The sequence below is a fragment of the Fodinibius halophilus genome (assembly GCF_011059105.1).
Taxonomy (GTDB): Bacteria; Bacteroidota; Rhodothermia; order Balneolales; family Balneolaceae; genus Fodinibius; species Fodinibius halophilus.
The window spans coordinates 1-57,671 of record NZ_JAALLS010000005.1; the positions used below are offsets into that span (position 1 = coordinate 1).

General features: G+C 41.2%; 47 protein-coding genes (1 of these 47 running past the window's edge). 7 read left to right on the top strand and 40 right to left on the bottom strand.

The features are described from left to right. Nucleotides 1–231 precede the first annotated feature (231 nt). The 16 genes from G3569_RS05125 to G3569_RS05200 all read right to left on the bottom strand — a co-directional run bounded on the left by G3569_RS05125 (nucleotide 232) and on the right by G3569_RS05200 (nucleotide 19,359). Nucleotides 232–540, bottom strand: a complete 309-nt coding sequence (locus tag G3569_RS05125) for a 6-bladed beta-propeller (RefSeq protein WP_165266754.1) — start codon at nucleotides 538–540, stop codon at nucleotides 232–234. Nucleotides 541–686: 146 nt separating this feature from the next. Beyond that, nucleotides 687–1,910 (bottom strand): 6-bladed beta-propeller, encoded by a 1,224-nt coding sequence (locus G3569_RS05130; protein ID WP_165266756.1) that lies wholly within the window; start codon nucleotides 1,908–1,910, stop codon nucleotides 687–689. Nucleotides 1,911–2,301: 391 nt separating this feature from the next. Next, nucleotides 2,302–2,709, bottom strand: coding sequence for a helix-turn-helix transcriptional regulator (locus tag G3569_RS05135; RefSeq protein ID WP_165266758.1), 408 nt, complete (start codon nucleotides 2,707–2,709; stop codon nucleotides 2,302–2,304). Nucleotides 2,710–2,891: 182 nt separating this feature from the next. Then, nucleotides 2,892–4,166: a 6-bladed beta-propeller gene (locus tag G3569_RS05140; RefSeq protein WP_165266760.1), complete on the bottom strand. Its 1,275-nt coding sequence runs from the start codon at nucleotides 4,164–4,166 to the stop codon at nucleotides 2,892–2,894. A 335-nt stretch (nucleotides 4,167–4,501) separates the two neighbouring features. Further along, on the bottom strand, nucleotides 4,502–5,344 hold the full coding sequence (locus tag G3569_RS05145) for a thioredoxin domain-containing protein (RefSeq protein WP_165266762.1): 843 nt from the start codon (nucleotides 5,342–5,344) through the stop codon (nucleotides 4,502–4,504). Between the two features lie 3 nt (nucleotides 5,345–5,347). Further along, complete coding sequence (locus tag G3569_RS05150; RefSeq protein WP_165266764.1) at nucleotides 5,348–6,121, bottom strand: hypothetical protein; 774 nt, start codon at nucleotides 6,119–6,121, stop codon at nucleotides 5,348–5,350. Nucleotides 6,122–6,965: 844 nt separating this feature from the next. Then, nucleotides 6,966–7,973, bottom strand: a complete 1,008-nt coding sequence (locus G3569_RS05155; protein ID WP_165266766.1) for a hypothetical protein — start codon at nucleotides 7,971–7,973, stop codon at nucleotides 6,966–6,968. A gap of 431 nt (nucleotides 7,974–8,404) precedes the next feature. Next, entirely contained in the window at nucleotides 8,405–8,812 is a 408-nt protein-coding gene (locus G3569_RS05160) for a helix-turn-helix domain-containing protein (RefSeq protein ID WP_165266768.1), read from the bottom strand. A 284-nt stretch (nucleotides 8,813–9,096) separates the two neighbouring features. Then, entirely contained in the window at nucleotides 9,097–10,239 is a 1,143-nt protein-coding gene (locus G3569_RS05165; RefSeq protein WP_205720042.1) for a 6-bladed beta-propeller, read from the bottom strand. Between the two features lie 25 nt (nucleotides 10,240–10,264). Next, complete coding sequence (locus G3569_RS05170) at nucleotides 10,265–11,314, bottom strand: 6-bladed beta-propeller (protein WP_165266772.1); 1,050 nt, start codon at nucleotides 11,312–11,314, stop codon at nucleotides 10,265–10,267. A gap of 130 nt (nucleotides 11,315–11,444) precedes the next feature. Further along, nucleotides 11,445–12,572: an efflux RND transporter periplasmic adaptor subunit gene (locus tag G3569_RS05175; RefSeq protein ID WP_165266774.1), complete on the bottom strand. Its 1,128-nt coding sequence runs from the start codon at nucleotides 12,570–12,572 to the stop codon at nucleotides 11,445–11,447. A gap of 244 nt (nucleotides 12,573–12,816) precedes the next feature. Next, complete coding sequence (locus tag G3569_RS05180) at nucleotides 12,817–13,320, bottom strand: hypothetical protein (protein ID WP_165266776.1); 504 nt, start codon at nucleotides 13,318–13,320, stop codon at nucleotides 12,817–12,819. 35 nt (nucleotides 13,321–13,355) lie between these two features. Then, entirely contained in the window at nucleotides 13,356–13,916 is a 561-nt protein-coding gene (locus G3569_RS05185; protein WP_165266778.1) for a hypothetical protein, read from the bottom strand. Between the two features lie 48 nt (nucleotides 13,917–13,964). After that, complete coding sequence (locus G3569_RS05190) at nucleotides 13,965–15,164, bottom strand: hypothetical protein (RefSeq protein ID WP_165266780.1); 1,200 nt, start codon at nucleotides 15,162–15,164, stop codon at nucleotides 13,965–13,967. Between the two features lie 450 nt (nucleotides 15,165–15,614). Beyond that, complete coding sequence (locus G3569_RS05195) at nucleotides 15,615–16,001, bottom strand: helix-turn-helix domain-containing protein (RefSeq protein WP_165266781.1); 387 nt, start codon at nucleotides 15,999–16,001, stop codon at nucleotides 15,615–15,617. A 307-nt stretch (nucleotides 16,002–16,308) separates the two neighbouring features. Then, a complete protein-coding gene (locus G3569_RS05200; RefSeq protein WP_165266783.1) occupies nucleotides 16,309–19,359 on the bottom strand; it encodes an efflux RND transporter permease subunit in 3,051 nt (1,016 codons plus the stop codon). Between the two features lie 575 nt (nucleotides 19,360–19,934). Between G3569_RS05200 and G3569_RS05205 the strand changes: the two genes are divergently transcribed. Next, entirely contained in the window at nucleotides 19,935–23,585 is a 3,651-nt protein-coding gene (locus tag G3569_RS05205; protein WP_165266785.1) for a multifunctional oxoglutarate decarboxylase/oxoglutarate dehydrogenase thiamine pyrophosphate-binding subunit/dihydrolipoyllysine-residue succinyltransferase subunit, read from the top strand. 194 nt (nucleotides 23,586–23,779) lie between these two features. Here the strand turns inward: G3569_RS05205 and folE2 are convergent, their stop codons facing one another. The 14 genes from folE2 to rpsF all read right to left on the bottom strand — a co-directional run bounded on the left by folE2 (nucleotide 23,780) and on the right by rpsF (nucleotide 38,865). Then, nucleotides 23,780–24,679 (bottom strand): GTP cyclohydrolase FolE2, encoded by a 900-nt coding sequence (gene folE2 / locus G3569_RS05210; protein ID WP_165266787.1) that lies wholly within the window; start codon nucleotides 24,677–24,679, stop codon nucleotides 23,780–23,782. 30 nt (nucleotides 24,680–24,709) lie between these two features. After that, nucleotides 24,710–25,159 (bottom strand): 6-pyruvoyl trahydropterin synthase family protein, encoded by a 450-nt coding sequence (locus G3569_RS05215; protein WP_165266789.1) that lies wholly within the window; start codon nucleotides 25,157–25,159, stop codon nucleotides 24,710–24,712. 227 nt (nucleotides 25,160–25,386) lie between these two features. Next, a complete protein-coding gene (locus G3569_RS05220) occupies nucleotides 25,387–27,012 on the bottom strand; it encodes an IPT/TIG domain-containing protein (RefSeq protein ID WP_165266791.1) in 1,626 nt (541 codons plus the stop codon). A 110-nt stretch (nucleotides 27,013–27,122) separates the two neighbouring features. Beyond that, nucleotides 27,123–29,924 carry a TonB-dependent receptor gene (locus G3569_RS05225; protein ID WP_165266793.1) on the bottom strand — a complete coding sequence of 934 codons (2,802 nt, stop codon included), beginning with the start codon at nucleotides 29,922–29,924 and terminating at the stop codon, nucleotides 27,123–27,125. Between the two features lie 236 nt (nucleotides 29,925–30,160). Then, complete coding sequence (ftsH, locus tag G3569_RS05230; protein ID WP_165266795.1) at nucleotides 30,161–32,182, bottom strand: ATP-dependent zinc metalloprotease FtsH; 2,022 nt, start codon at nucleotides 32,180–32,182, stop codon at nucleotides 30,161–30,163. Between the two features lie 152 nt (nucleotides 32,183–32,334). After that, complete coding sequence (thiL, locus tag G3569_RS05235) at nucleotides 32,335–33,378, bottom strand: thiamine-phosphate kinase (RefSeq protein WP_165266797.1); 1,044 nt, start codon at nucleotides 33,376–33,378, stop codon at nucleotides 32,335–32,337. 92 nt (nucleotides 33,379–33,470) lie between these two features. Further along, entirely contained in the window at nucleotides 33,471–33,920 is a 450-nt protein-coding gene (locus G3569_RS05240; protein WP_165266799.1) for an ExbD/TolR family protein, read from the bottom strand. Between the two features lie 12 nt (nucleotides 33,921–33,932). After that, nucleotides 33,933–34,484 (bottom strand): biopolymer transporter ExbD, encoded by a 552-nt coding sequence (locus G3569_RS05245; protein WP_165266801.1) that lies wholly within the window; start codon nucleotides 34,482–34,484, stop codon nucleotides 33,933–33,935. Nucleotides 34,485–34,501: 17 nt separating this feature from the next. After that, the gene (locus G3569_RS05250) at nucleotides 34,502–34,771 is read right to left on the bottom strand and encodes a hypothetical protein (protein WP_205720043.1); all 270 of its coding nucleotides are present in this window, start codon (nucleotides 34,769–34,771) and stop codon (nucleotides 34,502–34,504) included. Between the two features lie 46 nt (nucleotides 34,772–34,817). Next, nucleotides 34,818–35,531 (bottom strand): MotA/TolQ/ExbB proton channel family protein, encoded by a 714-nt coding sequence (locus tag G3569_RS05255; RefSeq protein ID WP_165266803.1) that lies wholly within the window; start codon nucleotides 35,529–35,531, stop codon nucleotides 34,818–34,820. 160 nt (nucleotides 35,532–35,691) lie between these two features. Beyond that, a complete protein-coding gene (locus tag G3569_RS05260; protein WP_165266805.1) occupies nucleotides 35,692–37,689 on the bottom strand; it encodes a protein-disulfide reductase DsbD family protein in 1,998 nt (665 codons plus the stop codon). A 32-nt stretch (nucleotides 37,690–37,721) separates the two neighbouring features. Beyond that, nucleotides 37,722–38,180, bottom strand: a complete 459-nt coding sequence (rplI, locus tag G3569_RS05265) for a 50S ribosomal protein L9 (protein WP_240894612.1) — start codon at nucleotides 38,178–38,180, stop codon at nucleotides 37,722–37,724. Nucleotides 38,181–38,198: 18 nt separating this feature from the next. Next, nucleotides 38,199–38,450 (bottom strand): 30S ribosomal protein S18, encoded by a 252-nt coding sequence (gene rpsR / locus G3569_RS05270; protein WP_138430180.1) that lies wholly within the window; start codon nucleotides 38,448–38,450, stop codon nucleotides 38,199–38,201. Between the two features lie 31 nt (nucleotides 38,451–38,481). Beyond that, nucleotides 38,482–38,865 carry a 30S ribosomal protein S6 gene (gene rpsF / locus G3569_RS05275; protein WP_165266807.1) on the bottom strand — a complete coding sequence of 128 codons (384 nt, stop codon included), beginning with the start codon at nucleotides 38,863–38,865 and terminating at the stop codon, nucleotides 38,482–38,484. A 484-nt stretch (nucleotides 38,866–39,349) separates the two neighbouring features. Here rpsF and G3569_RS05280 point away from each other — a divergent pair, with 484 nt between their 5' ends. Both G3569_RS05280 and G3569_RS05285 read left to right on the top strand, forming a co-directional pair. Continuing rightward, the gene (locus G3569_RS05280; protein ID WP_165266809.1) at nucleotides 39,350–39,913 is read left to right on the top strand and encodes an ECF-type sigma factor; all 564 of its coding nucleotides are present in this window, start codon (nucleotides 39,350–39,352) and stop codon (nucleotides 39,911–39,913) included. An 18-nt stretch (nucleotides 39,914–39,931) separates the two neighbouring features. Then, the gene (locus G3569_RS05285) at nucleotides 39,932–42,727 is read left to right on the top strand and encodes a serine/threonine-protein kinase (protein WP_165266811.1); all 2,796 of its coding nucleotides are present in this window, start codon (nucleotides 39,932–39,934) and stop codon (nucleotides 42,725–42,727) included. A gap of 46 nt (nucleotides 42,728–42,773) precedes the next feature. On the opposite strand, the gene G3569_RS05290 is transcribed toward G3569_RS05285, so the two are convergent. From G3569_RS05290 to G3569_RS05320, 7 genes are all read right to left on the bottom strand, one after another. Further along, nucleotides 42,774–44,222, bottom strand: a complete 1,449-nt coding sequence (locus tag G3569_RS05290; RefSeq protein WP_165266813.1) for an NADH-quinone oxidoreductase subunit N — start codon at nucleotides 44,220–44,222, stop codon at nucleotides 42,774–42,776. Between the two features lie 8 nt (nucleotides 44,223–44,230). Continuing rightward, nucleotides 44,231–44,518 carry a 4a-hydroxytetrahydrobiopterin dehydratase gene (locus G3569_RS05295; RefSeq protein ID WP_165266815.1) on the bottom strand — a complete coding sequence of 96 codons (288 nt, stop codon included), beginning with the start codon at nucleotides 44,516–44,518 and terminating at the stop codon, nucleotides 44,231–44,233. A 4-nt stretch (nucleotides 44,519–44,522) separates the two neighbouring features. After that, entirely contained in the window at nucleotides 44,523–46,130 is a 1,608-nt protein-coding gene (locus G3569_RS05300; protein ID WP_165266817.1) for a complex I subunit 4 family protein, read from the bottom strand. Nucleotides 46,131–46,143: 13 nt separating this feature from the next. Further along, nucleotides 46,144–48,165, bottom strand: a complete 2,022-nt coding sequence (gene nuoL, locus G3569_RS05305) for an NADH-quinone oxidoreductase subunit L (RefSeq protein WP_165266818.1) — start codon at nucleotides 48,163–48,165, stop codon at nucleotides 46,144–46,146. 260 nt (nucleotides 48,166–48,425) lie between these two features. After that, the gene (gene nuoK / locus G3569_RS05310; protein ID WP_165266820.1) at nucleotides 48,426–48,728 is read right to left on the bottom strand and encodes an NADH-quinone oxidoreductase subunit NuoK; all 303 of its coding nucleotides are present in this window, start codon (nucleotides 48,726–48,728) and stop codon (nucleotides 48,426–48,428) included. After that, nucleotides 48,725–49,243: an NADH-quinone oxidoreductase subunit J family protein gene (locus G3569_RS05315; RefSeq protein WP_165266822.1), complete on the bottom strand. Its 519-nt coding sequence runs from the start codon at nucleotides 49,241–49,243 to the stop codon at nucleotides 48,725–48,727. Before G3569_RS05315 ends, nuoK begins: the two co-directional genes overlap by 4 nt. Nucleotides 49,244–49,362: 119 nt before the next feature. After that, entirely contained in the window at nucleotides 49,363–50,178 is an 816-nt protein-coding gene (locus tag G3569_RS05320; RefSeq protein ID WP_165266824.1) for an undecaprenyl-diphosphate phosphatase, read from the bottom strand. A gap of 84 nt (nucleotides 50,179–50,262) precedes the next feature. On the opposite strand from G3569_RS05320, the gene G3569_RS05325 reads away from it, so the two are divergent. Beyond that, entirely contained in the window at nucleotides 50,263–51,270 is a 1,008-nt protein-coding gene (locus G3569_RS05325) for an AAA family ATPase (RefSeq protein ID WP_165266826.1), read from the top strand. Nucleotides 51,271–51,435: 165 nt separating this feature from the next. Then, the gene (locus G3569_RS05330) at nucleotides 51,436–51,690 is read left to right on the top strand and encodes a hypothetical protein (protein ID WP_165266828.1); all 255 of its coding nucleotides are present in this window, start codon (nucleotides 51,436–51,438) and stop codon (nucleotides 51,688–51,690) included. An 85-nt stretch (nucleotides 51,691–51,775) separates the two neighbouring features. Here G3569_RS05330 and rpsA read toward each other — a convergent pair whose 3' ends face one another. After that, nucleotides 51,776–53,794, bottom strand: coding sequence for a 30S ribosomal protein S1 (rpsA, locus tag G3569_RS05335; protein ID WP_165266830.1), 2,019 nt, complete (start codon nucleotides 53,792–53,794; stop codon nucleotides 51,776–51,778). Between the two features lie 79 nt (nucleotides 53,795–53,873). Continuing rightward, a complete protein-coding gene (gene cmk, locus G3569_RS05340) occupies nucleotides 53,874–54,530 on the bottom strand; it encodes a (d)CMP kinase (RefSeq protein WP_165266832.1) in 657 nt (218 codons plus the stop codon). Between the two features lie 155 nt (nucleotides 54,531–54,685). On the opposite strand from cmk, the gene rpsT reads away from it, so the two are divergent. Both rpsT and gpmI read left to right on the top strand, forming a co-directional pair. Continuing rightward, nucleotides 54,686–54,937 (top strand): 30S ribosomal protein S20, encoded by a 252-nt coding sequence (rpsT, locus tag G3569_RS05345; protein ID WP_165266834.1) that lies wholly within the window; start codon nucleotides 54,686–54,688, stop codon nucleotides 54,935–54,937. Nucleotides 54,938–54,950: 13 nt separating this feature from the next. Next, the gene (gene gpmI, locus G3569_RS05350) at nucleotides 54,951–56,474 is read left to right on the top strand and encodes a 2,3-bisphosphoglycerate-independent phosphoglycerate mutase (protein ID WP_165266836.1); all 1,524 of its coding nucleotides are present in this window, start codon (nucleotides 54,951–54,953) and stop codon (nucleotides 56,472–56,474) included. A gap of 78 nt (nucleotides 56,475–56,552) precedes the next feature. Here the strand turns inward: gpmI and recQ are convergent, their stop codons facing one another. Next, nucleotides 56,553–57,671, bottom strand: partial view of a DNA helicase RecQ gene (gene recQ / locus G3569_RS05355; RefSeq protein WP_165266838.1) — the 3' portion only. It continues 1,083 nt past the right edge of the window; 1,119 of the gene's 2,202 nt are visible here — the last part of the coding sequence; the start codon falls outside the window, past its right edge — the gene reads right to left on this strand; the stop codon is at nucleotides 56,553–56,555.

A 57,671-nucleotide genomic window follows, 5' to 3' on the forward strand; every position in this document is an offset into this window, starting at 1 on the left:
TCACCGGGATAAATATTTGATAATAAAATCTGACCGTTTTTTGCTACTAAAGGCTGATTATTAATTTTTTTGGCGCGAGGAGTCAAAGGGGTAGGAGCCGGGGGAGGTAAGGCCTGGGGATCTCCCTTTCCATAGTTCATTGATCCCGCTAACTCACCATCAAATGTAAATCGCATAATACGATACTGAATCGGATCAACAACATACAGGTAATTATTCGCTAGAAATATGTTACTCACTTCTAAAAAACTCTCCGGGACCGCGTCCCCGTTGGCCATATGTATTGACAATATCACCATTACTGTCAAATTCAAATACCGTTGATTCAGCAGTATCATAGACAAATAGATGTGAATTACAATCGTTGTACCGTATAATTTGTGGATTCGATAACTTTTGATCTTCATACGAGATGAAGGTACGATACTCTTCAAGTGCTACTACTTTTGCAGTATCATGAGTTGGTGCTTGACTAAAATCAATGAACAGGAAGGAAACGAAAATGGAGACCCAAACTACACTATTTATATTATTTGTCAAGATATTCGACCTTGAAAGAGTGAATTTTAAACTTGAAATAGAAATCATTATTGATCAGGGAGATAACATATTACCTATTCGACCGGTGTAGGACCATATCATCCTGACACCGAATTTCCTTAGGTAAGATATAGCCCTCGTATTATTTAGTTCATTTGAATTCGATATTTCACAATTCTTTGTTGCCCCATTTCCTCATCAGTCACACAAACGTAGGCATATCCATTTTTTACTGTTTTAATAGAACGGCTTTTCGGCCATCGAAACTTTGCAATCAATTCGCCGGTATTTTCCATCACCCGCCATTCTCGCATACCATCTTCTGGTATAATTGTAGATACCCACAGCCGGTTCCTATCATCAACAACTATAGAATGGATGGCCGGCCAGGTTTTCGGCAATTCCGCGTGCTCAACCAACCCGCGGTTCCAGTCGTCTTTATCCACTGTGCCAAGAAGTTCTTCCCGCTTTATTGGCCTCTTTTGAAATGGATAATAAATAGCTCGCTGGTAGTTGCCATCCGGTCCATAGACCTTGATTAAAAAATCATCGGTCCATGTGGTGTAGATATGATTGTCGTCCGAGATCCTAATCACCGTTCTACCGAGAAAAGGTAACGGTCTAAAATTAGACAAATGGCGGTCTTCGACACGTGTAGTCAGAATCTCCCTTGATTTCTTTACTTCAAAAACCTCATCAGAAGTAATATTACTTTCCTTGTCCATGAAATAGTATTTTTTTGGACGATCTTTGTCCAGATTAGAATTCGGACTCCCAGCCCTTGCATCCATCCTCTGTTTCCTGAATCCTGCTAGATAGGTCCCGTTGTTTCGGATTAAGAGCCTCCATCTGAGCCATCCGTTTATTTCATCAAACTCGTCTTGATTAACCGAGGATTTAACAGAATTTGACTCAATAACTTTCAATGAATCAAGGGAATAAACTGTCGTCCGAAATCCCCTAAAATCAAACACATACAGACTACTTGAACCAATTTGGGTATTTGTTATACTTTGAAACTCACCTGGACCTGAACCTTTCCTCCCCAGACTTTTGAGGTAATTTCCCGCCGGATCAAACACATGAATTTTTGTAGCATCGTTGTCAGCAATAAACACTCTCCCGGACGTATCTACTTCAATACTTTCCAGCCAGCTATAAAATGAAACAGTATCATCGTGCCACTTTAGTGAATATTTATCGGGAGCTTCAAAAGTCGCTTCCCGAACCAGATCGACAGAAGCGGTTGGGGGCATATCCCCTGAATATACAACCAAATTCTCTGTTCCTTTAATATGCTTAGGGATATCCTCTTTTTGAGCGGTACATCCAACTAAAACAAACAATATCCAGATTAGTAAATTTTTCATAAAATAATATAGATATAACACAAGCTTGAAGGGCTATCCTCCAAACTTGTGTTAAAGATTATTTTTTAAATTAAAAACCAACTACTCTTTGTCACACATGCATGTTCCCCAAGAACAACCTGTTGGCGGGCTCCCCCCTTCATAGTCATAGCAATTGCACCCCCAATCAGAACAACAATAACAATTGGGCTCCATAGCACCTGCCTTTACATTTTTCATTTCATTTCGACTAAGTGTTTTTGCAAATGACATAATTAGTCACCTTGTATTTAATTAAAAATTTATTGTTGCTGCTATCACAGCTGATAGTACGATATTAAAGTTGCCAGTCACATGATTGAGATCTCTCCTGAAATACCTCCTGAATTTTATACTGAGAAATGTTGGGATTTTATGCCACCTCTTTGGCATCTTTACGCCAATCGGAAGGTCCCATATCCATTTCTCGCTTGAACGCTTTACAAAATGCAGAAAGAGAATTAAAACCTACGGTTAACGCCACACGAGTTACAGGAAGATCCATTTCTCGTAATATTCTCTTTGCCGCCTTTATGCGATGATGCAGAATATATTCCTTAGGATAATATCCCACATGCCGGGCAAAACAAGCAGAGAAAATTTTCTTTTTTATATGACATTTCTCTTTAAGCCATGAAACACTTAACGACGCATCAAACAAGTTTTCATGGATACAACTGACCACAATTTGAATATTCTCTGGCCAATCGATATCTGGGGGTGATAATTCATCTAAATAGTTTTTTGACAACACTAAAATTCCCTCTTGTTGTTGATCCATAAATGTTTTTTTCCTGATGCTATTTCGACTAGTCAAATGTTCAAGAGTATAAACCCAAGCAAATATTACATTAGAAAATGCTAATGCTACTGATATTAAGTAAATAGTCGCTCGTTTTTAAAATTTCAGAAAATAACAAAAGCTATCTGCTTTTCTGTTCTCCTATTCAGCTCTGGGGGTTCTCAATGTATTTGAATTTTATACTTCACAATCTGGCCTACTCCCCTCTCATCCTCTTCTTGGGTATAGAGATAGCCGTTTTTAACTGTTTTAATAGGTTTTTGTCGTGGCCATTCAAATTTGGTGATCACTTCACCTGATTTCTCTAATATCCACCACTCATAAATCTCCATATCCTCCACTATAGTAGCTACCCAAAGCCGGTCTTTGTCATCAAAGAACATTGTGTGCAATGCGGGCCATTGATTAGGCAGACTTTCAGCTTCACGGATCATTTTCAAACCTATTTTGCCCGGCCCTAAACCTGACAAATCTTTTTTTTCATAATATTCTAACAGTTCCTCTGCAGTCACCGATACATTATCAAAAGGATATTCAATAGATCGTTGATATTCCCCTTCTGAGTTTAGTATATCGATTTTAAACTCCATGGAACGAGCTGTATATAATTCACCTTTTTCAGTAACGGTAAAAAGTGATTTTTCAAAAAATGAAAACGAACGTATCGCCCAATAAGGAGTGGGAACATTTTTAACATGGTATGTCAAATACCTTTTGCCTTTTTGTTGTAGTACAGGTCCATCTATAACAGAACCAGTACTGTCCAACACAAAATACCGAATGTACTTTGTAGAATCTAAATATACAGATGGTGACTTTCGATATGAAACTAAGAACTTTCCACTTTGTTTGGGATATATTTTATTGGGGGAATAGCCCTCCAGTTTTATATAGTCATCCCTATTCGATGGTATTAGTTTTAACGTTTGATCAAATGATAGTTCTTTATTTAAGTTAAAAACTTGTGCACGGGAGGGATAATAATTGCCAGCACCACTATAATCTGTAACATATAACTTATTCAAATATATGCATACTGTAGTGTTTGGTGTTATAGCTGCAAATTCTGCCGGTCCATTACCTTCCCTACCCAGTGAAGTGTAATAGCTCCCATCAGTATTAAATACGTGAACAGTGGTCTGATCCATATCAGCAATATATACTCTATTCTTATCATCTACGGTAAAGTCTGCAATATCGCCTACAAGGATTTCATTAGTAGTACCGTAGCTCTGCATTCGTTTAATACTCATCTCTTTAAAAGAGGAATCTGGGGTACTTTCTTTTTTTTGTAAGGCAGCAGAATCAACAGCTTGGGTTAATTCTCGATGATAGTTATTGACTTCTCGATCTTTTTTTTTGGAAAAACTCAAAAAAGTAATAAAAAATATTATAACAGTGAATAATCTCATATTAATATATTTATTGGGCCCCATTCGCATGAGGCCCTATCCAAAATAAAGTTGACCTTTCTCAATGTACACATCTGCCGGGAGCCGGTCCAGGAGAACCAGCTTCGCCAGGTCCACACATTCGATAAAGTGCAGTGACACAATCTTCTCCGTCAACAAAACCTTGACAGGTTGAATTTTGACAACCATCACAACGTACATGCATTCTTCCCGCTTTAACATTTTTCATTTCATCTCGACTTAGCGTTTTCATAAATGACATAAATAGTCACCGTTTGTTTTTTATTATGAATTATTGATAAGCCTGTTTCGACCATAAAAATTTAGCCGGCCAAGGCACAAGCAGCCTCTCTGCTCCCTCAAGCAAGTTCTTTTGATCCGTTTTTATTTTCAGCCATTCGTCGGGTTTTCAATAGGTCGGCAACCCCCGGCACCAGGGCTATAAGATCATCGGATCGATAGTTCCCGGGCATCTTGAAACCATTAATAATAAAAGTGGGCGTCGCCGATATTTCTTGCTCTGCAATCCAGGCGTAGTGCTGTTCCTCTATATTTGACAAATCACTATCTGTTGATTCTTGCAACTTATAGTTCTCTCGAAACCAATCAGGATCCATCTCTTCATACCAATCGGCAATTAGCGTCTGGGTACGGCGTTGTTCATCTCCCGTTCCCTGAATATGCTGTTGCCAGTAGCGAATCAAATAGGTACTTGCCGACAGTTCACCGATGGTATTATCCCTCCCTCTTGTAAACCGAATAGTGAACGAAATTTGGGACGGATAAATACTTAACAGTTGTTGGATATTGCTAAAGGCCATTCGGCAGGGATTACAGTGCAGATTAGCCACCACCAAAATACGTAGTGGAGCCTCAGGGTTACCTAATGTTATCTCATTGGAAAAAGGAGAAATATCAAACTGTTCTCCCGAACGTAAAAAATGGACAAATACCTCCGGGTCTGACTTTACCCGATTTGCTTTTATTAACTCTTGGCTGACTTTTTGAGCATCATTAAAATTGATTTTCAGCAATAGTATGGCAGAAGTTACAAAAACAAATATTACGGCTGATATCAGTATTGCGATCGGCTGTATCCCGCCAAACATCTGCATCTCGTACATTGTAGCAACAACTCCTGCTTGCACGATCAATACTGCATCCACCGCTAAACATAAACGACACCATGTCTTTGCTTTCACTTTCTAATAGTATAATGAATAGCCAATGACCGGGAGCGTGGCTATAGCGGCTCCTCCAAATAGCCACATAAATGAGGCCGGACTCCCCAAAAGGGGTATACATAATCCCATTATTAATAATTGAGATATGAAGTAACTTGCAGTAGCGTCAGCAAAGCTAAAACTGCCAAATAGGTTGGCCTCTTCGGCATTTAAGATACGATCACAATTGGTCCCTTTTCGGGCATTACAAAACGTCTCCACCGGTTCATAGGTAACGCCCAGATCTTTAGCTACTAGCAGATAACCGATAATACTCCCCGCCATGGCCGTTGCAAACAGGGAAAGGTATAGCCAGCTCAACCCTTGAATAACCGGAAGGGCAATAAGACCTACCAGAGCAGCTCCCAAAACAACAGCTATTCTACCCTGTTTTTTTTCACTGGCTAACTGTTCATTGTGTTCAGTATCCACAATAGTATCAGTAGATTCAGCCTTTAATACTACCCCATCCCAGTGTTCCAAATCTATTTCGTCTGTTTCCAGGTCACTTTTTCGTTCGACAACTACAAACTTTCCCCCGCCTTCATCAAGGTGTAGTACACAGGGGAACGGCAGATCCTGTAAATGCTTCTTTTCAACCTGTCCCACTTCATAATCAACGCCCAACCTGTCCAGCACATCCGCCACGCTTAATAGAGATGGATAATCGGGATGTTCAAGAATGGCCTGTTTGCAATAGTTTTTGGATATCGGGATATCCAAGCTCTCTAAATAATCACTTATTACCTGTTCCATAACATATTTCCAGTATTAAATGTAGGTTCTCTTTTATAAATCAGTATTTATTTTTCAGAAACTGTTATTTACAAAAGAGAATTCTTTCATGCTTGAGATATCTCCTGAAATACCTCCTGAATTTTATACTGATAAATGTCACAGTTTTATGTCACTTCTTTGATCATCTCTCCATAGAATAGTATTTAGTTATCTTGCAAAAAACAGAGTATAAAATAGCCTTACAAATTTGGAAAAAAGATTTCATCGCATAGTCTTACAAATGGTGAACGAATTAATCCCCCTCTTCAAATACCCATATTCCATTGAGTACTTATTGTGATATATATTGGAAAAGAAAAAATGAAACTCAATATAAAATCAGTTCCATTTTAAAATAAAGAGGAAGCCTTTAAACTCCCCCCTCTCATATACATGTTGTGTATTATTCACGAATACATTCACATGGCACTATGTTTCTTTGTTTGGGCGGACATGATGATTCAGAATCATAAAAATCTGAACATTCCGTACAATTAACATCTGCATATTCACAACATTTATTACAACCAGCAGGACTAAAACCAGCCTTTATATTTTTCATTTCATCTCGACTTAGTGTTTTCATGAATGACATAATTAGTCACCTTTTGTTTAGTTAATAATTATTATTGTTGGTAATGCAGCTGATAGCAGCATAACAAGGCTGGCAGACACATGCTTGAGATGTGTCCTGAGATTTCTCCTGAATTTTGTACAGTGAAATGAGTTAAAGCCATCTCATTTTCTTGGCCGCCATACTAGTCAAAACTGATACAATACAGTGGTATTGACAATAATTGATGTATCATTGCCCATATCCGAATTACATTAGAATGCTATTCTTATACAATGTTAATATATATTTTCCTTGTGTAATTGATATCCCATATATGTGATTTTCATCAGAACTTAGTGCAATTGTTTTAGGCTTAAGCCCCTTTAACGACCTAATATACTTCCCGGTCAATTCCTCATAAACATCCACTATATTATTCGGCTCGTTATCAAAACCATAAGAGATAGCTAAAATATGTTTACCAGAAATATCAAAATCCACTGTCGAAAACTGAGCACCGGGAGCATACCCTAACATTGTCTCTCCTTTACTCTTGAGATAATTAGCCTCCGTATTGAAATTATCGATTATAGCAACCGAGTATACCAATTCACCTTCGGAAGAATACTTTTTTAAAAGAGGTTCAGAATAACCCGCATAGTATAGATTACTATTTTGGATCTCAATGATCCCTTCGTATAGCATTGGATTATGCTCAGAGGGTACATTTTCAAAATGATGAACCGTTCCGTTGTTAACATTAACCAAGTTAAATATATACTTCATCCCAACCATTGGACTAAAGAGAACATAGGAGTTGCTATTTACTATCCTAATTTGGTGAGGCATCAATTTTTTAAACGTATGTTCTTCAATAAATTCACCGGGCGGTTTATACGTTAAAACTTTATTTTGCCTTTCATCTAAAACAACCAATAGTGAATCTACTACGTCAAAGCTTTGTAACTGTAATATTTCTTGTGGTCCTTTTCCTTTAGCAATGTGAAAGGTTTTGTAATCAGAAAAATTGTCTTTTGTAATAGCCACAATTTTCTTCTCACCACTAATAAATAACTGGCTAGTATTTTGCCGTATATTTCTCACATCATAGAGTTGAAACTTTGATAAGTTCAGACTATCTACAGCTGCTAAGGTGCCTTTTACTATTCGGCTTTCAATATTCTGCGAGCTCTTATTCGTAAATTTTTTCTTCTCCTTTTTGCATGAAAGAAATAGGAAAAAGATACAGAAGAAAAGCTTAAATATATCTGACATAGCTAATAAGATTATTCAAAAAATAATGCGATAAGCGTTTCCCACTTATCGCATTATAAATTCAAATTCATAGTTTAATATTATTTATAGCACCTAGTATATGATCCATCTCTTGTATCCATGATCATGCCACAATATCTTCCATCACCATCGGCACTACATCCTTCCCCAAGACAATCCGCACAACCACTACAATCACCTCCGGGTGCTATATAACCAGCTTTTACATTTTTCATTTCATCTCGACTTAGCGTTTTAGCAAATGACATAAATAGTCACCTTTTGTTTAGTTAAGAATTATTATTGCTGCTAATGCAGCTGATAATACCATAACAAAGCTGGCGGACACATGCTTGAGATATGTACTGAGATATGTACTGAGATATGTACTGAGATACCTCCTTAACTTTGCACTGATAAATGTCAGCGGTTTATGCTACTTCTTCGACCTCTTCACGCCAATCGGAAGGCCCCATATCCATTTCTCGCTTGAATGCTTTACAAAATGCTGATAGAGAATTAAAGCCCACAGCCAGGGCTACTCGTGTGACCGGAAGATCAATGTCGCGCAATGTTCTCTTTGCCGCCTTTATACGATGATGCAGAATATATTCTTTAGGATAGAACCCAACATACTGGGCAAAACGAGCTGAAAAGACCTTGTGGTTTATATCACATTTGTCTTTTAACCATGATACGTTTAACGATGCATCAAATAAATTTTTATGAATACAACTGACCGCAATTTGAACATTCTCCGGCCAATTGGAATCTGCAGGTGATAAATCATTTAAATAATTTTTTACCAACATTAAAATACCCTCTTGTTGTTGATTCAAAAATATATTTTTCCTGATGTTATTTCGACTAGTTTAGTATTCAAGAGTGTAGTCCTACTCAATTGTTACATTAGAAAATGCTAATGCTAATGATATATTAGCCCATTAACCGTTTTAAAATGATAACGGCTTTCTCCTTGGGGAACGTGCTCCCCGGAAAACTAAAAAAGTAGCTGAAGCCCCAATACAAAAATCGCTCTTGGTCTCATAAAAATTATACTTATTGATCAGATATACTTTGTAGTTGCTATTTCCCCATTCTCTGAATTAAATGTCTCCAATTCTCACAGTCCATCGATCTCATAGCTTATAATCCGCGGAGACATATCTGAGTTGAAAATTCCATAAGCACTCTCCTCATTAATACTATACAGTTCAACCTCTTTCGGCAATATAAATTCCCAACGGGGGTTCCCTTTGCTGTCAAATCCCTGCCATGTTTGTTGGGGATTTCCCGGATCAAATCGCTTAACCCATCCCCGGCCTTTATCATCAACTAACAGCCTCTTAAAAGCTGGCCAGTGCGAAGGGGTACCTACTTTTTGGACCGCTTTCTTAAAATTCTTAGGAAGATCCCGGGCCACGCTGTCAAGGTCAGCTGCCGTAAAAGGAAGCCCAACACTCCCCGCTCCTACCTCGCCCCTTCTTTTGCCGTCCCGGCTATACCTTTTTAGGTGCAAACTATCACTTTTGCCTGTATATAACTGCCCTTTCGAATTTGCTGCAACATAGAACTCAGAGTAAATAGAAGTTATAAAGATGGATACTTTGCCAGGTTCAAAATATACTAATCTCCGTGCGGTGGGATAGGGAGCGGGGAACTGCAGCAGACTTTTATCCACAAATGCTCCGGTAGCATCGAGCTTGGATATAGTAATTTGATGAGGAACCTCATCTTCTTTGGGAGCTCTGAAATAGGCATCAACAAATACAGCCAGTATCTGTCCATTAGCCAGTGGAAATATAGTTCTGGGACTCCCAATTTTTGCGCCATTTACTTCGACATCGGGCAATTTTATCGTACGTATAAATTCAGCCGTCGTAACATTAAACAGTTCAATACGACGCGCTCGCTGCTGTAGTACATATAATGTATCCGCTTGGATGCGAATGTTGGGTTTCAAGTCAGTAAATTCTCCCGGGCCTTTTCCCTCTCGTCCTATGGCATTCAAATAAGTGCCATCATCAGAAAACCGGTGTATCTTCTGCTGTTCGGTATCTGCGGCATAAATATTTCCGCTATTATCTGTGGCCAACCCAGAGAACTCACCAATCAGTGCTTCTTCTGTTGTTATCGGAATACTCAAATTTTTGGTCAACAACAAAGGATGAAGAGCACTTTCATCAGGTGCCTTTTCTTCGGATGAACAGCCTAATATAAGGCCCGCACTCAATAGCAAAAGAAATAAATATTTTAGCAGTTCCATAAGTAGTTTATCAGGATGGTTGATACTAATTAGCTTTATAATCAAACGCTTTCACATAACTGGTTTCACTATCTAGCATATAGAGTCTGTCTCTGGTCAGTTCTACATCCCGAACCGATAACGGCAACTCAATAGAATAACGATACTGCCCGGTATCCAAATGATAGACATCTATAAATGATGTCGGAAGTGCGTCACTCTCTTTTGCGAAACGTTGTAAAATAAGGAGGAGGTTATCCTCTGTTGACAACGCCCTGGAATACACTTTTACCGTTGGTGGTTTTGTAATATTCATATTTCCTGACTTTTCTTTCACCGGTTTTTGAAAAGGAATGCGGTCAACAGTACGAACTACTTTTGTCTGTTCTCCCTCTTTGTTAAAATAGTACAGATAGCTGGCATAGGAGGGCGAAAAGACAAAACCGGTATCAGAAATGGTCTCAATGTTACCTGAAACAGATAGTCCGTTTTGGGTCTGGCTCTCTATGAACTGACCAAATTGATGCTGAATATTACCTTGAAGATCAGTACTGGAAAACAGTTTTTCTTCCATACTTCGCTCGATGACAAAACGATTACCCAATGTGGCAAAACGATATGGATGAGATTTAACTTTATGCGAAGTAATGAAACTGGATGATTTCTTATCAAAGAACATCAGCTCCATCTTTCGGCTATCGAGTACATATATGGAATCTCCGCGCTGATCAAAATCCATCAATTGTTGAAATTCTCCCGGCCCACGTCCCTCTTTACCATAACTTCCTATATACTTTCCATCCCTTGTAAACTTTTTGAGGCGCATATCTCCAAAATCAGACACGTATAACTGGTTACCAAACACTTCAATGCTCATACCTCTAAGCAGGGAATCACGCACTTCATCATGAAGCGAAATCTCTTCACCAATAGCCCCTTTTTTCCACTTCCGTTGCTCGGGCGTCAATATTTCCCCCTTTTCGTTTTTTGTGATTTCCGTCCCCTTAGATCCATCCTCTTTTTCATTACACGATGTTAATGAAAGTGTTACAAAAATAGCTGTAAGCAGTAAAGCAGTTGAAATTCTGAAGTTCATAGTTTCACTTTATTAATTCATTATTGGCAAGTATAATACTCAACAAACCAGATGGGCTAAATAATAATACTATTTAAATAGTACAAAAAAAATTTCATCCTCTCCAAGTCAACCGCAAAAAAATGTAGTACTATTCGGGAGTTTGTAACCGTGGCTTGACAATCTGTAAATGAGACAAAGCGAAATGACGGTCTACGGCAATGGTATCTCCGGGGGCTACTTGCTCGTGATTAATAATAGCCCACTGGCTATTCAGGGCTTCCGGTTCCACATATACCCAGTGCACTTCATCATTTTCGGGTTTGAGTTTAAACAGCAACGTTCGCCCGCCGTCTCGTGAAAGGATAGCTGAGCGCGGCACGCGTACCTTCCCTTCCTGCTTAAGCACTTGTATGCGCCCCTCTACCGTCATACCAGGTGACAAAATCCCGTCCCGGTTTTCGGCTTCGACAATGATTGTACCGGTTTTTGTTTTAGTATCTACGACAGGATCTACTGCCATTACAGTTCCTTTAAGCTGCTCTGCTCCCGGGCCACTGAGCTTAACCTCCATACCGGACTCTATTTTACTCAGTTCCGATTCCAATACATCAAAACGCAGGCGAACCGTGCGATCATCGACCAACTCGCCCACCTTGGTACCCGCGTTCACATAGGTTCCGTTGGCCAGGCGCCTATCGGTAGAAAGTGTGCCTGTAAAAGGTGCTTTGAGTACCGTATAAGACAGGTCCAGTTTGGCTTGTTCCAGCTCCAGCTCTGCCTTTGCCAGGCCGGTGGTAATACGTACCATCTGTTTGCCGGCATCTTTTTTATGATCACCGTTGGTACCACTGTTATTACCGTTGGTACGCATATTCATCTCAATACGATACTTGTGAAGGGCCTCTTCGTAGGTATTCTGGGCCTGTTGCACTGCCATTTTTGCCTCGCGTCGGTCAAACACTAACAGCGTATCTCCTTTTTGCACGCTCCGTCCCTCGGTAATATAAGATCGTTCTACATAGCCGCTGATCTTGGGCTTTAGCTCTACCGATTGATTGGCCTCTACCACCCCCTGGCTTTCAATATGTTGGTAGATCGGCTTGCTATCGGCGATGGCAAAAATAACTTCAGGCCGTACCTCGGCCGATTCCTGCTCTTCTTCGGACAATGGGTTTTTATCTTCCTCTTCTCCGTTTTTACAACCGCTGAGAATAATTCCGATACAGAGAATACTGAAAAAAAGGTTCCGGTATATATTTTTGGACGTACTGTGCATGATGAAGTTTTTGTATGCTAAAAATAAAAAATGAATCCCTTGGTTGACAAACATCCCTTGTAATATATCCCGGATTAAAAGAACGCCGTTTGTATACCTCTGGGATAGTCTTTTAGGTACAATGCTATCTAAATAGTATTGGCAATGTATCGATATGGAAGGAATGGCGCAAATGGAAAAGCTTTAATCGGAATTTGTAAAACAAGTGTTTGATGACTTTACACTTCTCATAATTTTAATCAAATCACTGTTCATTTTTCTGTGTAATCACCAAAAGTATATTTTCCCCGGATATCCCTAATAAAATTTTATATCTGTTTTCTTCTTCTCTATGTATCCATCTTTTCATCTCAATATCCTTCGGTGGTATCACCAATGGATCATCTACTTGAACAGTATCTCCTGACTCAAACTGTTCAACTAGTTGAGTTGTAAGTTTATTCATTAATTTTTTACTGTTTTTTTGTTTAGTAAGAAAATTCGCCCTCCTTAAATCTTTTTTTATGATGAGACCTGCCAAAGGGTGATCATCCCAAATATCAGAGTCCCCCTGAAAGGGGTAGATATTTCTCGGTGTCTTATCACCCCACAAATCTGAGTTTGAGACATCGAAAACCTTTTTAAGAGAGGTAACTTCAAGATCTCCAAAACTATATTGTGCATACCCCTTGCTATTCACAGTAAAAACAATCACTGTTAACGTTAGCAAAAAAGCGGCAAATTTGTTTATTATGCTAGACAAATCCATAGTGATTTTATTACGTATTAATAACAATTTATCTGTTATAGACTATTATTAAACATTTCTTGAATTTCTTTATTTTTTGACTTTTTACTAAGCCTATGTAAAAACCTAATATCTTGAATACCAACTGAACGATGAAGCAAATCTTCTTTCCTCGTTATAGAGGCGTCAGTTGAAGATTTTTTATATTTTGTCTTTGTAATTACAATTTGTGGCGTAGCTGCTTCTCCTTGGATAACATCCCATACATAGTGACTTATACCTAAATTATACCAACTGGCCCCTGCGATAATTTCATCATAAGGTTTAGTCTTTTGAAGATACTTTGTACCCACCTCCGCATGTATATCTTTTGAAATACCAGTGGTGAGAAATTTCAGATCATTTTTGTTTGCTAACTTTTTAAAATATTCTTTTAACTCTATAACCATGTTATGAGTTTCTTCGCTATTTGAATAAACACAAGAAGAAGACCCAATAAACACAAATCTTAAAAAGTTTCCTCCCTCCATTGATTGGATATTTGTTTCAGTAGAAATATTCTCAGGAGTTTCATAGATAAACTGAAATCCAATTATGAATAGTAATACAGCAATCATAATTTCATATTTTTTTCAAAAAAATATTTTCCCTTTTCCATTTTAACCTCAAAAATTAAACCACTTTAGTCTTCCACCGGTACTTCTAATAACTCCTTGTTTGGTAACTATCAAACTACCGTATGTCTCTTTTTTATTAAAATGTCGGCTCCCCAGATATTTAGCTTTAGTTTCATTTAGACCTATCAAATAAAAATCTAATTGCCGATCCCAAGCAAATACAGAACTAATTACCTCACTATCTCTTTTGGTTTCAACTTTGAGCAAGGCTAAATCTTTGGTTAGTAAAGTAATATCTTTCATTATGCTATGATTACTCAATACAATCCTCAAACGTCCCTCTTTAGGCCAGTACTTCTGTTTACCTAGGATGAAATTCTTAAATTTATAAGATCTAACAAGTTCTAATTCATCATTAAATATATAGATATAGGGTAATCGGCTGTAAGATAAAATATATAAGCCATATTGATTACTATATTTAATAATCCCCTCTGTAAAGGGTCTTTTCAACATCCAATGATTATTTGTCTTATACCTTTTACCAAAACTGAAAACCTTTTTCCTATCATTATAAACATGTAGTGACGGTTCATTTTTATCACCAGTACTTTTTAAGTTTGAACCAGAAGTTTGATTAGTTGGGGTACCACCCAAAACAACAAAGGAACTGTCAGTTTTAGCTAGTGAATAGATAATTTGTTTATTCAACTTTGTTTCTTTCTTGAAAAAACAAGGCGTACTTTCACAGTAAAAAGTTGATATCCTATCCGAGGACATGGCAATATATACCATATCATCTTTGATCGTTAAGTCGTTAGCATTTGATAACCCTCCCGGTCCTCTTCCAAACTCTGCAATATGATACAGAGAATCTTGCCTGAAATTATATTCAAAAAGTTCTTGGTTCTCAGTATCCAGTAATATCAATCGATTTTCATCTAATCCTTCAAGAACCAAATCTCCGTAACTATTTGTTTTTATGGGTATTTTTTGTGTTGCATAACTTGAAGGGTTATTAAGTATACCCTTGATCTTTTTTATCATTTTATTACGTGACAAATCAAAGGACGATTTAGTGGTGTCAACAATGAAATGTCGATAATCCAAATATGGAATCCGTTCTTCAATAGGATGAAGCTCAAGTTTTCTATTAGATTCGTTTTCTTTATTTGAACAACCTCCTACTTGTAACAGTATGCATATTAATGCTAGGTTTAATAAAGATAAGCGACAACAAAAACTCATACATCAATAATTAAATTAAAATAAAACAGCAGGTGAAAAGTAATACCTGCTGTTTTATAAATTTATCTTTTGGGAGGTTCTTGGCAATTTGTATGACCAGTACATGGTAGTTTGCCCGTTGGAGAAGCACAATTGGTCATATTATAGTTACCATCACATGATCCACCCTTACAATATGTATAAGAACAACCAGCTGTCATCCTAGCTTCGGCATTAGTAACATTTAAAAAATGAGCTGTACCCATTCCTACAATTAAAAAGAAAGCCAAAAAGAGTACACGACTAGATTTTATTAATTTGACCATAATATTTTTATCCGTTTTGCTAGTTAATTATCAAGTTTATCTAAAAAAGAATTATGCTAAACTGCTTTATTTCCAACTGTGATACTAATTTAATCGATGAAACGACCGACCACCTGCATTTTCTATTGAAAAATCTCTTGAATTTTTAACTAATCTTGTTTTCACTTCTCCACTTACCGGGCGGAACCCCTTTTATTCGCTTAAAGGCCTTAACAAAGGTTGAGGAGTTTCTATATCCTACATGCATTGCTATGCGTTGAATCGTCAATCCATCCAAACTATTATCATCTAATAGTTTTACAGAGGCCTTAACCCGTAATAAATTGATAAATTTCTTTGGTGGTACCCCCAGGTAAAACTTGAACTTTCCGGCCCAGTTGTTGCCGTTTATATCACACTCCTTTTTTACAAATGCTACTGTTAGCTGATGATTAAATAAATGTCGGTAAATGCATAATAACATTCCTTCAATAATACCCGGCAGTTGCTTTTTGTTACTTTTAACCCCAAACTTCTGATCTTTTTTACCCATAACAGGGGGGGGGATGGATTCTGAATGAGTCTCTCTTGAAATGCCTGTGATGTACATGTCATCATTTGGTATTGATTGGACTGCATATGTTGTCTCCTGATTTTACAAAAATTGACTTTCTATTTATAAAGAGATCATCGCATCCTTTCTGTTACAAAAAATACCGTTAGAATATTTTAAAGTAATGGAGCTCTCTTTAGACTTTCCAAGTCTTCAACACTTGGAAAGTCTAAAGAATCCCGGCTTTATCCCGTTTCGACGCCGAACATCGTAACGAGATAAAGCCACAGAAATCCATTCCTAATTTTTAATTCTTAACTCTCAACCGCTCTACCCATTGGAAGATAATCGGTACCAGGTATAGCGTAAGCAGCGTACTGGTAATCATCCCTCCCATCAGCGCCAAGGCTAGTGACTGACGAAAAGCATAGCCGTCGCCAAAGGGCAGCAGCATCGGTATCAACCCAAATATGGTCGTCAGGCTGGTCATTACTACGGGACGAAAACGGTGCAGCCCTGCTTTGGTAATGGCTTGGTGCAGATCTCCGGTATCGGCAAAATAGCGACGCATGAAATCGACCTTCAAAATGGAGTCATTAACGGCAATACCGGTCAATATTAGGATCCCCATAAAGGAAAGGGCATTCAAACTGATGCCCGTGCCCCATAATATTAATATGGAACCTATCCAGGCGAAAGGTACGGCAACGAGAATAATGAGCGGGTGCCGCAGGCTCTCAAACTGTACTGATAATATGATGTAGATGATTACTACACTAATGAGCAGCAGCAATCCCATATCAGATAACAACGAAGAGATACTCAAAACCGCCCCGCCCACCTTTACCTCGGTGCCTGTTTCTCGGGCGAATTTTGTCAGTACATTTTGGATCTCCTCTCCGTGCCACCACCAATCGGTAAATCCTATTTCGCTCATATAGCTGAGTACCGGGGTTTGATTGACCCGTTCGAGCTGTTCCGGCTCTGAGCTTTTCTTGATCTCCACTACTTTTGAAAGCGGTACTTTAAGGTTATTAAGGTCAAGGATGATATCTTCAGGTTCAAAAATCTGTCGATCATAGCCTACCATACGAATAGGTACATTTTCATCCTGGCGATTCCAGTCGGTAATCCAGCTCCCCCTTGTCAGTGATTTAAGATACTGCAACACCTCCTCTTCGTTAATACCGAGCCGAAGTAGCTGCTCGGTGTTAAACCGCAGTTGGTATGTCTGCAATTGCTGTTCATATTGTTTTTTAAAAGGCAGGTCCTCCCTCACCTTTTGCAGGTCTTGCTCGAGCTTGACCGCTAACTGCTCACTTTTATTCCGATCCTCATCCACCAGTCGAAATATAATTGGCGGTTCATTGGCTGACGGCAACACATTTAATGCATTTTGAGCCGCCAGTTGCTGGCCGCTCCAGTCGGGTTGGCCGGCCAAAAAATCTGTAACTTCCCGGTGTAGTTTATCGGCCATTTCATACCCATTCACGGGAATACTGATCGTAAATTTATTACGCCCTTCTTCTGAAAGGTTTGCCAAATTTGTCTGATCAGTATAGCCCCCCAGAACGCGTGTTGGGCGGTCATCGGCTTTGTATACGGCTACTTTTCGAATCAAACTTTCGGCTACTTCCCGGGTAGCGTGTAGCGAGGTATTCCCGGGCAACCGTACCTGGTAGCGAACTTTCTGAGGTTCAGTTTCGGGTAACACGCGCTTGGTTACAGAGTTAAACAGGACTGCTGTTCCCAGGAACAGCAACATCATGCCCCCCAAAAATAGCCCTTTATGACGCAGGGCCCACTGCAGACTCTGTTCATACTGATTTCGCAGGCGGTCAAAAAATTGATTAAAACCGAGCACAGTAGATTGTGCTCCTTCCTTTTTACGGAACTGTGTTACCAACACCGGTAGTATAAGCAGGGCAACCCCCAACGAGGCCAACAGACTAATAGAGAGTGTCCAGGCCTGATCCTGAAAGAAGGCTCCCTCAAATCCCCCTAAAAACACGAGGGGCAAAAATACGGAAATGGTGGTAAAAGTAGATGCGGTTACGGCCAGTGAAATTTCGCTTGTGCCTTTATAGGCCGCTTCCATAATAGAGCTGGTTGTGGCCCGGTGCCTGTTGATATTCTCGAGTACAATAATAGCATTGTCTACCAAGAGCCCGATGGCAAGGGTAAGACCACTGAGTGATACGATATTCAATTGGATATCGAAGATGTACATCACAAAAAAAGTGAGGAAAATGCTTACCGGTATGGCCACTCCAATGGTAAAGGGAGTCCGCCAATTATCCAGAAACAGGAAGAGTATGACAAACGCTAAAAGCGCCCCGTACAGTAGCGTTTGCAATAAGTTATTGATAGCATTGCGAATAAAGGTGGCATTTTCCTGAAGTACCGTAATACCGATATCCTTGTTTTTTGAGCGTAATTCGTCGAGTAGTGGCAACATGGTATCATAAGCTTCAACCGTGTTGGCCCCATACTCCTTTTTTACCAGCACACTGAGCACTTCTTTGCCATCGACCAGTGAAAATGAGGTGGGGTCGGCCTCCCCTAAATCGACTTCAGCAACATCACTGAGTTTAAGTACTCGCCCTGTGCCCAAGGTTTTAAGCGGCACCTCCTTTACATCATCTATTGACTGAATACGGCTCTGTATTTTTAATGAGTATCGGTACCAACCATCTCTCATTTCACCCGTGGAGGTAAACAGGTTTGCTCCAGCCACCAGATTTTCAACTTGGGAAAGAGATATATCGTACCGGTTTAGGGCTTTGGGACGATATCGAATTTGAACTTCGGGTTTTACTTCGCCCACTAATACCGTTTGGGCAATGCCCTCTGCCTGTTCTAAGCGACGAGACAACACCTGTTCGGCCCATCGCTTCAGGCTAAGTCGCGTGTTAAAATCAGGATTAGGATTGTCTGCACTTGTTATCCCCAGTATGGCTATGGGTTTATCGGAAGCGGTATTTTGGACCAGTTGCGGGCGTTTGGCTTGCTCGGGCAGGGCACCGCGAATCTGATCCAGCTTTTCTCGCACATTCAGGAAAGACAGATCCATATTTTGCCCCCACTTAAACTTCAGGGAAATAATGCTCTGTCCCTGCCGGGCGAACCCGTGGATACTCTCAATCCCTTGAACTGTGCTCAGTCTTGCTTCCATCAGTTCATTAATTCGCTGCTCTATTTCTCGGGGGGCAGCTCCGCTCCAGTCGGTCTGTACCAGTAACGTGGGTGAATCAACCTCGGGTAATAGGTTAACGGAAAGTTCAGTGAGCGCGATCGTTCCAAAGATGAACGTCGCCAAAATTAACATGAATGCTGCTATCGGGCGTTTTAGTAGCAATAGTCTATGATGAAATTATAATTGTACGATTATTATAGTAGAATAGATATGAATATGCAATGTGCAACTGTTATCTCTGTCAAATTTAATCTTGGTATAGGTATAAAGAGTATCTCACCCCTGTACTGTTACATTAAAATACTATAATAGACTTTTATAACCATTGATATGCTTATTCTACATACAGAGCAACGGTTATATATATGCAAGATATTGGAACATGCTGAAGGAAGTTCCCCCATAAATCGACATACTGTAATTGTGTGTGGGCACCTGTTTTATCTCTTATATTTTCGCTCACTGCTCTCTAAAAGTTTATAGTCGGTAGCTCTTAATTGTCAGTAATTTTTCTTTTAAAAAATTCTGTGAACGGTCGATGATTATTAACTGGAAACACGGTATGGAGGAGCTTTTCAGCTGCGATTTAAAATAAATGAAAAGTTCCAATTTAATATTACAATACTTAACTTTAGGCTTAATTGCTTTTGGGTGCTAAAAACCCAACGAAATAATCCATTATAACTTGTATAGGCTTTTGTTAGCCAAAAATTTAAACTAGTCAATAAGACCACATTTTGAAGTCGCTCGAATCTGTATTCGGACCCAATTCCGCACTCGTTGAAGAACTGTTTAACCAATACAAAGATGACCCGTCTTCGGTACCAAACCACTGGAGACAATACTTTGATGAAATCGAAGGGGTAGAACGTGCTGAGGATATTAAATCTGAAGCCAAACAGGCCGGCAACGGGGCCACTGCATCGGCTCCTGCACCTGCCAAGAAGAAACCTACCGCTAAAAAAGAGACCGATAAGAAGGATCAGGATAAACAGCTGCCTTCCGGGGCAACACTGGAAAAGATAAAAGGGGTTTCCAGTAAAATTGTTGAGAATATGGACGAGAGCCTGGAAGTGCCTACTGCAACCTCGGTACGCGCCCTTCCTATGAAGATGCTTATCGAGGACCGTGCTATTATTAACCGGCACCTCAAGCAGCGTAACGAACCGAAATCTTCTTTTACGCACTATATTGCCTGGGCCATTATCAAGGCGCTGGAAGAGTTCCCCAACATGAACAATTCCTTTATGTATAAGGATGGGGAACCCTATAAAGTGATTCCCGACCAGGTTAACCTGGGACTGGCTATTGATGTACAAAACAAAGATGGGTCCCGCAATCTACTGGTCCCCAATATTAAGGGTGTAGATGAGATGGACTTTAAAGAGTTTCTGTACGCCTATGCAGATCTTGTTGACAAAGCCCGTAATGGCAACCTCGAAATATCTGATTTCCAGGGGACAACGCTTACGCTTACTAATCCCGGTATGATCGGAACCGTTCAATCGGTACCCCGCCTGATGAAGACCCAAGGGACTATTATTGCTACCGGTGCTATTGATTACCCGGCCGAGTACCAGTCCATGTCGCAAGAGGTACTGAATAAGCTGGGTATCAGCAAGGTGATGAATATTACTTCAACTTATGATCACCGTGTTATACAGGGAGCCGAATCGGGATCGTTCCTGAAGAAAGTGCACAGCCTGTTAAATGGTGAAGAAGAATTTTACAGCAGTATTTTTGAGGATCTGGAGATTCCATATGATCCCCTTCCCTATGGCGAAGACACCTATGTAGGACAGCTCGACGGGCAGGGTGCTACGCTGGAACAAAACAAGCGGGCTATTGCCGTTATGCGATTGATCAATATGTATCGCACGCGCGGGCATGTGCTTGCTGATCTTGATCCGTTAAGTGATGAACCCGGCCACAGCCCTGAGCTGGACCTGGAGTATTATGGTCTTACCCTTTGGGATCTGGATCGCGAGTTTTATTGCGGCGGTCTGGGCGGTAACGAAAAAGCTACGCTCCGCGAAATCATCAACCTGCTACGCCAAACGTACTGCGGAAAGATGGGTGCCGAATATATGCACCTGCTGGATCTGGAAGAACGAAAATGGTTGCGCGAGCGCATGGAATCTACTACCAACACGCCGGACCTTGACAAGGATGAAAAAGAAGACATCCTTCACAAGCTTAACCAGGCCATGGCTTTTGAGCAGTTTCTGCACAAAAAGTATATCGGGCACAAGCGCTTCTCTCTTGAAGGGGCCGATACCCTGATCCCCATGATGCATCATATGCTCGAAAAAGCGGGTGAAGATGAAGTTGAAAAGATATTTATGGGCATGGCCCACCGGGGACGTTTGAATATCCTCGTAAACATTATGAATAAGCCATACCGCAAGGTCTTTGCCGACTTTGAAGGCAACCTTGACCCGGGCAGCATTCAAGGATCCGGGGATGTAAAATACCACTTGGGCTCAAAAGGTACTTATGAGACACAAGCGGGTGAAGAAGTTGAGATTGAGCTTATGCCCAACCCCAGCCACCTTGAATCGGTAAACCCCGTGGTAGAAGGTGCTACCCGGGCTACCCAAGACCATGATGGCGAGAACGCAGAAAAGAAAAATGTACCAGTACTCATTCACGGCGATGCTGCTTTTGCCGGACAGGGCGTTGTAGCTGAGACGTTGAATATGTCGCAACTGGATGCCTATAAAACGGGCGGAACAGTGCACATCATCATCAATAATCAAATTGGTTTTACCACCCTGCCCGAAGATGGACGTTCTACGGAATATGCTTCGGATATCGCCAAGATGATTCTTGCACCAATTTTCCATGTAAATGGAGATAACCCGGAAGAGGCTGTCCATGCTATACGGATGGCATTTGAGTATCGTCAAAAGTTTGGGAAAGATGTTGTTATCGATCTTATCGGTTTCCGTAAGCACGGCCATAACGAAGGGGATGAACCGGCCTTTACGCAACCCGGCATGTATAAAGAGATCGACAACCATCCAACGGTACGCGATATCTATACCGAACACCTGCTCGAAAAAGGTGAATTTACCGAAGAAGAGATGCAGGAGATCTTTGATGAGTTTGATGAACTACTGCGTGATGCTTTTGAGGACGCTAAAAATGCTTCTCCTCTTGAGGTATCAGACAATATGATTGATCGTCATGAGACGAAGCAGGAAGACCGACCGGAATATCCTGATACCACGTATCCCGAGGATGAGCTCAAAGATATTGCTGTTAAGTTAAATACGGTTCCAAAAGATTTCGATGCCAACCCCAAGCTGCTGAAACAGCTGGCCAAGCGTGCCGAAATTGTTGATAAAAATGAGGAGAAAATCGACTGGGGCTTTGCTGAAGCACTGGCCTTTGGATCCCTCCTCAAAAAGGGTACAACAGTACGCTTGACAGGACAGGATGCTGAACGCGGAACATTCTCTCATCGTCATGCTATTTTGCACGGTACCGAAACTGATCAACAGTTTATTCCCCTTAATAACCTTGAAGAAGACCAAGCTCCTTTCTTCCCCTACAATAGCTTACTCAGTGAGTTTGCTTGCGTTGGGTATGAGTTCGGATACAGCGCTGCCAGGCTCGATGCACTGGTAATCTGGGAAGCACAGTTTGGTGACTTTGCCAATGGAGCCCAGGTTCAAATTGACCAGTTTGTTTCTGCAAGTGAAGCTAAATGGGGACAGAAGTCAGCACTGGTAATGACCTTGCCACACGGCTATGAGGGCCAAGGCCCTGAGCACTCCTCGGCCCGCTTAGAACGGTACCTGCAGCTCTGTGCTGAAGATAACATGCAGGTTGCCAACCTAACTACCCCGGCCCAGTATTTCCATATTCTGCGTAAACAAGCCAAACAAGATGATAAGAAACCACTTATCATTATGTCACCTAAAAGCTTGTTGCGCCATCCGCTGGCTACTTCCAAGGCTTCTGACTTGGCAGAAGGTGAGTTTAAACCCTTTATTGCTGACCAGGAAGTGGAAGACAAAAAGAATATTGATCGATTGGTCATCTGCTCTGGCAAAGTCTATTATGATCTTTACAAACAGCGCCAGGAAGATGAGATCGACAATGTAGCTATTGCACGCTTAGAACAATTTTATCCATTTCCCGATGCAGATGTCAACGATATACTCTCTGAGTATGATCATGTTGATGATATTGTTTGGTGCCAGGAAGAGCCTAAGAATATGGGCGCCTGGACCTTTGTATCGCCTCGTATTTCGCAAGAGTTACAAGACGGACAAAGTCTGCGTTATGTAGGACGTCAAGCTTCTGCTTCTCCTGCCGCGGGACATAAGAAAGTCCATAAGGCAGAGCAAGAGAAGCTGGTTAGCGAAGCTCTTAACTAGCACGCAACCAAATTCTGCTTTATTATCCAATTCAGGGGCGTATTTTTCGATACGTCCCTTTTTTATTGCTGATACTTTTCCAGAATACCCCCCCCGGACTTTTAAAGTGCCGGGATTTGTAGTTATAAAAAAGAAAAGCCCTGAACCCAACTAAGGTCCAGAGCTTTCAAAAGAAGTAAAATAATAGATGCTTTTTAACGCAGGCCGTTCTTCACACCTTTGCAAATGCGACTGACAGCATCATGGCTGTGCAGGCTTTCCATATGTACACAACGGATGACGAAATCCTTAATCCGTTCTTCATCATTCAGCTCTTCGTAGAGAAGACGTGCCGCATCTTCCACAAACTTCTGGTATGCACCATTCATCTCTGCAAAAGCCTGCTCATCTTCACGCTTAACCATTACCTGTGTTTCCGTCATCAATGCATCCTGGCAATGTTGAACCAAGTCTTCAATAAAGATCTCCTCATTGAGCTCCACGGTAAGGTTCGCCACACTACGCTGGCTGTGCGGAATACTTACCACTTCACGCTTCTCGCGGGCATGCTCAGAAAGTTCGTATGAGCACGGGCAGGCACTGCTATATTCAAAGTCGAGATGGATAAAACTACGGAAATCGCCATTTGTGTTCATCGTCCCTTCAATGGCAACTGTATAGTACTGGTAGCCTTCTAAACCCGAACGCAGGCTTTCCTGAGAAATAGGATAGTTAAAAGACAGCCGTAAATAAGCTGACTGCGAGTCCAGGTCTTCGCGGTATTTTTCCAATACCTCTTCCAGTTTATCAGGATGAAAAACATCATCCTGGAACTCATAGAATGAGCGCATAATACGGCTCATATTAATACCCTTCTTACCGGCCTCCAGCCCCACATAGCCATCCACAGAGGTTTCAAGCGTAATAAGCTCACCATCGGGCCTTGGATACTTTAGGGGCAGCTTAAAATCCGAAATACCAACTTGTTGGATGGGTACATCGGCTCCTTCAATAAGTGAGGCCGGTCCATTCTGTAAGTCGGGTAAACTTGCCTTATAATCGTCAGAAACTGTAAAAGTTGGATCGTAGTAACGTTTCAATTTTGTAGAAATCATTCGTTTATACTGCAATTCTATAGTTGTTGATCAAAGAGCAGGAATCTCTTTATTCAGGAGATATGGACAATATTTGGCCGAGTTTCGTTCGGTTTCTTCCAGTTCAACTTCATATAAAAAGCCGTTTCCGTTGGTCCCTTTTTTTATGGGTTCTTCCAGCTGATGATAAAAAACTTTCACCAAATTTTCTGTGGATGGTAAGATTCCATCTAAGAAATCCACATCGAGGTTAAGATTCTTGTGGTCACACTTATCAACTATTGTTTCTTCAATAATGGATTTAAGCACAGAAAGATCTATCACATATCCTGTTTCTTCATCTGGTGTACCTGCAACGGTTACCCTGATGATGTAATTGTGCCCATGCCAATTTTCGTGGTTACATTTCCCAAATGTTTGTTTATTCCATTCATCAGATTTATCAGGGTTATGTAACCGATGGGCAGCATTAAAATGTGCTTTTCTAGTAACAAAAACCAAAGTAGCTGTATTTATTTTCAGAGTTTAAAATAACAAACACTCACAACGATTCTATAAAATCGAAGGTTCCCGCCTTTTTCAATTATCAGATAAAATTATCACTACAGACGATCTATATCAAATAAAACCTAAAATAAAAGAAGGAGGTCCCGGATCAACGGAACCCCCCTGTGATCAGCACACCTCACACATTGCATGTGAGACAATATTTCAAAAAAACATCGTGCTTATATGGGCCATTTTACCCAGATTCCTTCATTCACCCAGTCCCATTGTGTTCCTGATTCACCAACAGCACCTCGGAAAGATACGTCGTCGAACCAACTGTCACTGGGGGCCTGCCCTCCGGAAAGATAAGCAGAACCTGAAGGTAGACTGTAATCGTAGTTGCTGGGATTATTGAATAAATCGGCAGGTTTATCAGATGATGTATACTCATAGACTGCAGAATATCGCGACTCATCCGATGAAGCCCATGGGCCATTGTTTTGGAGAACAAAGTTTTCAAGGACAAGATCACCGGAATCGTAGTTTTCGTAGGTATCATCATTGGCGTTGTTTTCTCCGTCAAGGTAGAATGGGTTCCCAACAAAGTTGCTCACAATGATATTTCGGTATGCTCCCTGGAGACCTTCACGAAGCTTGAGTCCCATATTATCTTTTCCGGAAGCAGTATTCTTAGGAGCGATAACCGTAGCATTTGAAATATTGGGGCTTCCCGGTCCACTTCCCTGGTCGCAATCAGCTTCGTCGGCACATCCATCATTTTCAAATCCTTGGTCAGCACCATCTCGCTGCACAGCTAACCAAAACTGTCCTTTACCAGACCAACCTTGGTCGTAGTCAAAGCTATCATCATCAGCACCGTAAACAACCAAATACTTGATATCAACCGTACCACCAAAGAGCTCTATACCATCATCACTAGAACCGAAGAGGTTAACGTGATTGATGTTCGTTTCACTTCCAATAGAGTACAATGTTAATGATTGCAACTCAGATCCAGCGTTGATACTGTAACCGGCATACTCAATTCGTACGTACTCCAGAGAGCCACTGTCATCAGAATCATTGAAGTTACCATCAGCATCTGCACCATAGAAAATATCTTGCTCAATGCCTTCAACAGTACCTTGTCCCCCCGGAATGTTGTTAGAGGCACGACCGGTCATGATAATTCCACCCCACGAGTTAATCTGCTTTCGATCAGAAGTAAACACAATAGGTTGATCAGCCGTACCTTCGGCAACCAGTTTTGCGGTCTCGCGAGGTTCGCTAAAGTTCTGGTCGTCAGATGCCAGGGTATAAATAGCCCCAACCTTGTCATCATTTCCGTTGTGGTATTCGAAAGTAACTTCCACACCGGCCTCAACTGTTAGAGTAACGCCCGGCAGTACAAAATGTGGACCTACAAGGGTAGTATCATTGCTCCACGTTTCATCAGCAGCAATTTTAGTACCCGGGAAACTCGCATAAGGCTCTGGAATTTCAGGTTGCGGTTCACTGCTTATTGCGAATTCTGACGTTGTAGCTGATTCCCCATCAACAGACACTGTAATAGGACCTGTTGTAGCTCCTTGAGGAACAGTTACAACAAGCTCAGTAGCTGAAACAGAAGAAATGCTTGCAGTTACGTCCCCAGCAAAAGTAACGCTGTTATCATCAGCATTGTTGGCAAAACCGGTACCGGTGATAGTTACCTCATCACCCGGTTGACCAGCAGTGGGGTTAATAGACTCAACGGAAAGAGGGTTTGAATCGGGACCATTAGGGCCGTCATCGTTACATCCCGTAACAATTACAGTTAACGCAAGAACAAGTGCACTTGCAACTTTTGTAAAGCTAAGTTTCATGATAGATTGATTAGTTATTTAGGGTTGATTTCTACTAAAGGTTGATTATAAGATCTCTACTTTAAGAAACGGTTAACTGGAAATGAGTAAATGATTATAATTCTCACTATCTAGAATGATAATTTTAACCCAAAATCGAAGGTGAGCCCCGGCTTGTACTTATAGGTGACAAAGCCTCCCTGCTCATAGGTTTTGGTATCATTCAACAGGTTAGAAACCGAAAAGCTTAACGTTGTGCTACCGGCGCGGTAGTCTGCCTTCAAACTCAGATTATGAAATGGCTTTTCATATTCATCATCCGGATGCAAAGAATTTCCGATTGTTACAATTCGTTTTCCGAATGTGTTGTAATTCGCTGACAGGTCCAGATTCCATTCCAGGATGCTGTAATATGCCCCAAAGTTAACGGTGTAGGGAGACTGCCCGAACATAGGCCTTGCTTCATTGGCTACCCGATCAACATCTTTCTTCTTAACGGTTGTTTCTGAAAAAATAAACGAGGCATTTGCTACCAATTGTAATTCGGGTAACACATTTTTACGGCCTTCTACTTCCAGCCCGTAAAGCTGAGCTTCTTTCCCATTCACAAACTTTATTTCAGCACGTTCAAAGATGGGCCGATATATCTTTTCAATGGGATTTTGGAAATCCTTGTAAAACACACTCAGTGCAAACAATTCACCAATATCGGGGTATGTTTCGAAACGAAGATCGTAATTGGTAATCTTGGTACGTTTCAGTTTGGGATTTCCAATCAGCTTCTCTCCACCAATGAAATCGGTAAAACTGAAGTTTGAGATTTCACGAAAATCGGGTCGAGCCAATGTTTGCGAAAAAGCTCCGCGCAAGTTTGTCTTATCACTTAAGCTGTAACTCAGATTTACAGCCGGCAAAAAATCGGTGTTCTCTACATTTGATATTTGAACCAGCTGCTCTCCCGAAGAATTTGAGATTGGTTCTTCGTAGGAAACCTCTTGGTCTGAAATTTCTACACGAGCCCCAACTTCCAGGGTCGTATTTTTAAGGGCTGTCCATACCGTACTAAGATATCCGGCCCACAAGGTTTGGTCGCCTATATAAGAGTCATCTGGTACGGTGTTTTCGCGGATCTCCAAGACCTCATTTTCAACCAGTTCAGGCCGTAGTGCAATACTGGGATCTGCATTTTTATCTTCTTCTGGGTAAGCCGGCGCACTAAAGTCCGGGTTATCCACATAGGTAAATCTACGGGCATCAAAAGAACGTTCTTTAATCATTCCCGATCCGCCTGCTTTTACTTTCAGAAAGGGAAATGGCTTTAGCTCATAATCTACTTCGGCAGAATAGTTATTGTCTTCCTGGTTTGCGAAATAATGGGTATTCCCCCCCTCACTGCTACCAAGATTAATTTTATAGTTTACGACATCATCAGTCGTTCGATCATTATAGAGCGTAGTACGGCGGTCTGGTTGATCTCTTTCAGCCCGACTATAATTGATATTCGCGGAGATACGAGATGAATATAAACGCTCTATATAGGTATCAAATTCTATAGCAGTAGCGAAAATAGCTTTTCGATCGAAACTAGAAACTGTTTGTCGAGGAGTACTATTTTGGTAGTTATAATAACTACCCGTTAATATACTGCCGCTGTTCTCCAGTGAGTTCGAATACAGGTTCTTGAAACCGATCTTTGTTACATCGTTGGGCTTGATGAACAAATTCATCATGCCACCGAGTTTTACATTTTCAGTACCGGTACTTTTTTCAAACTTAGAGATGTAAGAAGCAGTATTCTCACTGGCCGTTTGTAACTGGTTCAGGGTCTCAGCGGGCTTGTACTGTCGGTCGTACTTATAATTAAAATTTGCTACCAGCCCAATTGGCATTTTATCCTGGTTATACTGATTAGCATAACTAACACCTATCTTTTGTGAAGGCAGAGCTTTTTTGGAATCACGAATTGTCCAGTCTGTATGTACCTGATTGGCGAAACGGGCCTGTCCTTTTGTAGTAGTTAACCGATCTCCTTTTACCATACTCGGCAAGGCCCGTTTTCCACTGTCAAATCCGATAAAATCTGTTGCGCTTCCCGGCGAGTACAGCATATCATTAAAAGCCGATATGGTATTGAGGCTTGTTGAATAGCTGAGCGTTAAATTCTCTGCATCAGGGAATTCACTCGTGGTAATCTGAACAGATCCACCGGAAAATTCACCGGACTGGTCGGGGGTAAAGGTTTTCTGTACAACAACGTTGTCAACCAAGCCACTGCCAACAAGATCTACAGGGGCTTCCTTTTCTGTAGGACTCGTAGAAGGTACCTGGGCCCCATTCAACTGGATATTGCTGTACCTGTTACCGAGCCCGCGTACATATACATCATTGCCATTTACCAGGGAAACACCGGTAACACGCTTCATCGCAGAAGCCACATTCCCATCACCCGTTTTACCCAAGAATTCAGAAGAAAGTCCATCCTGAACTGCTACTGCTTTTCGCTGAATAGATAACAGGCCTGCCTCATTGTTAGAGCTGGCCCTGGCAGTAACTTTAACCTCTTCCAAACCAATAGTTTCTGGCTGCAGAGTGATATTCAACTTTGTTTTCTGACCGCTACCTACTTCTACACCGGTTATCGTTTTCTTTGCATAAGAAATATATGAAACGGTAATTGAATAGAAACCGGGTGCTACATCTCTTATAGCATATTTTCCATCAAGATCTGTAGCGGCCCCTTTGGTTGTACCTGTTATTGATACATTGGCTCCGATGATAGCCTCGCCCGTTTTAGCATCTACAACTTTACCCACAATTTTACCATTGTCGGCCTTATTATTCATTTGAGCGTTACCAACGGAAACAAAACAAAATAACGCTACGAAAACTATCGTAGCAGATTTTCGAAGAATTGTTAATTTTAAAGTATTCACAATAAGTGTGCTGATTTATGTTTCGGTTCTGTCCTTAACATCACATGGCAAGGATAGCACACTTAAGTTGCAGAACTATTATCTCACAGTTATGACTTTGTTATTCTTACTTTAAGAGATTGTTAAGAAGGGCAGCTGCAGTTTTTTAAGGGAGGTGTAAAATAATGATGCACAGCCTCTTAAAGAGTGTTGTGCATCATTAAAACAGAGACTAAAACTAAAGAATACGGTTTCGGTTATTCCTCTTCATCTTCAGTTGGTTCTTCTTCGACCTCGTCTGATACAGCCATTCCATTGATAACTTCGGCATCAAAAATACCTTCGGGGTATTTCCCTTCGGGATGGTCACCGAGCAACGCTTTCAAGTCATTATGGTCAATAACTTCTTTATCAAGCAAGGTCTCGGCCATTTTTTCAAGTTGATCTTTGTGCTTGATAAGTAGTTCTTTGGTCCGCTCATAATTTTGTCGGATAATTTCTTTTACTGCCTTGTCAATATTTTCTGCCGTCTGCTCGGAATACTTCTTGTTGAAACCGTAGCTATTATCGGGATTCTGTGAGTCTTTTAGGGAGATGTATCCCAGCTCTTCGCTCATCCCATATTCAGCTACCATCGCAAAGGCCATATTGGTAATGCGTTCCAGATCGTTTTGAGCACCGGTAGAGATACGACCAAAAATAACCTCCTCGGCAATTCGTCCACCGAGAAGTGCACAAATTTTATCATTAAGCTCATCGGTAGTCATCAGGAAGCGATCTTCCAACGGTGTTTGCAAGGTATAACCTAAAGCAGCTAACCCGCGAGGTATAATACTTACTTTCAACACCGGATCAGTATGCTGTAGGTACCAACCTACAATTGCATGTCCTGCCTCATGATAAGCAACAATCTCTCTTTCTTTAGGACTGATAAGTTTATTCTTTTTCTCCAGCCCTGCAATTACACGTTCAATAGAATCCTGGAAATCCTCCATCTCTACCGCATCTTTGCCACGACGAGCTGCCATTAACGCAGCTTCGTTACAGAGATTGGCTAACTCGGCACCGGCAAAACCGGGCGTTTGTGAAGCCAACAGTTTCAGTTCAATATCGTCGGACAGGATAAGATCTCGGGTATGCACTTTCAGCACTTCTACCCGTCCTATGAGGTCCGGTTTATCAATAACGATCTGTCGATCAAAACGACCGGGACGCAGGAGTGCCGAATCTAACACATCCGGACGGTTGGTCGCCGCCATAATAATAACTCCGTCATCACTATTGAACCCATCCATTTCACTTAAAAGCTGATTTAAGGTATTTTCACGCTCATCGTTTGAGCCCATTGACATACCCTTACCACGGGTTCGACCTATGGCATCAATTTCATCAATAAAAATAATACAGGGAGCCGTTTCTTTGGCTTTTTTAAACAGGTCGCGAACTCGTGCTGCCCCAACTCCTACAAACATCTCTACAAAATCCGACCCACTTAAGCTATAAAAAGGAACATCTGCTTCTCCGGCTGTTGCTTTTGCCATTAATGTTTTTCCGGTACCGGGCGGGCCTACCAACAACGCACCTTTGGGGAGGGTGCCACCCAACTTAGTAAACTTTTTGGGGGTTTTTAGAAACTCAACAATCTCTTCGACTTCAGCTTTAGCTTCTTGCAGACCTGCTACATCTTCAAATGAGGTTTTACTTTCACTCTGTTTATCATATAGAGAGGCCTTGTTTTTCCCAATATTAAGTACTTGCTGGCCAGGGTTCATTCGCTTAAAAATAAATACCCAGAAAGCAACAGCTATAGCAATAAACACTAACCACACAAAGAGGCTGCTGAACCAATCTTCCTCTATTTGGACATCATAAGTGACCTCATTTTCATCCAGGATCGGTCGAATCTCATCTCCATCCAACATCGTTGTGCTAAAGGTATTGGGTGCCTCCGTATCTATTAAGGGAAGTGGATCTTCTACCGCGTTGGGATCTTTAACAATTCCTTCTTCTACAGCTTTGCTGCTATATTCACCGGTGATATAAGAGCCGTTTTTTATAACAATATTATCTACATACCCTTTCTCAACGTATTTCAGAAAGGTGCTATATTTTATGCGGCTGCCATCAGATGTATTAAAGGCATAAAACTGAATACCCAGCAGTACCAATAACAGGACAACATAGATCCATATAGGAAATTTGGGGATTAAGTTATTGCCCTGTTTCGACTTCTTTTGATCTTTACCGGTATTATCGGACGGCTTGTTCTTTTCTGACATTGAATCATTCATTAACAATTGAATCTTATCTTGATAAAGATACGGCAAATTTACCTATTCTGCGTACTTCCTTAACTACTTTTCTGAATCAATATTTAATAATTAAGAAGTAATCCTAAAAAGGTGTGTATACCTTCTGTAATACTTGCCTGTTAAGAATTTGTCTCGTCCTCTTCTCCAAATGTTACCACTCCCCCTTCAGCCTGTTGCATACACAAGCCCTCTTCTTTATCTGTAATTTTACCTATAACCACAAAGTCCTGGAATTCATCTGCCAATGTTTCTACTTGTTCCTCAGGAAGGGTAAACATCAGTTCATAATCTTCTCCACCATAAAGCGCATAACGGTCTACTTCTTCACGCATCTCATCAGCAACGGTTCTGGTATCTAAGGCGATGGGGAAAGCTGCCTGGTACACATAACTTCCAACATCAGAAGCACTGGTTAGATGCTGCAATTCACTTACCAACCCCTGTGTAACATCAATCATTGCGGTTGGTTTAAGGCTTGACTCACCAATTTGCTCAATAAAGTCGTTACGTGCAGCCGGTACCAGTTGTCGTTTTACTACATATTCATAATCATCGAGGTCAGGCTGAAAAGAGGTCTGCTCTTCCTGTTCCTGCCAAAACTTCTTCTCACGCATTAATATACGGAGCCCGGCAATTGCCCCACCAAGGTCACCGGTAACACAGATGGCATCGCCTACCTGTGCTCCCTTGCGATAAATAATGTCTTCTTTTGCAACTGATCCGTAACAGCTTATACTTACGGATAATGTTTTATGCGATGCGGTAAGATCTCCACCAACAATTTGGAACTGGTAATCTTTAGAAGCCGCTCCTATGCCCCTATAAATCTCTTTTAGCATATCTACCGACAGCTTATTCGGTACAGCCAAATCTACATTAACAACCTCAGGAGTACCATTCATGGCATAAATATCACTCACTGCAGCAGTGGCAATTTTATAACCTAAATGATGAAGAGGTACGTAGGTCAAATCAAAGTTTACTCCTTCCATAAAGGTTTCGGAAGTTGTAAGTTTAAAATCATCCTCTCCTTTTAATACGGCCGCATCATCTCCATACCCTAATTTTACTGATGGATGCTCATATTCGGCATATTCCATCAGTTCATCAATAAGTTCAGTTCGTCCTAAAGATTGTATCGTTCTAAAAGAATCGTCTTTCATAGTTTTTTAGATAATAAAAAAGGCAGGCACAATAACTGTGCTTGCCTTTTAAAAATTAAGTGTGAACTTTGCTAAGAGCGTAAGCCTGTGGCTTAGTTAACTTCCTGCTTGGTAGAATAATTGATACGCAAGGTACCGGCCTCACGTAGTTCCTCCTGAATATCGGTTATTTTACCAAACTCTGCCTCATCATGCACACGAAGTGAAACAATGAGTTTAGGTTGCTCTCTTAACTTGTCGTACATAATGTTACGTACCGCAGATACGTCATCGATAATAGAGTCATCAATCTGGATCTTGGTTGGACCCAATTTATTTCCCGATAACTTTTGCGGCCCTACATAGATGTAACTGACAAGTCGCTTCTGTTCAATTTTTTCAATGTTTTCTGCTTTCGCGAAATCTACCTTTACCTGTAATGTAACCTCTCGCAGTACTGTTGTCACCATAAAGAAGATGAGCAACATAAATACAACGTCAGGCATTGCGGATGTAGGTACATCCTGACTGGTTTTGGCAGATTTTTTCTCAAAATGTCCCATAGTTAAATACTCTTATTGATTGGGCTCTGCGATTGAAATTTTCTTAGGATACATATCCTTCACCTTCTCGTGTCGTTCGCTACCTTCCTCTAAACGATCATAAGGCACGCCGTAATTAGACTGTGCAGCTTGGTTTCGAAGTTCAGCATAAGCACCCATTACCTCATCAAGCATATTAATGTAGACGTTGTAAGGGGTATCTCGTTGCGTCTGAATAGACACAATTGCTTTATCAGGGTTGTCCGATAAATTAGGATCCTGTCCCCGATTGGTGATAAACTCCTTCAGGTTACGCTTGACCTGTGTTACAGGTGTTGGCTGTGTTTCTTCGGTACCCATTAAGACTTGACCCTGTGCATTCACAAGGATCTTCATCATATTCCTTTTTTTAATGGGTGGGGGCTCCTGATCTTCTTCAGGTGCTGGAGGTAGTTGCAATCCAATACCTGTATCAACGTCAATCGTTGTTACAAGCAGGAAGAAGATAAGCAACAAGAAGGCAATATCCGCCATTCCTGCTCCACCAACTTCCGGATCTTCTCGTTCTCTTTTTTTTCCAATCATTGGTTAAACTCTAATGTTTATAGATTAAATGTACCGCGCAAACCAGTAAGAAGCATAAACAACAACATTACGGCCATCATAAATAACATAGTACCGATTGCTGCTTCTGTGATAGTTCCAGCGATACCGTAAGCGGCACCGAAAACGACAAAAGGAACAAGCATAGATATTATCTTCTTCTTGTCCTGTTTGCCTTTAATCAGGCTTTGGATTCCGGAAATAACCATTCCTATCACGCCCAGCGCGATCAATCCCAAGCCTAAACCTATTGCTATAGATACAATCATAATATTAGGTAGAATTCGTTAAAAAGGTAGTAGTTGTTAACTTATCTTATTCTTCAGACTCAGAAGGATCTACGATCTGCTCGCCTTCTTTGAGCATAACAATAGAATCAATAAGCGTGATAGAACTTTCTTCCATCTCAGAAATCAGACGGTCAATTTTAGACACACAGTAATTGTAACCGATCTGGAGAATAATACCTGCGAGAAGTCCACCTGCAGTTGTCAAAAGTGCTACCTTAATACCACCGGCAACAAGCGTAGGCGAAATATCACCTGCTTCTTCAATAGCATCAAATGCCTGAATCATACCAACTACCGTACCGAGGAATCCGAGCAGTGGGGCAATGGCAATAAACAGAGACAGCCAAACAAGCCCTCGCTCAAGGAAACTCATTTCGATAGAACCATAAGCAGAAATTGCTTTCTCAGCGGCTTCGATACCTTCATCAACACGCATCAAACCTGCTTGGAAAACAGAAGCAACGGGGCCCCGTGTTTCGGCACAAAGTTCTTTAGCAGCAGAAACTCCGCCTTCTTGGAGAGCCTCTTGTACGTCAACAATAAATTTACGTGTGTCAATATCGGCTAAGTTCAAGGTAATAATACGCTCCAGGAAGATGGCCAATCCTAAAATTAAGGCGACAAGGACAGGCCACATAAAACCACCCTCATTACCTTCATTAAATTTTTCAACTAGTACATTAAAAAATCCTTGGTCCACTCCTGCTTGAAGGAAGAAGAGAGTTATAGACGTTGTCATACGATTACTCCGATTAAATTATATTAGTTATCTGTTAATAAGGGCTCACAAAGATGCAAAATGATAGATCATTTTAACTAAAATGTCAAAGAAGGTACATCCTTTTTTTAAATAAACTTTTTAGTATTAAAAACTTTAACAAGTTAAGAACATTCAGGAATTAATTAATTCCTGTTTGGAAACCACTATTTCTTTTCCCGTACTGTTGCAGACCGGCATCCAAGAATTGTTGAAACTCTTCTTTATCAGCATAACCTACGAGCTGTTGTAGAATGGTTTCACTTTCCGGGTCAAGAACTACATAGGTAGGTAATGCTACCGTACCGGTAAGTTCAAACTGAAAACGCTGGTTTGCCGGCCCTTCAGATCCATCATCCGTATATAAACGCACCAGCTGCATTTTTGCAAATCGTTTTTTAATTGATTCTCGTGGAAAGACATTAGTTTCCATAGCGCGACAATTCGTACAAGTATAGCCTGTAAAGTCAATGAATACAGGTTTATTTTCTTGTTTCGCTTTTTCGCGTGACTCTTTATAGTTACTTGACCACATCTCAGCTTCCGAAGAATTGGCAGATCCCCCTCCAAGCTGTGCGAAAGAGCGAACCACACTCACATCGGTAGCTTGTTTTGGAGGAAGCCATGCATCCCATATTCCTAAGGATGCTCCCATCAATCCGGGGATTAAATAAAAGCTGAACAAGATAAAAGGCATAGCCAACATTAACCGCCCCGTACCAATTTGTTTAGGCTTGGAGTCGTGATTAATGGCATACATCCCCAGTACATAAAACCCGGCTAGTAGAAAAATAGCAATCCATGTTGCAATGGCAAAGGGTCGTGAAATCAATCCCCATTCCCACACGAGGTCAGCATTTGATAAAAACTTAACTGCTGCAGCCAACTCAATAAAACCCAAAAGCACTTTAACAATATTCATCCAGGACCCACTCTGTGGCAGAGACTCTAGCCATCGTGGGAAGAGTGCGAAAACCACAAACGGGCTCGCAAATGCCGCTGAGAAGCCGGCCATTCCAATAATGGGATAAAACCACTCCCCTCCTGTGGTAGCAGCTAGCACCCCACCTACAAAGGGTGCAGTGCAAGAGAATGATACCGCACTGATTGTTAATGCCATAAAGAGAATACCAATAACTCCAGAACTCTCATTACTTTTTCGGTTTAGCCAATTCGTAAGTTGATGGGGCAGCCGTAATTCAAAAGCTCCCAACAAACTAACTGCAAAAACAACCAGTATTGCTGCTATAAATAGATTAACCCACGGGTTAGCCGCAAACTGATTGGCCCCCGAAGCGCCTAGTATCAGCGCCAGTAAAGCCCCTAAAATCGTAAATGTAAGAACGATAGTTAGACCGAAACCAACAGCCTGCCATACAGCCTTTCCACTGCCCTGCCCCTCTTTTTGTTTTGAAAAGAAGGAAACAGTTAACGGTATCATAGGAAACACGCAAGGGGTAAGCAATGCAGCAAAACCCGCCGTTAGTGCGATCCACAGGAAAGAGAAAATTCCGGAGCTTCCCAGTCCGGTGCTTGCATTATCGCTACTGCTAACAGATCCGTCACTTTCGGCAGAAGGAACTGTACCGATTGAAGATTCTTCTTTTGTATCTGCAGCTTCTGCCTCCTCAAAGCCCTGGTAAGGGCTATCAGATGTACCACTTATATTTATGGAATGAGTAATAGATTTCGTTTTGGGGGGCAGACAGGTCTTATCATCACAAACCTGGTAAAGCACCTCAAGGTCTACCATTACAGAACCAGAAGCATCTTCTCGGAATGCTACAGGAATAGTAAACGTAGCTTCTTTGGTATGCCAGCCCAGTTCTGCATTAAAGTTCGGATCCATCTCTATTACCGGTTCCGATTCGGTAACTTCTCCAGCAACAGCCATCTTACTATTAGCTGATGTAAACTGGGTTGGGTAAGGACCGGCATCAGGATCGTTTGCAACAGAGTATAAATGCCATTTTCCATCTATTGAAGCTTTGATAGTAAGCTCAAAAACTTCGCCTGCCTGAACGGTTTCAGGGGCATCACTTACAGAATAAGAGACAGGATCTAACATCTGCCCCTGAACAAAGAATGGGGATAACACCATTACGATGATCCCCATTATCTTTATAATCGAATTCCTCATTACCAAGAGGTTAAGTTGAACGCCGAAGCGTTTTAGTTTTTAACCACCCAAACCTTGATTTGTGCTTTAATCTCACTGATCAAAGTAATAGTGGCGGTGTATTCACCTAACGTTTTGATGTCTTGGTCTAGTTCAATCTTACGTTTATCGATGTTAATATCTCGTTCTTCGAGGGCATCAGCAACATCTTGGTTCGTTACTGAACCGTGAATACGCTCATCTTCTCCTACAGCAACAGGAATAGTTACCGAAGTAGTTTCCAGACGTTCTGCCAGTTCCTGAGCATTCTCAACAGTAACTTCTGCACGACGTTCCGCTTTTTCTTTCATCGTTGCAATCTGCTTGAGTGCACCGTCGGTAGCCATTACGGCTTTACCTTGGGGAATCAAATAGTTTCGGCCGTATCCGGCTTTTACTTCTACGATGTCGCCGGCATCACCGAGCTTATTAACATCTTCTCTTAAAATTAACTTCATGTATTTATTAGCCATGGGAATAGAAAATCTTTGTTATCGAAGGTTATCTGCTACATATGGAATCAAACCGAGAAATCGTGCTCGCTTAATAGCACGCGACAGCTGCCGCTGATATTTAGCGCTGGTACCGGTTACACGGCGGGGAAGAATTTTTCCCTGATCGTTCATAAAACGCTGTAGCAAATCAGTATTTTTATAATCGATATATTCAATGCCCGCTTTTGAAAACTTGCACTCACGGGTTTTTATGTGCCCTTTTTTTGGGTGTGATGGATTCTTAATCATAATAGAAAATTGTTGTATTTATTGAGATGAATTAATCTTCGTCGTTTTCTTCTTCATCTTGCTCTTCGACAAAGACCGGAGGTACTTCATTCTTACGCTGCTGTTCACGATGACGTAACATTTTTGCATCATACTTCAACGTCAAATAACGCATAATATGATCATCAATGCGAAGTGCTCGCTCTAGCTTCTCAATAAGTTCTCCGGGCGCAGTAAAGTAGGCATTTACGTAATAGCCACTGGACTTATTGTCCATTTCAAACTCAAACTTTCGGATTCCCCACTCGTCAACTTCATCAATTTCACCGCCATTATCTCTGATAAACTGGGTGAACTTCTCAACGATGCCTTCATACTCATCGTCTTCTAAAACGGGGCTTATTATATATGTTAGTTCGTAATAGCTTCTACTCATAGGATATGTTTTCCTTTGGTTGTTCCTTAACTGAAACAGCCGACGTGGTGACTTTCACTCGTCAGCAGGCACGCAAAAATAAGCTTTTTTAATACTAATTCCAATCCTTAACTTTATTGTTCACTACCCTAAAGCCAGCGCCGGTATGATAAAGTATTGTATGGCTTTTTTGACTTTAAACTTCATTTCCGGTTTACTTGTTATATTATTACCTAAAGGTATAAACTCGGTTTTATCTTTGATTCGTGAAGTACCTTAATATTGATAATCACATTCAAAGCGTCATAAATAAACCGTTGGCTAACATCATATAGTATTACTTGTGCTCATCTGTACTAGCTGCATTAAAACCGTATTTAACGAGTACAATTGAAACTTATAAAACAGGGTTCTATTCTGGTTTAATAGATATTTAAAATAGAGAACCCTAGTCCACCGATTTTATGGAGCATCAACAGAGAATACCAAACAAAAAACAGTACCAATGCCAGACTCTCGTCAAATCACCCATCTGTTAAACGATATCCGGGAAGGCACTGAAGAAGCATATGAAAAGCTTTTCCCGTTGGTCTACCAAGAACTTAAGCAGTTAGCTTATTCTAATTTACAAGATGAAAGAGATGACATTACCTATACCAAAACTGCTCTTGTCCATGAGGTATATCTTAAACTCGTACAGCAAGGGAGGTTGGAAGTTGCTAATAAGAACCATTTTTTAGCTATAGCTGCCCGTTGTATGCGACAAATACTGGTTGACCATGCCCGAAAGAAACAAGCAGAGAAAAGAGGCAATAATATCAGAGATATTACTTTTATCGATGAATTATTGAAGGTACAACAAGAATCTGATCATATTGTAGAACTGGATAAAAAGCTTAAAGAGCTGGAAAAAATAGATGAACGAATGGCCCGGGTAGTTACTCTTCGTTTTTTTGGGCAAATGACCGTCTACTCTACCGCCAAAGCCTTGGAGGTATCGGAACGAACGGTAAAAAGAGACTGGGCCAAAGCACGCGGATGGTTATATAAAGAGCTAAAATCCGAATAATGAGAAACACCATTATTCATGAATAAACAAGAGTGGAAAGAAGTAAATAAAATTGTTGATACTGCCTTAGATCTGGCTAAAAACAAACGATCTACCTATATCCAAAAGCGCTGCCAGGGCGATCCAGAAATTCAGCAAAAGGTAAATGAGCTTCTGGAATCAATTGATAGATCCGGGGCCGAAGCATTCTTAGAGGAAACCCAAGCCTACCCTAACCATTTAGCGGCAGATTTTTCAAAACAGCATAACAACCGGACCGCATCTTCCCTGGTGGGTACAACCATCGGTAAATACAAAATTATTGAATTAATCGGCCATGGAGGAATGGGGTCCGTTTATTTAACAGAACGGGGTGATGGAGCCTATAACAAAAAAGTTGCTTTAAAACTACTTCAACGTGGCATGGGCACCCCTTCAAATATTGCCCGTTTCCAACGCGAGAGAAATATATTGGCTAACCTTGACCATCCAAACATTGCTCGACTACTTGACGGGGGCGTTACCGATAATGGACTCCCCTACTTAGTGATGGAATATATAGAAGGGGTCCCCCTCCTGGAATATTGCCAAAAACATACGCTCAGTCTGAGCAAACGTCTACAGCTATTTAAAACTGTTTGTGAGGCCGTACAACACGCCCATCAAAATGCAATTATTCATCGCGATTTAAAGCCCGGCAATATTTATGTCACCGGCAATGGAACGGTAAAAGTGCTTGATTTCGGCATTGCTAAACTCTTAAAACCAGCCCCCAAAGAAACACTTTTATTTAAAACTGGCACCCGTGATCATATACTCACGTTGGGATATGCCGCCCCAGAACAGTTTGATGGTAAAACTATTACTACAGCTACTGATACCTACACGCTGGGAATACTGTTCTATGAGTTATTGACAGGTAAACATCCTTTCAATATCAAAGACAAAAACCCATCTAAAATTGAGAATCTTATTCTCAGAGAGCCTCCTGAAAAACCTTCAAAAAAGGTTAAAAAATTAAACAAAAATGAACAGACTGCAATTGCATCACACAGAAATACTAATCCTTTGTCTGTGATTCAGAAACTCAAGGGAGACCTTGATGCCATGGCCATGAAAGCGCTCCGCCAAGAGCCTGAAGATCGATATCTATCTACAGAACAATTGCTTGAGGACCTGGACAGGTATAAACGATCTTTGCCTCTTATTGCCCAGCGTGATACACTGCAATACAGGTTTAAAAAGTTCGTCAAACGAAATCGCCATATTATTATAGCTGCAATTCTAGCTATAGTTACAATAATTGGATTTGGGCTGTACCATATCAATACGATTGAGGAAAAACGCCATATTGCTGAAACCGAAGCCCAAAAAGCGGAAACTGTTAAGGACTTTTTAATACAGATGTTTGATTCAGCAAACCCCAAAGACAATACGTTTGAAGGGAAAAATTTATCTGCTAAAGAGTTACTAGTTAAGGGTAAAAATAGTATTTCGTCGAGATTAAACACACAGCCCAAAATATCAACAGAGGTGTTACTTGCCATTGGTAATGCAATGAGTAACATCGATGCTTTTGAAGAGGCGGAAACAACATTTAGAGAAGCTCTCAAAAAAAGTGCTAGCACAGCACGTTCATTAGAAAATAAGACCCAGGCTCTTGTTAGCCTTGGTAACCTTGAAGCAACACGAACCAACATTGATAAAGCATATCAACTGGCCCTGGATGCAAATAACAATTTGGATAAGATCTCCTCTCCGTCCACGACCTTGAAAGCCTCTGTTTTTAGCTTATTGGGCAGACTGAATGTAGTTAAAGACAATTATGAACAAGCGAATTCGTATTACGAAAAGGCAAAAAACATCTATGTAAATGCGGGTAAAACAAGCAGCGAAGATTATATCCAAATGCTGACCGGCTACGGAAAGTCCCTAATATATGTTTTTGATTTTAAAAAGGCCGAAGAAACCCTACTTAAATCAAATGAGTTATATCTCAAAAAGTATGGAAAGCCCACCATGACTATGGCTGAAAACTATAAATTTTTGGCATGGACCAATCGCGAAATGGGTGATTTTGAAGCTTCAAACCGATATTTCGAAAAATCGATAGAGCTAAAAAAGCAATTGGCCGGGAAAGAAACAATATCTACCGCGCTTTCAATATATCACTTATCCAGAAATTATACCCTGATGGGTAACTATGGGAAATCAAAAGAGCTTGCTAAAAAAGTATTGAGTACTTTTCAACAGATTACTGACCCACCAAATTCTTTTACTTTGCGGGCTAAAAACTACATTGCTATCGCAAATTATAACCAATCTAACCTCGTAGAAGCTCAGAAGTTATTCACTGAGGTTATTGCAAAGTACACAAAACTGAACGGAGAAAACCATATGAGCGTTGCCGGTCCATCTTCTCATTTAGCCGTTGTATATCAAAAGATGAACGACTACCAAAAAGCCATACCACTTCTGGAAAAAAGTATTCGCATTAATGCTGACAATTTGGGTGAAGAAAGTCGGGGTGTTGGTGTAGATATGTTAAAGCTTGCAGTAGTTTATCGAGGGATGGGTAACTATGAAGAAGCACAAAATTATTTCCGGCAGGTAAAATCAATATTTAGTGAAGAAGTCCCCAAAAACCATTATCGAGAGGGGGAGTTTTATTTTCAATATGCTAAACTAAAACGTGATTTGAACCAGTACTCTCAGGCTCAAAAGTATTTTCAGCAAGCATTTGAGGTCTATCGAGACAATTTTGGAAGAGATAATAAATTGACAAAGAAAGTGAGATCTTATATCGCACAATCAGCAGAAGTATCTTTTCAATGAACTAACAAGAGACAGTGAGTGCCTCAGATAGTTAAAGAAGTACAACTTAGCCACCAATCAAGGCCACCCACTCATTGGAATAATATGAAGTAAGCAGATTATGCAGGTCGCCAAATGCAACCCCCAGATACACTGTTAAAGCCGCCAGTACGATGAGTGTAGAACGAAATAGTAAGCCTGACTGTACAAGTGGTACATCTTTGTGGGGCTCGCGGAAATACATATATACCATGGGGCGCAAGTAATAATACACACTTGCTGCACTTGCAAGCACACCAATAATAGCCAGTGCAATATATCCGGCATCAATAGCTGCTGCGAAAACCATATATTTTCCAATAAACCCTACAAATGGTGGAATACCGGCTAAGGAGAATAAAAAGAAAGAGAGTAATACGGCCATTAGTGGTCGCTTAAATCCAAGACCGGCGTAATTATTTACATCAGTGAAATCTAATCCCTGCTGACGCTCATAGTATGCGACGACCCCAAAAGCACCTACGTTCATAATAGTATATGCTAACAGGTAAAAGAGTACAGCACTATAGCCTGCTGTTGTCCCTGCTGCCAGCCCTACCAGCAAATATCCTGCGTGTGCAATACTGGAGTAAGCCAGCATTCTTTTGATGTTATCTTGCACAAGGGCAATTAAATTGCCAAGAACCATCGTTAAAATTGCAATAACTTCTATCAGCTCTCCCCACTCTGCCGTTTCGGCCGGTATCATCTTTGAAAGAATGATCATCAGTGCAATAAATGAGGCCGATTTTGAAGCCGTAGCCATGTAAGCCGTAAGCGTGGTGGGAGTTCCCTGGTAGACATCAGGGGTCCACATATGAAAAGGAACTGCAGATATCTTAAAGAAAAAACCAGTTAACAGTAATGCAGCTCCTGCTACAAACAAAAGATCGGTGCTGGCTGCTTCTGCTATAACGGGAAGTGATAATGAGCCCGTTGCTCCATATAAAAGAGCCATTCCGTAAAGTAGAAAGCCGGTAGAAAAAGCCCCAAGTAGAAAATATTTAAGAGAAGCCTCAGCCCCGGTTTTTCGGTTTTTAAAAATTCCTGCCAACACATAAAGACAAATTGACATCGTCTCGACCCCAATAAAAATCATGATAAGATCATTCGCACTCGCTAATGCAACCATTCCTGTAGTTGCAAAAAGCACCATGGCATACACCTCACCAAAATCGTGATCAATGGCACTAAGGTACTCCCGTGAGATTAACACACAGAAAAGTGCGCCAAACAAAATAACAGCATTCCCGAATGCAGTAACGCCACCGTATGTGATCATTCCGGAAAAAGCGATACCTGCCGGCTCAAACATATCAGTAACTGACAAGACCAATCCGGCCAATAGCGATACTACCGAAAGACCATAAATGGCACCGTGGTCGTCTTTATAAGAGTCAATGACAATTCCGATGAGTCCGGCTACACCAACAATTATACCGGGTAAAAAAGCGTTGATATCGTGTAAGTAATCCATGCAGCTAATTAGTTATACAGTGACTCGATGGTTTTTGCGAGCGTAATATCTTTTCCGGTTACCTTGCCGCCGGCATCGTGTGTGCTCAGCGAGATGTTAACCGTATTATAAACGTTAAAAATTTCTGGGTGATGAACCTGCTCTTCGGCTTCAAAAGCGATCCGATTAATAAATGCTACCGCATCGCGAAAATTATCGAAACTAAATTCTTTGCTGATCTTATCATTTGCATGTTCCCAACCGGGAAGACTCCCCAGTTCATCTGCAATCTTATTATCAGAAAGTGGTTCAGCCATTGTACTATTTATTTTTTGTTTTAGATGCTAATTCATCTGTTACATCATACAATGTTGAAGCCCATTGTGGTAGTTCCTGAGAGTTTGCTGACTGTTTGATAGCCATTCTCTTTTCGTTGGATGATTCAAGCAGTTCCTGCACTTGTGCCTCAGAATACTGGGTGAAATCTACAGGTCTGATACCGATCCAGATCATAAAAACAACTAACGGTACCAATAGACCAATCTCCCGGGCATTTAAATCTACCAGTTTCTCGTGCTTCTCATGCTTAAGCGGGCCAAACATCACACGCTGATACATCCAAAGCATATAAACAGCCGCTAAAATCACTCCCAGTGCGGCAAATACTACAAAAGCGTTTTGCGGTAGCACTTCGGAACTAAAGGTTCCATTTAAGATCAAGAACTCGCCAATAAATCCGTTTAAGCCAGGCAATCCTATAGATGCCAATGTTGCAATCATAAACATGACCGCAAAGACGGGGACTACCTTAGCAATTCCACCATAATCTTTTATCTGGCGTGTATGGGTACGATCATATATCATTCCCACAATAAGGAAGAGGGCACCTGTTGAGAGCCCGTGATTAATCATTTGTATAAGTGCTCCCTGCACTGCGATAGTGTTGAAAGCAAAAAGCCCCAATACTACAAAACCAAGGTGGCTCACAGAGGAATAGGCAACAAGTTTCTTGACATCTTTCTGCACCATAGCCACCAACGCTCCATAAATAATTCCAATAACTGCCAGCGTTGCTAAATAAGGAGCAAATTCAACAAACGCATTCGGGAAAAGCGGCAAACAGATTCTTAATAATCCATATGTACCCATCTTCAACATAATAGCAGCCAGTACTACAGAACCTGCAGTAGGAGCTTCGGTGTGCGCATACGGCAACCAGGTATGGAAGGGAAACAGCGGAACCTTAATACAAAAGGCTAATGAAAATGCTAAGAATAAATATGTTTGTTCAACCAGCCCAATTTGGTAGGTATCCCCGGAGAGGAATCTCCAATCAGTAGAAAATTGATATCCATCAATAAATGACCCTGCATCGTAGCCAACATAGATCAAACCTACGAGCATGATCAAAGAACCAACCAGGGTATAAACAAAGAACTTTATAGTGGCATGGATACGATTCTTTCCACCCCAAATACCGATCAAGAAATACATTGGGATTAGCGAAAGCTCGAAGAACACATAAAATACGATAAGATCGAGCGATGCAAAGACTCCCATCGAGGCCGTCTGCAACAAAAGCAACATGGAATAATAACCGGCCAAGTGCTTTTTAACTGAATCCCAGGAAGATAAAATTACAATGGGTCCCATTAGGGTCGTTAGCATAAAGAGCAGAAGACTCAACCCATCAAGTCCCAACAGGTATTTTATATCCAGTCCTGTTAATACGGGATTACCCTCTGTCAAATATTGCGCAGTAGAGGAATTAGCAATATCAAAATTAAACAGTAACGGCAGGGATAATGCGAATGTCGCCGTTGTGACGATCAGGCTTATCCATTTAGTAGCTTTGTCACTGCGGACAGCCAAAATTGCGGCAATCCCTGCTAGTGGTAAATAAATACAAATATTTAAGAGTAACTCCATTATCAGTTCTTTTTTACAGGATCAACATACTTAGTACAAGAATAACTCCGAGAACAAGTGCCAGCGCATAGGTACTGGTAACACCGGTTTGGATATAGCGGAAGACACTTCCGAAAAGTCGAACAACGCCCCCTACTGTATTTACAATACCGTCAACAACCTTCATGTCAAATTTCGCAAGTCCTTTTTCTGACATACGAACAACAGGATTTACAACTACGCCCTCATAAAATTCATCGAGGTTGTATTTCTCTTTCCAAGTCTGATACAAGGCTCCAAATCGATCGGCAAGCTTGGCATCAGACTCTTCGGTAGCTCCGCTCCCGTACATGCGATAGGCAACAAAAACACCGGCAACAGCGATAGCAATGGAAACAAACATCAGTATCCATTCGGCAGAATGTGAAAGCGTAAGCCCATAATCTGCGGTTACCGTGTACAACCAATTATGCAAAAGATTGATATGCTCCTCTTGGTGGGTAAAGGTTGCCAACAAAAAGTTGGGAACTCCCAAAAATCCGCCAACAACCGACAACCCACCTAACGTCCAGAGTGGAATCGTCATCGTCTTAGGACTCTCGTGCAAATATTTTTCCGCTCCGGCAGCTTCACTAATCTTTTCCGGCAGTTTAAAAGATCCGTTAAAGGTTCCGAAAGTGAGGCGGAACATATAGAAGGCTGTTAAGAATGCGGTCACAATTCCTACGCCCCAAAGGAGCAAGTACAACGAACCGGCGAACTCACCAAAGCCGGCATTGAAAGTAAACGCTAATATTTCATCCTTTGAGAAAAAACCTGCCAGAGGCGGTATCCCTGCAATGGCAATAGTCGCAATTAAAAATGTCTTATAGGTAGATGGCATATATTCTTTAAGCCCACCCATAAAACGCATATCCTGTGGATCAAAATGCACATCCTTACCTTCATCATGTAATCCATGCTCTACATGCTCCATAGCATGAATTACAGATCCGGACCCAAGGAAGAGACAAGCTTTAAAGAAAGCGTGCGTCACAACATGGAACATGGCAGCAGTAAATGCACCGGATCCAAGCGCCAAAAACATATAACCGAGCTGCGAAACGGTTGAATAGGCCAACACCCTTTTAATATCGTTCTGTGTAATCGCAATAGTAGCAGCAACAATTGCTGTTAACGCGCCCACAACAGCGACAATCATCATTAATTCCGGAGATAGCACAAACATTTCGGACATCCGAGAAATCAGGTATATACCTGAAGTTACCATCGTAGCGGCGTGGATAAGAGCAGAAACAGAAGTCGGTCCGGCCATCGCATCAGGCAACCACACAAAAAGTGGTATCTGTGCACTCTTACCGGTCGCTCCAATCAACATCAACAAACCGATCCAGAAAGTATCATCTGCAGGTATAGCCTCGAGGTTTGCAAGTACTACATCGAAATCAAGACTGCCCACATGCTGAAACATCAAGAACATGGCAACAAGAAATGCAAAGTCCCCTACCCTGTTATACCAAAACGCTTTGCTCCCGGCGGCGGAATTTGCCATATCTGTGTACCAGAATCCGATAAGCAGGTATGAACACAAGCCAACGCCTTCCCAACCTAAGAATAGCAGCAGCATATTGTCTGCTAACACGAGATTGAGCATTGCAAAAATAAAGAGGTTCAGGTAAGCAAAGAACTTCCAATATCCTTCATCGTGCCACATATAGCCGATAGAATACAGGTGGATCAAAAACCCAACCCCTGTCACTACCAAGGCCATCATTATAGAAAGCTGGTCCAGCTGATAGGCAATATCTACACTAAAAGACCCAACTTCGATCCAAGTGAAGAGTTCGGCAAAAATAGGTTCTGATCCCTGCCCCATATTTACAAAAAAGTAAACGGCTATGGCAAAAGGAATAAAGACTGCGAGATTTGAAATCGCTCCAATAAGTCCCTTCTTATCGCGAAAAGACTCGGAGTATAGACCCAGCAGGCCATTGATCAGAAATCCCAACAGTGGGAAGAGAATAATAAGCGTAGTAAGCGTAGTTGCAGAATCCATTAACTATGATCTTTCAGATTTGTATCCTCATACAATTTTCGGCCCAAATGTAGCCATTACCCTAAATTTTCCCAAGGGTAAATTCACAAGTGGCAAAGATACAAAAAAGTGAGTGAAGGTAAAGAGTTTTATTACTGTTTAGACCCATTTTAGAAACAGCCATTTTCGCTTCTAAGAAATCTAATTTGATCACTTTCTAAATAAAAAAGGCGGCCTACAACAAGGCCGCCAATAATGAACTAAACTTTCAGGAGTGTATACTACCACCGAAGCAAATTGATCTTGCCAATATCCACCGAAAGGTTATTTCGGAAAATGGCAATAATGATGGCCAATCCTACTACTGCTTCTGCTGCTGCAATCGCCAGTGAGAAGAAAACCAGTATTTGCCCATCAACATTTCCGTAGTGGCTACTAAATGAGATCAGCGATAAGTTTACCGCATTCAACATCAATTCTACGCACATAAATATTACAATGGCGTTTTTTCGAATCAATACACCAACAATTCCAATACAGAACAATAGCGCACTGAGCGCTAAGAACCAATCAATACCAATCATTTATTACCCTCAGTTCTAACTTTATGTTGTGCTATCATTATCGCTCCATTCATAGCAGCGGTCAACAGCATAGCAATTATGTGAAAAGGAAGTATATACTTTGAAAAGAGCACATCCCCTATCGCTTCTACCGTTCCTGCCTGGGCCATTTCCGAAGAAATGGTCGGTAAGGTATCAGAAAAACTGCCAAGGCTGTATAAGATCTGAGCAAACACCCCTACTCCTAATAAGAAAGCTACAAAGTATTTTACGCGTAACTTACTAAAGAGACTTGTTTCCTCATCAACATTCAGGAGCATAATCACAAATAGGAATAACACCATAATAGCACCGGCATAGACCAGTACCTGTATTATTGCCAGAAATTGTGCCTGGAGTAACAAGAAAAGCCCTGCCAGCGACATCATATTTAGTACCAGGAAAAGCGCGCTATTGACGGTATTTTTACTGATTACCATCATCAGCGCAGAAGCAACGGCCAAAACGGCCAGAAAAATGAAGAAATACGTAATCATATTTATCTATTTATTTTGGTGGCTTCAAAGGTAGATAAAATTAAAAACCTCATCAACAAAAAAGCGAATTTGTTTCCATTCTTTATAAGCAACTTACTCTTGGCAAAGGCTAAATAAAATTACCAAAAATAAATAAGGCCACATATGCCAATAATCCAACAATACCAGGCAAACGGATGAATTCCTTTTGTTCGGAGAAGGATAATCAAGTACTTCAATGCAATATATCCTGATACAAAAGAGGTAATAAAACCAACCGCCAGATCCCAAAATGCGGCCATTGGGATACCTAACTCTATCATTGTTTTAACTTCCAAGAGCATGGCCCCGGCAATAACGGGAATAACCATCAAGAAAGAAAAATTTGCTACCTCTTCTCTTTTTATCCCCAAATAAAGCCCCAATGAAATGGTTGAGCCCGACCGGCTGATGCCTGGCAAAATGGCAAAGGCCTGCGCAAGACCAATACCAAAGGCACTGCCGGCACCTAAATTGTTGGGGAACCTTGTTCTAAACTTGGTGGCAAACAATATACCCCCTGTTACCAAGAGCATAATTGAAACCATAAATGGATTAAGAAACACATTCTCAATGGTATCCTTCAGCGTCAAACCCACAATAAGTGCGGGAATCATACTCAGTAAAATAAAGCCACTAAGTTTGATGTTACTGTCAGTAGATAGTTTATTGGAAAAATCAGAGGGATTAATAAGTAATTCCCAAAGCGAGCTCAATATGCTGGTAATCTTTTTGCGATAGTAGATGAGGATACTGCACAGAGTACCAAAGTGCACAACAACCTCAAATGTAATACTTTTACCCAGCTCTCTACCGAGCAAAGCCTTTCCTAATACGAGGTGTCCTGAGCTGCTAATGGGAAGGAATTCTGTTAATCCCTGAATGAGTCCTAATAAAAAAGAATCTATGATTTCCATTTATTACCTTTAGGCGTTTATATTAGAGCGAAAGAAAATAGTTATAACTCATTTGAATTCTAAATTAACAATCGAACTTCTGCTATGGAGAACCCTTCAACATCAGTAGATATGCAAGAACTGGGCGAAAAAATTAAAAAGTCCAGTGCCTTTATTGAAGATATTTACAAGGAATTGGATAAAGTTATCGTCGGACAGCGCTATATGATAGACCGGCTGCTTACTGGTTTACTTTCTGATGGGCACGTACTGCTCGAAGGGGTACCCGGCCTTGCCAAAACCCTAACCGTATCTTCACTGGCAAAAGTAATTAACACTAAATTTCAACGCCTGCAATTTACCCCTGACCTACTTCCTGCAGACCTTATCGGTACACTTATTTACAACCAAAAAGAAGCTGAGTTCACGGTAAAGAAGGGCCCTATTTTTGCGAATATTATTTTAGCGGATGAGATCAACCGATCTCCTGCCAAAGTTCAGAGTGCACTCTTGGAAGCTATGCAGGAGCAACAAGTTACCATTGGAGAAGAAACGTTTAAGCTTGACGATCCTTTTCTGGCACTGGCAACTCAAAACCCGGTTGAGCAAGAAGGTACCTATCCCCTGCCCGAAGCCCAGGTCGATCGTTTTATGATGAAAATCAAGATCGACTACCCCAATGAAAGTGAAGAGCTTGAAATTATGCGCCGGATGGCCAAGACCGGGCAACAAGAAGAGTTAAAACCTGTTATTACGGTTGATAAAGTATTGGAGGCTCGTGAGGTCATTAATGAAATCTATATTGATGAAAAGGTTGAGCAGTATATTATAGATCTTGTTTTTGCAACCCGAAATCCTGAAAAGTATAATCTCGATGACCTATCTGATCTGATTAATTTCGGTGCTTCTCCCCGTGCTTCTATTAACCTAAACCTGGCGGCTCGGGCACACGCTTTTATGGCACATCGTGCTTACGTAACCCCCGAAGATGTGCGAACCATAGCGATGGATGTGCTTCGCCATCGTATCATCCCTACTTTTGAGGCAGAAGCAGAAAATATCACTTCTGAAGATCTTATTGATAAAATTATGTCTTCGGTACAAGTGCCATAGACTCCATTTCAGCTCGATTTTGAAAGCCTGTAAGGTTTATTGCTAATATATATTTGTTGTGTATGTTAGTTTCTAAATAAGCTTTACGGGCTTTTCTATTTTACATTTGAAACTATTCTGATCTCTTTATTACTTAATATCACTTGTTAACTCAATCCACTATTTATGGATATCAATTTTGTCTCTCGAAAAGACATTAACATCTCCAAGAAGAGCTCTTCAAAGTACAGGCCGCTTCTAGAAGCTATCCAACAGCTAGAAGCCGGGGGCAAAGCGATTCAGGTTTCTTATGATGACAAAGCGGAACTTAACTCTATGCGTAATGTTATATACAGCTATAATCGGCAGGAAAACGAAAACGTAAAAACCAGCAAACACCCTGATAAAAAGGTAGTCTTCTTTTTTTTAGAAGATGAATAGTGTCAAGAATCTTTTAATAAAAGAAAAGGCCCGGTGTGGATCCACACCGGGCCTTTTTAATTTTTACCAAAGAGTGTATTCAATACTACTCTTCTTGGTCATCAGCCTCTTCTTCCTTTTCAGCTTCTTCGGCTTCAGCTTGCTCACGGAACTTCCGTGCAGCCTCTTCCTTCTGCTTGTCAACCATCTGCTGCTTAAGATCAGCGAGACCAGACATTTCACCAAGTGTAGGTGTACCTGTTTCGGTTGATTTTTTACTGCTGCTGCTCTCAGGCTTGCTTCGTTCCTTCTTCTCTTTAGGTTCAGAAGTCTCAGCTTTTTCAACGTCTTTCTCACGTTGACTGAGCGTAATGTTTTTGTTGGTTTCATCCAACTCAATTACAAACGCTTCTACACTGTCGCCATCTTCGAAGATTTCAGACGGCTCCCCGTCTTCTTCGGTCTTACTGGCTGGCAAGAAGCCTTCAAGTCCATGAGGCAGAGAAATAAAGGCACCTTTTTCGGTAGTCTTAGAGACTTCACCTTCGACCTTGTTTGTTCCGCCGTACTCTTCAGCGAATGTCTCCCAAGGGTTCTCTTCAATCTGCTTATGACCAAGTGTAATTCGACGATTTTCAAAGTCGATCGCCAGAATAATAACTTCGATCTCTTCATCCTTGTCGATAACCTCGTTTGGATGATTGATTTTCTCAGTCCAGCTCAAGTCAGAGATATGGATGAGTCCGTCAATACCGGGTTCGAGTTCAACAAACACACCGAAGTTGGTGAGGTTGCGAACAGTTCCCGTATGCTTGGATCCAACAGGATATCGCTTGTCGATATCTTCCCAAGGATCTTTTTCGAGCTGTTTAACACCAAGAGAAATTTTCTTCTCCGGTTCATTCACATTCAGTACAACACAGTCGATAATATCATTCTTGCTTACGAGCTGTGATGGGTGCTTAATGTGCTGTGTCCACGACATTTCACTAATGTGGATAAGCCCTTCAACACCTTTCTCAAGCTCAATAAATGCACCATAATCAGCGATAGAAACAACACGACCCTGCACCTGGATATTTTCAGGATACTTAAGGTCAATTTCGTTCCATGGATGTGGCTGCAACTGCTTGAGTCCGAGCGATACTCGCTTAGAATCTTCATCGAAGTCGATAACAGCGACGTTAAGTCGTTGATCCAGAGAAACGATCTCTTCGGGATGTTCAACACGTCCCCACGAAAGATCTGTAATGTGCAAGAGGCCGTCGACACCACCAAGATCGATAAAGACACCGAAATCGGTAATATTTTTGACAATACCTTCGAGTACCTGTCCTTCTTCAATAGTAGAAAGGATCTCTTCGCGCTGCTCTTCGAGATCAGACTCGATAAGTGCACGGTGAGATACAACGACATTTTCTGCCGACATGTTGAGTTTAACAACCTGGAATTCCATGGTTTTGCCCACATAAGCATCAAAGTCTCTTACCGGACGCACATCAATTTGCGATCCGGGTAAGAAGGCATCGATCCCCATAATATCGGCAACCATACCGCCTTTAATACGACGCTTAATATGACCTTCCAGAACTTCGCCCGTTTCAGCAGCACGTTCAATAGTCTCCCAAGCGTGCAAGATATCAGCCTTGCGACGTGAAAGTATAAGTTGTCCTTCCTGATCTTCAACCTTATCAAGGAATACATCAACTTCATCACCCGGTTGAAGGTCTTCAACGACCTCATCAGGAAATTCATTTGCTTGTACAATTCCTTCGGATTTAAATCCGATATCAACAATTACGTAATCTTCATCAACAGAAACGACACGGCCCGTTACAATCTCTTTTTCTTCAATTTCATTGAGCGTGTCTTCATACATATCTGCAAGCTGATGAAATTCTTCATCAGAATAGTCTTCCGATGCAGCCTGCAATTGGTCATAAGTATAGGTTTTTTCACCCTCTTCTACATCGCCGGAGAATGAAGCAATTTCTTCAGCTTCCGGTTCCACACGTACTTCTTCTTCGGTGGTAGGGTCTATTGCAGCTTCTTCAGTAACCTCTTCTTGGGCTACTGTAGCCTGCTCTTCTTCGTTATTTTGTTCTTGTTTGGGTTCGTCTGTCATTATGTGTTTTAGTTAAAATTACCGCATCCCGAATAACTCGGGGTGGGATTAGTGTTCGTATTATAGTTTACATTCGTATTTAATCTTCAATCCGTTGCTTTACTTTCCAACAAATTTCATCGACCTGTTGTTCAAATGTCATAGCCGTGGTATCAATTTCGATGGCATCATCCGCTTTTTTAAGTGGATCAGCTTCACGGCTTGCATCTTTCTGATCACGCTGAGCTATGCTTTCTTTGACTTGCTCAAACGTCAGATCAGGATTTTTGTCTTTGCGTTCATCAAAACGCCGCTGGGCACGTTCATCCAAATCCGCCCACATATAAAATTTCAGTTCTGCGTCAGGAAATACCGCTGTTCCCAAGTCGCGACCTTCTGCGATATATATACCTTCTTTTACCACATCTCGCATGAGATCATTAACAAATGCGCGCACATCAGGCATTGCTGCTACTTCACTTACATTCTCAGCAACAGCTGCTGTTCGAATATCATCGGTGACTGAGCTGCCGTCAATAGCTATATGAAACAGCTGATCACGATAATAAAATGAAATATCTTTCTTTTGTAATAAGCTAAAGAACTTTTCTTCTTCACAGCCAGCCTCTAAATAAACAAGCGTTACCGCTCTGTATAATGCCCCAGAATCTAAATACTCAATACTTAATCTGTTGGCTACGGCCCGTGCTGTAGAACTTTTTCCTGAGCCGGCTGGCCCATCGATCACTATGATCATAATCGAAAGTCTCCTAAATTACCCTTCTTTTATTAAATTTTCAATGATTTCTTGTATAACATTACCAGAAATTTTAACTTTGACGTCTTTCTGATCATGGCGAGGAAGATGATACGAATTAATTTGAAGAACTGATAAGAACATTTTATAAAAATATGCCACAACATAAGTCAGCAGTAAAGCGAGTACGTCAAAACGAAAAACGCCGTCAGCGTAACCAGGGGCAACTGTCTAAGATGAAAACCTTAGTCACAAAAGCTCTGGAAACAACGGACAAAGAAGAAGCTGAGGAAGCTTTTAAAGAAGCCAGCTCTTACCTTGATAAGATGGCTGCCAAAGATCTTGTGCACGAAAATTTCGCTGCACGCAGAAAATCAAAGATTGCAAAGCACGTTAATAACCTGTAAGCACTGAAGTATCTTGGCTGACCCGAGCACAAAAGCACTTCTTGTAATTCTGGATGGTTTCGGGTTAGCCGAAAATCCCGAGGTAAGCGCTATTGATAAAGCGCAAAAACCATTTATTGATTCCCTTTTTCGGGATAACCACCACTCTAAACTCTCTGCCAGCGGTAAAGATGTAGGATTACCCAATGGGCAGTTTGGCAATTCGGAAGTTGGCCACCTTAATATAGGGGCCGGGCGTATTGTTCCCCAAGAGCTAACGCGCCTCAATACCGCTATTGAAGACGGTAGCTTTTTTGAAAACGAAACCCTTTCATCTGCTTTTGAAAAAGCTGAAGAAAATGGGCGTATCCATATTATGGGCTTATTTTCTGATGGCGGCGTGCACAGCCATAACAACCATCTGTTTGCCTTATTGAAATTTGCTAAGTCTCAAGGTATCGATAATACCTACATTCATGCCTTTACAGACGGTCGTGACACATCGCCCCACGGAGGACTTGAATATACCAAAGAGTTTAAAAGACAGGCTGAACAAATTGGTACGGGTAAAATCGCCTCCATCATTGGTCGATATTATGCTATGGACCGCGACAACCGATGGGAACGAACGAAATTAGCTTATGACCTTCTTGTGCACGGAGAGGGGCAGAAATTTGACGACCCGGAAGAAGCCCTGCAATCATCTTATAAAGATGATATTACCGATGAGTTTATAAAACCTAAACTTATCGACCAATCATCCGACTCACGCATACAAGAAGGGGATGTGATTATTTTCTATAATATCCGTGGTGACCGTGCACGACAAATCACTCGTGCCCTTACCGAAGATGGATTCAATAAATTCGAAGTAGAAGACAACCTGGATCTTCATTATACCACTTTTACTTCTTACGATGATACGTTCCAACATGTAGAAGTAGCTTACCCCCCATTGGCACTCAAAAATACGTTAGGAGAGATAGTAAGCAAACACGGCATGCAGCAACTCCGTATTGCTGAAACTGAAAAATATCCTCATGTGACCTACTTTTTTAATGGTGGTGAAGAAGAAGCGGTTGAAGGCGAACATCGGATCATGATTCCCAGCCCACAGGTAGCAACATACGATCTGCAACCTGAAATGAGTGCACCCAAAGTTACTGACGCACTTTGCAAACAGCTGCAGTCCGAAAAATACAACTTATGTATTCTCAATTATGCCAATCCAGATATGGTTGGCCACACCGGAGATATGGAAGCTGCTATCGAAGCCGTTGAGAATATCGACCAATTACTGAAAGAGGTAGTAGATACAGCAACCAATCACGACTACAAAATTTTGGTCATTGCGGATCACGGAAACGCCGATTGCATGATTAATGAAGATGGCTCGCCTCATACGGCGCACACATCTGCCGATGTGCCAGCACTTATTATCAACGAACCGCGAGCCAAAGAAATGCGCGATGGTATTCTAGCAGATATTGCTCCTACTCTGCTAAAATGTTTAGATCTTGAGCAACCCGAAGAGATGACTGGCACCCCTCTCTTTTAACTGTTTGGGAGCTCCTAAGTACCTTCCCTGCAACCCCCTCTTTCTATAGGATATAAGCAATTTACGACTGCTAATACCCTAGCCTCCCTTACCAGTTTGTGCCAAGTAGTATAATCGCATAATTTTCAGTTCTTCATAACTTATTTTCCCATCAAGTTCTTCATGAACCGGGCGCAACAGATCAGTGCCACATTTTTTGTAGGCCTGCCAAACGATATTTTGCTCTTCTTTGTCCAGCCCACTGATTTCCGGGAACCCTTCGGGGCGCAAGGAATTACCCTCCCTGTAATAGTTGCGGAGATGTTTGAGAATAGTGGACAGTTTAACATCATATTTGGCCCTCAATTCCTTGATAGATTTTCCCTTGTTATAGGCTCGTCCAACTTTATGATGACGTTTCTTGCCGGAGGTTCCCGCAGACGACCGGGATGACCTGCGGGTCGTGGCCTGCCTTTTTTTCTTTTCCGCAATACCATGTTCCTCGCAGTACTCCTTAACTAGTTTCCCGAAAATTGCACCATACTTTTTAAGTTTGACCGACCCCACCCCGTGAATAGCACGCATACTCTTTTTTCTCTGGGGAAAGTAATAGGCCATCTCAGTAAGCGTAGTATCAGGGAAGATTACATATGGCGGCACATCTGCTTCATCAGCCAGCTCTTTACGCTTTTCTCGCAGTTGTTGGAAGAGTACTTCATCATAATCGATCTTGTTCGCCGAGGCTGCTGTTCGTGAAGCGCCCCGGCCGGTATTTTTCTTCCTGCTTTTCACCTTTCCATGCAACGTTTTTCTACCTTTTAATAGCTCGATTCCTGCCTGTTTAATCTTCAAACTTCCATATTCAGGGTCGCGCTTCAAAAAATTCTGGATAAGTAACTGCTGGGCCAATCTCTTCCATTGTTTTTTAGACAGCTCGCGTCCAATGCCATGGGTTGAAAGTTCATCATGTCCGTGTTCCTTTATTTTTTTAGCCTCTGATCCCCGTAAGATGTTAGCGATATGAGTAGCCCCAAAATATTGATCAGTACGCACAACACAGGAAAGGAATTTCTGGGCCTGAACCGTCAGGTCTTGTACCTGTTTGGGTTCTCCAATACAGTTATCACACATATCACAATTATCAGGGGAATAGGTCTCCCCAAAATACTCCATCAATGGAATGCGACGGCACTTGTTGCTCTCAATAAACTGCAGCAG

What these genes read in the sequence shown, in the direction of transcription:
- G3569_RS05130 (WP_165266756.1), bottom strand. Translation starts at nt 1,910, where the DNA reads ATGAAAAATTTACTAATCTGGATATTGTTTGTTTTAGTTGGATGTACC.
- G3569_RS05135 (WP_165266758.1), bottom strand. Translation starts at nt 2,709, where the DNA reads ATGGATCAACAACAAGAGGGAATTTTAGTGTTGTCAAAAAACTATTTA.
- G3569_RS05140 (WP_165266760.1), bottom strand. Translation starts at nt 4,166, where the DNA reads ATGGGGCCCAATAAATATATTAATATGAGATTATTCACTGTTATAATA.
- G3569_RS05150 (WP_165266764.1), bottom strand. Translation starts at nt 6,121, where the DNA reads ATGGAACAGGTAATAAGTGATTATTTAGAGAGCTTGGATATCCCGATA.
- G3569_RS05155 (WP_165266766.1), bottom strand. Translation starts at nt 7,973, where the DNA reads ATGTCAGATATATTTAAGCTTTTCTTCTGTATCTTTTTCCTATTTCTT.
- G3569_RS05165 (WP_205720042.1), bottom strand. Translation starts at nt 10,239, where the DNA reads ATGGAACTGCTAAAATATTTATTTCTTTTGCTATTGAGTGCGGGCCTT.
- G3569_RS05170 (WP_165266772.1), bottom strand. Translation starts at nt 11,314, where the DNA reads ATGAACTTCAGAATTTCAACTGCTTTACTGCTTACAGCTATTTTTGTA.
- G3569_RS05175 (WP_165266774.1), bottom strand. Translation starts at nt 12,572, where the DNA reads ATGCACAGTACGTCCAAAAATATATACCGGAACCTTTTTTTCAGTATT.
- G3569_RS05180 (WP_165266776.1), bottom strand. Translation starts at nt 13,320, where the DNA reads ATGGATTTGTCTAGCATAATAAACAAATTTGCCGCTTTTTTGCTAACG.
- G3569_RS05185 (WP_165266778.1), bottom strand. Translation starts at nt 13,916, where the DNA reads ATGATTGCTGTATTACTATTCATAATTGGATTTCAGTTTATCTATGAA.
- G3569_RS05190 (WP_165266780.1), bottom strand. Translation starts at nt 15,164, where the DNA reads ATGAGTTTTTGTTGTCGCTTATCTTTATTAAACCTAGCATTAATATGC.
- G3569_RS05195 (WP_165266781.1), bottom strand. Translation starts at nt 16,001, where the DNA reads ATGGGTAAAAAAGATCAGAAGTTTGGGGTTAAAAGTAACAAAAAGCAA.
- folE2 (WP_165266787.1), bottom strand. Translation starts at nt 24,679, where the DNA reads ATGATTTCTACAAAATTGAAACGTTACTACGATCCAACTTTTACAGTT.
- G3569_RS05220 (WP_165266791.1), bottom strand. Translation starts at nt 27,012, where the DNA reads ATGAAACTTAGCTTTACAAAAGTTGCAAGTGCACTTGTTCTTGCGTTA.
- ftsH (WP_165266795.1), bottom strand. Translation starts at nt 32,182, where the DNA reads ATGTCAGAAAAGAACAAGCCGTCCGATAATACCGGTAAAGATCAAAAG.
- thiL (WP_165266797.1), bottom strand. Translation starts at nt 33,378, where the DNA reads ATGAAAGACGATTCTTTTAGAACGATACAATCTTTAGGACGAACTGAA.
- G3569_RS05240 (WP_165266799.1), bottom strand. Translation starts at nt 33,920, where the DNA reads ATGGGACATTTTGAGAAAAAATCTGCCAAAACCAGTCAGGATGTACCT.
- G3569_RS05245 (WP_165266801.1), bottom strand. Translation starts at nt 34,484, where the DNA reads ATGATTGGAAAAAAAAGAGAACGAGAAGATCCGGAAGTTGGTGGAGCA.
- G3569_RS05250 (WP_205720043.1), bottom strand. Translation starts at nt 34,771, where the DNA reads ATGATTGTATCTATAGCAATAGGTTTAGGCTTGGGATTGATCGCGCTG.
- G3569_RS05255 (WP_165266803.1), bottom strand. Translation starts at nt 35,531, where the DNA reads ATGACAACGTCTATAACTCTCTTCTTCCTTCAAGCAGGAGTGGACCAA.
- G3569_RS05260 (WP_165266805.1), bottom strand. Translation starts at nt 37,689, where the DNA reads ATGAGGAATTCGATTATAAAGATAATGGGGATCATCGTAATGGTGTTA.
- rplI (WP_240894612.1), bottom strand. Translation starts at nt 38,180, where the DNA reads ATGGCTAATAAATACATGAAGTTAATTTTAAGAGAAGATGTTAATAAG.
- rpsR (WP_138430180.1), bottom strand. Translation starts at nt 38,450, where the DNA reads ATGATTAAGAATCCATCACACCCAAAAAAAGGGCACATAAAAACCCGT.
- rpsF (WP_165266807.1), bottom strand. Translation starts at nt 38,865, where the DNA reads ATGAGTAGAAGCTATTACGAACTAACATATATAATAAGCCCCGTTTTA.
- G3569_RS05280 (WP_165266809.1), top strand. Translation starts at nt 39,350, where the DNA reads ATGCCAGACTCTCGTCAAATCACCCATCTGTTAAACGATATCCGGGAA.
- G3569_RS05285 (WP_165266811.1), top strand. Translation starts at nt 39,932, where the DNA reads ATGAATAAACAAGAGTGGAAAGAAGTAAATAAAATTGTTGATACTGCC.
- G3569_RS05290 (WP_165266813.1), bottom strand. Translation starts at nt 44,222, where the DNA reads ATGGATTACTTACACGATATCAACGCTTTTTTACCCGGTATAATTGTT.
- G3569_RS05295 (WP_165266815.1), bottom strand. Translation starts at nt 44,518, where the DNA reads ATGGCTGAACCACTTTCTGATAATAAGATTGCAGATGAACTGGGGAGT.
- G3569_RS05300 (WP_165266817.1), bottom strand. Translation starts at nt 46,130, where the DNA reads ATGGAGTTACTCTTAAATATTTGTATTTATTTACCACTAGCAGGGATT.
- nuoL (WP_165266818.1), bottom strand. Translation starts at nt 48,165, where the DNA reads ATGGATTCTGCAACTACGCTTACTACGCTTATTATTCTCTTCCCACTG.
- nuoK (WP_165266820.1), bottom strand. Translation starts at nt 48,728, where the DNA reads ATGATTGGTATTGATTGGTTCTTAGCGCTCAGTGCGCTATTGTTCTGT.
- G3569_RS05315 (WP_165266822.1), bottom strand. Translation starts at nt 49,243, where the DNA reads ATGATTACGTATTTCTTCATTTTTCTGGCCGTTTTGGCCGTTGCTTCT.
- G3569_RS05320 (WP_165266824.1), bottom strand. Translation starts at nt 50,178, where the DNA reads ATGGAAATCATAGATTCTTTTTTATTAGGACTCATTCAGGGATTAACA.
- G3569_RS05325 (WP_165266826.1), top strand. Translation starts at nt 50,263, where the DNA reads ATGGAGAACCCTTCAACATCAGTAGATATGCAAGAACTGGGCGAAAAA.
- G3569_RS05330 (WP_165266828.1), top strand. Translation starts at nt 51,436, where the DNA reads ATGGATATCAATTTTGTCTCTCGAAAAGACATTAACATCTCCAAGAAG.
- rpsA (WP_165266830.1), bottom strand. Translation starts at nt 53,794, where the DNA reads ATGACAGACGAACCCAAACAAGAACAAAATAACGAAGAAGAGCAGGCT.
- cmk (WP_165266832.1), bottom strand. Translation starts at nt 54,530, where the DNA reads ATGATCATAGTGATCGATGGGCCAGCCGGCTCAGGAAAAAGTTCTACA.
- rpsT (WP_165266834.1), top strand. Translation starts at nt 54,686, where the DNA reads ATGCCACAACATAAGTCAGCAGTAAAGCGAGTACGTCAAAACGAAAAA.